Annotated in this window: 53 protein-coding genes (2 of these 53 cut by a window edge); 12 read left to right on the plus strand and 41 right to left on the minus strand. The window is 44.0% G+C overall.

Annotation, left to right across the window (positions count from 1 at the left end; all coding sequences use genetic code 11):
- The 3 genes from ACYRYY_RS01885 to ACYRYY_RS01895 form a co-directional block, all read right to left on the minus strand.
- Window positions 1-864, minus strand: the 5' portion of a protein-coding gene (locus ACYRYY_RS01885; protein ID WP_460213796.1) for a hydrogenase small subunit. It extends 96 nt beyond the left edge of the window; 864 of the gene's 960 nt are visible here — the first part of the coding sequence; it begins with the start codon at window positions 862-864; its stop codon lies off the left edge, out of view.
- Window positions 865-873: 9 nt separating this feature from the next.
- Window positions 874-2,316 (minus strand): nickel-dependent hydrogenase large subunit, encoded by a 1,443-nt coding sequence (locus ACYRYY_RS01890; protein ID WP_460213797.1) that lies wholly within the window; start codon window positions 2,314-2,316, stop codon window positions 874-876.
- A 445-nt stretch (window positions 2,317-2,761) separates the two neighbouring features.
- Window positions 2,762-3,355, minus strand: coding sequence for a helix-turn-helix domain-containing protein (locus tag ACYRYY_RS01895; protein ID WP_460213798.1), 594 nt, complete (start codon window positions 3,353-3,355; stop codon window positions 2,762-2,764).
- A gap of 242 nt (window positions 3,356-3,597) precedes the next feature.
- On the opposite strand from ACYRYY_RS01895, the gene ACYRYY_RS01900 reads away from it, so the two are divergent.
- Window positions 3,598-3,993, plus strand: a complete 396-nt coding sequence (locus ACYRYY_RS01900) for a hypothetical protein (RefSeq protein WP_460213799.1) — start codon at window positions 3,598-3,600, stop codon at window positions 3,991-3,993.
- Here ACYRYY_RS01900 and ACYRYY_RS01905 read toward each other — a convergent pair.
- From ACYRYY_RS01905 to ACYRYY_RS01975, 15 genes are all read right to left on the minus strand, one after another.
- A complete protein-coding gene (locus ACYRYY_RS01905; RefSeq protein WP_460213800.1) occupies window positions 3,990-6,275 on the minus strand; it encodes an endonuclease MutS2 in 2,286 nt (761 codons plus the stop codon). The two genes, ACYRYY_RS01900 and ACYRYY_RS01905, sit on opposite strands and share 4 nt — an antisense overlap.
- 18 nt (window positions 6,276-6,293) lie before the next feature.
- Entirely contained in the window at window positions 6,294-7,001 is a 708-nt protein-coding gene (locus ACYRYY_RS01910) for a CvpA family protein (protein ID WP_460213801.1), read from the minus strand.
- The gene (locus ACYRYY_RS01915; RefSeq protein ID WP_460213802.1) at window positions 6,988-7,446 is read right to left on the minus strand and encodes a GatB/YqeY domain-containing protein; all 459 of its coding nucleotides are present in this window, start codon (window positions 7,444-7,446) and stop codon (window positions 6,988-6,990) included. The genes ACYRYY_RS01910 and ACYRYY_RS01915 overlap by 14 nt, the downstream gene beginning before the upstream one ends.
- Window positions 7,443-7,952 (minus strand): cob(I)yrinic acid a,c-diamide adenosyltransferase, encoded by a 510-nt coding sequence (locus ACYRYY_RS01920; RefSeq protein ID WP_460213803.1) that lies wholly within the window; start codon window positions 7,950-7,952, stop codon window positions 7,443-7,445. Before ACYRYY_RS01920 ends, ACYRYY_RS01915 begins: the two co-directional genes overlap by 4 nt.
- A 9-nt stretch (window positions 7,953-7,961) precedes the next feature.
- Window positions 7,962-8,924, minus strand: a complete 963-nt coding sequence (gene pfkA, locus ACYRYY_RS01925; protein WP_460213804.1) for a 6-phosphofructokinase — start codon at window positions 8,922-8,924, stop codon at window positions 7,962-7,964.
- Between the two features lie 10 nt (window positions 8,925-8,934).
- A complete protein-coding gene (gene queC / locus ACYRYY_RS01930) occupies window positions 8,935-9,609 on the minus strand; it encodes a 7-cyano-7-deazaguanine synthase QueC (protein ID WP_460213805.1) in 675 nt (224 codons plus the stop codon).
- 12 nt (window positions 9,610-9,621) lie between these two features.
- A complete protein-coding gene (locus ACYRYY_RS01935) occupies window positions 9,622-11,709 on the minus strand; it encodes a CHASE2 domain-containing protein (protein WP_460213806.1) in 2,088 nt (695 codons plus the stop codon).
- A 22-nt stretch (window positions 11,710-11,731) separates the two neighbouring features.
- On the minus strand, window positions 11,732-12,835 hold the full coding sequence (locus ACYRYY_RS01940) for a hypothetical protein (RefSeq protein ID WP_460213807.1): 1,104 nt from the start codon (window positions 12,833-12,835) through the stop codon (window positions 11,732-11,734).
- A gap of 20 nt (window positions 12,836-12,855) precedes the next feature.
- Entirely contained in the window at window positions 12,856-13,527 is a 672-nt protein-coding gene (locus tag ACYRYY_RS01945; RefSeq protein WP_460213808.1) for a hypothetical protein, read from the minus strand.
- Window positions 13,528-13,777: 250 nt separating this feature from the next.
- Window positions 13,778-14,980, minus strand: a complete 1,203-nt coding sequence (locus ACYRYY_RS01950) for a CsgG/HfaB family protein (RefSeq protein ID WP_460213809.1) — start codon at window positions 14,978-14,980, stop codon at window positions 13,778-13,780.
- Window positions 14,981-15,058: 78 nt separating this feature from the next.
- Window positions 15,059-15,697: a uracil-DNA glycosylase gene (locus tag ACYRYY_RS01955; RefSeq protein WP_460213810.1), complete on the minus strand. Its 639-nt coding sequence runs from the start codon at window positions 15,695-15,697 to the stop codon at window positions 15,059-15,061.
- Window positions 15,694-16,869 carry a bifunctional phosphopantothenoylcysteine decarboxylase/phosphopantothenate--cysteine ligase CoaBC gene (gene coaBC, locus ACYRYY_RS01960; protein ID WP_460213811.1) on the minus strand — a complete coding sequence of 392 codons (1,176 nt, stop codon included), beginning with the start codon at window positions 16,867-16,869 and terminating at the stop codon, window positions 15,694-15,696. Before coaBC ends, ACYRYY_RS01955 begins: the two co-directional genes overlap by 4 nt.
- Window positions 16,862-17,074 carry a DNA-directed RNA polymerase subunit omega gene (rpoZ, locus tag ACYRYY_RS01965; RefSeq protein ID WP_460213812.1) on the minus strand — a complete coding sequence of 71 codons (213 nt, stop codon included), beginning with the start codon at window positions 17,072-17,074 and terminating at the stop codon, window positions 16,862-16,864. The genes coaBC and rpoZ overlap by 8 nt, the downstream gene beginning before the upstream one ends.
- 5 nt (window positions 17,075-17,079) lie before the next feature.
- The gene (gene gmk / locus ACYRYY_RS01970; RefSeq protein WP_460213813.1) at window positions 17,080-17,706 is read right to left on the minus strand and encodes a guanylate kinase; all 627 of its coding nucleotides are present in this window, start codon (window positions 17,704-17,706) and stop codon (window positions 17,080-17,082) included.
- Window positions 17,699-18,574 carry a YicC/YloC family endoribonuclease gene (locus ACYRYY_RS01975; RefSeq protein WP_460213814.1) on the minus strand — a complete coding sequence of 292 codons (876 nt, stop codon included), beginning with the start codon at window positions 18,572-18,574 and terminating at the stop codon, window positions 17,699-17,701. The genes gmk and ACYRYY_RS01975 overlap by 8 nt, the downstream gene beginning before the upstream one ends.
- A 79-nt stretch (window positions 18,575-18,653) precedes the next feature.
- On the opposite strand from ACYRYY_RS01975, the gene ACYRYY_RS01980 reads away from it, so the two are divergent.
- From ACYRYY_RS01980 to ACYRYY_RS01995, 4 genes are all read left to right on the plus strand, one after another.
- Complete coding sequence (locus ACYRYY_RS01980) at window positions 18,654-19,403, plus strand: slipin family protein (protein ID WP_460213815.1); 750 nt, start codon at window positions 18,654-18,656, stop codon at window positions 19,401-19,403.
- Window positions 19,404-19,414: 11 nt separating this feature from the next.
- Entirely contained in the window at window positions 19,415-22,060 is a 2,646-nt protein-coding gene (gene acnA, locus ACYRYY_RS01985) for an aconitate hydratase AcnA (RefSeq protein WP_460213816.1), read from the plus strand.
- 110 nt (window positions 22,061-22,170) lie between these two features.
- On the plus strand, window positions 22,171-22,734 hold the full coding sequence (locus tag ACYRYY_RS01990; protein WP_460213817.1) for a DUF1007 family protein: 564 nt from the start codon (window positions 22,171-22,173) through the stop codon (window positions 22,732-22,734).
- Window positions 22,731-23,528, plus strand: coding sequence for a HoxN/HupN/NixA family nickel/cobalt transporter (locus tag ACYRYY_RS01995; RefSeq protein WP_460213818.1), 798 nt, complete (start codon window positions 22,731-22,733; stop codon window positions 23,526-23,528). Before ACYRYY_RS01990 ends, ACYRYY_RS01995 begins: the two co-directional genes overlap by 4 nt.
- 50 nt (window positions 23,529-23,578) lie before the next feature.
- Here the strand turns inward: ACYRYY_RS01995 and ACYRYY_RS02000 are convergent, their stop codons facing one another.
- The 6 genes from ACYRYY_RS02000 to ACYRYY_RS02025 all read right to left on the minus strand — a co-directional run bounded on the left by ACYRYY_RS02000 (window position 23,579) and on the right by ACYRYY_RS02025 (window position 31,297).
- On the minus strand, window positions 23,579-25,465 hold the full coding sequence (locus ACYRYY_RS02000; RefSeq protein WP_460213819.1) for a methyl-accepting chemotaxis protein: 1,887 nt from the start codon (window positions 25,463-25,465) through the stop codon (window positions 23,579-23,581).
- A 146-nt stretch (window positions 25,466-25,611) separates the two neighbouring features.
- Window positions 25,612-26,286: a hypothetical protein gene (locus tag ACYRYY_RS02005; RefSeq protein WP_460213820.1), complete on the minus strand. Its 675-nt coding sequence runs from the start codon at window positions 26,284-26,286 to the stop codon at window positions 25,612-25,614.
- A gap of 333 nt (window positions 26,287-26,619) precedes the next feature.
- Window positions 26,620-28,179: an acetyl-CoA hydrolase/transferase C-terminal domain-containing protein gene (locus ACYRYY_RS02010; RefSeq protein WP_460213821.1), complete on the minus strand. Its 1,560-nt coding sequence runs from the start codon at window positions 28,177-28,179 to the stop codon at window positions 26,620-26,622.
- 31 nt (window positions 28,180-28,210) lie between these two features.
- On the minus strand, window positions 28,211-28,993 hold the full coding sequence (locus ACYRYY_RS02015; RefSeq protein WP_460213822.1) for a nitrilase-related carbon-nitrogen hydrolase: 783 nt from the start codon (window positions 28,991-28,993) through the stop codon (window positions 28,211-28,213).
- Between the two features lie 235 nt (window positions 28,994-29,228).
- The gene (locus tag ACYRYY_RS02020) at window positions 29,229-30,299 is read right to left on the minus strand and encodes a radical SAM protein (RefSeq protein WP_460213823.1); all 1,071 of its coding nucleotides are present in this window, start codon (window positions 30,297-30,299) and stop codon (window positions 29,229-29,231) included.
- A gap of 137 nt (window positions 30,300-30,436) precedes the next feature.
- On the minus strand, window positions 30,437-31,297 hold the full coding sequence (locus ACYRYY_RS02025) for a cell envelope integrity TolA family protein (RefSeq protein ID WP_460213824.1): 861 nt from the start codon (window positions 31,295-31,297) through the stop codon (window positions 30,437-30,439).
- A gap of 171 nt (window positions 31,298-31,468) precedes the next feature.
- Here ACYRYY_RS02025 and ACYRYY_RS02030 point away from each other — a divergent pair, with 171 nt between their 5' ends.
- From ACYRYY_RS02030 to ACYRYY_RS02050, 5 genes are all read left to right on the plus strand, one after another.
- Window positions 31,469-31,906: an Hsp20/alpha crystallin family protein gene (locus tag ACYRYY_RS02030; RefSeq protein ID WP_460213825.1), complete on the plus strand. Its 438-nt coding sequence runs from the start codon at window positions 31,469-31,471 to the stop codon at window positions 31,904-31,906.
- A 27-nt stretch (window positions 31,907-31,933) separates the two neighbouring features.
- Complete coding sequence (dnaJ, locus tag ACYRYY_RS02035; protein WP_460213826.1) at window positions 31,934-33,037, plus strand: molecular chaperone DnaJ; 1,104 nt, start codon at window positions 31,934-31,936, stop codon at window positions 33,035-33,037.
- Window positions 33,038-33,088: 51 nt separating this feature from the next.
- A complete protein-coding gene (locus tag ACYRYY_RS02040) occupies window positions 33,089-33,469 on the plus strand; it encodes a heat shock protein transcriptional repressor HspR (protein WP_460213827.1) in 381 nt (126 codons plus the stop codon).
- Window positions 33,470-33,492: 23 nt separating this feature from the next.
- Complete coding sequence (gene clpB, locus ACYRYY_RS02045; protein ID WP_460213828.1) at window positions 33,493-36,099, plus strand: ATP-dependent chaperone ClpB; 2,607 nt, start codon at window positions 33,493-33,495, stop codon at window positions 36,097-36,099.
- 143 nt (window positions 36,100-36,242) lie between these two features.
- Window positions 36,243-37,181 carry a sigma-70 family RNA polymerase sigma factor gene (locus tag ACYRYY_RS02050; protein WP_460213829.1) on the plus strand — a complete coding sequence of 313 codons (939 nt, stop codon included), beginning with the start codon at window positions 36,243-36,245 and terminating at the stop codon, window positions 37,179-37,181.
- Window positions 37,182-37,229: 48 nt separating this feature from the next.
- Here ACYRYY_RS02050 and ACYRYY_RS02055 read toward each other — a convergent pair whose 3' ends face one another.
- The 15 genes from ACYRYY_RS02055 to ACYRYY_RS02125 form a co-directional block, all read right to left on the minus strand.
- Window positions 37,230-38,501: a hypothetical protein gene (locus ACYRYY_RS02055; RefSeq protein WP_460213830.1), complete on the minus strand. Its 1,272-nt coding sequence runs from the start codon at window positions 38,499-38,501 to the stop codon at window positions 37,230-37,232.
- Between the two features lie 196 nt (window positions 38,502-38,697).
- Window positions 38,698-39,231: a xanthine phosphoribosyltransferase gene (gene xpt / locus ACYRYY_RS02060; RefSeq protein WP_460213831.1), complete on the minus strand. Its 534-nt coding sequence runs from the start codon at window positions 39,229-39,231 to the stop codon at window positions 38,698-38,700.
- Window positions 39,228-40,145 (minus strand): ABC transporter permease, encoded by a 918-nt coding sequence (locus tag ACYRYY_RS02065; RefSeq protein WP_460213832.1) that lies wholly within the window; start codon window positions 40,143-40,145, stop codon window positions 39,228-39,230. Before ACYRYY_RS02065 ends, xpt begins: the two co-directional genes overlap by 4 nt.
- Window positions 40,142-41,206 (minus strand): ABC transporter permease, encoded by a 1,065-nt coding sequence (locus ACYRYY_RS02070; protein WP_460213833.1) that lies wholly within the window; start codon window positions 41,204-41,206, stop codon window positions 40,142-40,144. Before ACYRYY_RS02070 ends, ACYRYY_RS02065 begins: the two co-directional genes overlap by 4 nt.
- On the minus strand, window positions 41,190-42,707 hold the full coding sequence (locus ACYRYY_RS02075) for an ABC transporter ATP-binding protein (protein ID WP_460213834.1): 1,518 nt from the start codon (window positions 42,705-42,707) through the stop codon (window positions 41,190-41,192). The genes ACYRYY_RS02070 and ACYRYY_RS02075 overlap by 17 nt, the downstream gene beginning before the upstream one ends.
- A gap of 65 nt (window positions 42,708-42,772) precedes the next feature.
- A complete protein-coding gene (locus tag ACYRYY_RS02080; protein WP_460213835.1) occupies window positions 42,773-43,834 on the minus strand; it encodes a BMP family ABC transporter substrate-binding protein in 1,062 nt (353 codons plus the stop codon).
- A gap of 232 nt (window positions 43,835-44,066) precedes the next feature.
- Window positions 44,067-44,267: an FmdB family zinc ribbon protein gene (locus tag ACYRYY_RS02085; RefSeq protein WP_460213836.1), complete on the minus strand. Its 201-nt coding sequence runs from the start codon at window positions 44,265-44,267 to the stop codon at window positions 44,067-44,069.
- An 11-nt stretch (window positions 44,268-44,278) separates the two neighbouring features.
- Complete coding sequence (gene trxA / locus ACYRYY_RS02090) at window positions 44,279-44,596, minus strand: thioredoxin (RefSeq protein WP_460213837.1); 318 nt, start codon at window positions 44,594-44,596, stop codon at window positions 44,279-44,281.
- Window positions 44,597-44,684: 88 nt separating this feature from the next.
- Entirely contained in the window at window positions 44,685-45,491 is an 807-nt protein-coding gene (locus ACYRYY_RS02095) for a TIGR02757 family protein (RefSeq protein WP_460213838.1), read from the minus strand.
- Window positions 45,478-47,910, minus strand: coding sequence for a TIGR03960 family B12-binding radical SAM protein (locus ACYRYY_RS02100; protein WP_460213839.1), 2,433 nt, complete (start codon window positions 47,908-47,910; stop codon window positions 45,478-45,480). The genes ACYRYY_RS02095 and ACYRYY_RS02100 overlap by 14 nt, the downstream gene beginning before the upstream one ends.
- 3 nt (window positions 47,911-47,913) lie before the next feature.
- The gene (rodA, locus tag ACYRYY_RS02105; RefSeq protein WP_460213840.1) at window positions 47,914-49,026 is read right to left on the minus strand and encodes a rod shape-determining protein RodA; all 1,113 of its coding nucleotides are present in this window, start codon (window positions 49,024-49,026) and stop codon (window positions 47,914-47,916) included.
- The gene (gene mrdA, locus ACYRYY_RS02110; protein WP_460213841.1) at window positions 48,998-50,833 is read right to left on the minus strand and encodes a penicillin-binding protein 2; all 1,836 of its coding nucleotides are present in this window, start codon (window positions 50,831-50,833) and stop codon (window positions 48,998-49,000) included. The genes rodA and mrdA overlap by 29 nt, the downstream gene beginning before the upstream one ends.
- Window positions 50,790-51,269 carry a hypothetical protein gene (locus ACYRYY_RS02115; protein WP_460213842.1) on the minus strand — a complete coding sequence of 160 codons (480 nt, stop codon included), beginning with the start codon at window positions 51,267-51,269 and terminating at the stop codon, window positions 50,790-50,792. The genes mrdA and ACYRYY_RS02115 overlap by 44 nt, the downstream gene beginning before the upstream one ends.
- A 5-nt stretch (window positions 51,270-51,274) precedes the next feature.
- Entirely contained in the window at window positions 51,275-52,066 is a 792-nt protein-coding gene (gene mreC, locus ACYRYY_RS02120) for a rod shape-determining protein MreC (RefSeq protein ID WP_460213843.1), read from the minus strand.
- Window positions 52,067-52,073: 7 nt separating this feature from the next.
- Entirely contained in the window at window positions 52,074-53,096 is a 1,023-nt protein-coding gene (locus tag ACYRYY_RS02125) for a rod shape-determining protein (protein ID WP_460213844.1), read from the minus strand.
- Window positions 53,097-53,367: 271 nt separating this feature from the next.
- Here ACYRYY_RS02125 and lysS point away from each other — a divergent pair, with 271 nt between their 5' ends.
- Both lysS and ACYRYY_RS02135 read left to right on the plus strand, forming a co-directional pair.
- Window positions 53,368-54,843 carry a lysine--tRNA ligase gene (gene lysS / locus ACYRYY_RS02130; protein WP_460213845.1) on the plus strand — a complete coding sequence of 492 codons (1,476 nt, stop codon included), beginning with the start codon at window positions 53,368-53,370 and terminating at the stop codon, window positions 54,841-54,843.
- The gene (locus ACYRYY_RS02135; RefSeq protein WP_460213846.1) at window positions 54,833-55,759 is read left to right on the plus strand and encodes a GGDEF domain-containing protein; all 927 of its coding nucleotides are present in this window, start codon (window positions 54,833-54,835) and stop codon (window positions 55,757-55,759) included. Before lysS ends, ACYRYY_RS02135 begins: the two co-directional genes overlap by 11 nt.
- Window positions 55,760-55,845: 86 nt before the next feature.
- On the opposite strand, the gene ACYRYY_RS02140 is transcribed toward ACYRYY_RS02135, so the two are convergent.
- Both ACYRYY_RS02140 and serA read right to left on the minus strand, forming a co-directional pair.
- A complete protein-coding gene (locus ACYRYY_RS02140) occupies window positions 55,846-56,241 on the minus strand; it encodes a secondary thiamine-phosphate synthase enzyme YjbQ (RefSeq protein ID WP_460213847.1) in 396 nt (131 codons plus the stop codon).
- A 6-nt stretch (window positions 56,242-56,247) separates the two neighbouring features.
- A protein-coding gene (serA, locus tag ACYRYY_RS02145; protein WP_460213848.1) for a phosphoglycerate dehydrogenase crosses the window boundary here: on the minus strand, window positions 56,248-57,671 show its 3' portion. 199 nt of this gene lie beyond the right edge of the window; 1,424 of the gene's 1,623 nt are visible here — the last part of the coding sequence; its start codon lies off the right edge, out of view — the gene reads right to left on this strand; it ends in the stop codon at window positions 56,248-56,250.

The following is a 57,671-nucleotide window of genomic DNA, read 5'->3' on the forward strand; positions in this document are numbered from 1 at the left end:
CCATTTTTCATTAACACAGCCAACACAGGGAGCGTTGCTCTCCACGCAGACATTCACACTGCCGTTCCATCTTCTCGTGGGGCAGTCAGCCTTTGTTATTGTTCCTCTGCACCCTTTTTTTAAGAGGCAGGAATGTTTGTCTGTATTGTAGTCTTCAAGATAGATATCCTGTGAGAAATACTGAAAACGAGGACAGTTGTTGTGTATCAGCTCGCAGAAGTATTTTACAGGTATGCCGTCTTTCAGCTCCGGCAGTTTTCCTGTGGCGATGAGATAAGCAACAGTGCCCATAAACCTGTCAGGCTGTATGGGACATCCGGGGATTTTCACCACAGGTTTTTTGATGCCCACCATCTGCATATATTTTTCCACAGACACAGCGCCGGTTTCATTCATTCCCGAAGCGGGTATTCCACCAAAGCAGGAGCAGGAGCCGCAGGCAATAACCGCAGCCGCTTTTTCCATATGCTTTTTAAGCTCATCGTATAAAGTATGCTCGCCAAGCATGCAGGCTTTTTTCATCTTGACCGGGATACTGCCTTCAACCACAAGCACATGTCCGCCCTTCGCCGATACGGTGTCAAGTATCTTAAGATAGCTTTCACCCTGACTGAAAGAAAGGTTGGGATGAACCTGAAGCCGGATAAGCTTCATAATAAAGTCTATAAAGTTTGTTTCATTGCCATATGTCAGGGATATGGAACAGCCTGTGCAGCTCTGCCCCTGAATGAAAGAGACCAGAGGTCTGTCGGATGCGGCTATCTTCATGAAGCCTTCGGCAACATCCGTACCGAACATCTCCACTCCGAACGCAGCAACTGAAACATCTCTGCATCTTTTGAGAAATTCTCTTCTGCTTATCATATCTAAACCCTAATGAACCGAGCAGGCTGTGCAAGGGTCAAAACTTCTCACAACCCTGCCAACCTCTATCGAGCCGCCTTCGCCGCCAAAGCGTACAGGCGTTCCTGTTATTGCCTTTTCCACAACCCCTGCTTTACCGTCAGCAGCAGGACCAAAATTCCATGTGGAAGGAACAATCATTTTATAATCAGTCACTTTACCCTTCTCCGCAGTAATGTGATGAACAAGCGCACCTCTGGCAGCAACGGAAAAACCTATTCCCTGCCCGCTTATGGGAGCCTGAAGGTCAACAGGACGGATTGTAGGCTCATCCAAACGGAAATCCTCTGAGCGTTCAAAGAGATAGTTGCAGAGAATCACAGATTCGTAAGCTCTGGCAACTATCCTTGACATTGTCGAGGATGTTATGGAGGAAACGCCAAGCCTTGATAAAACCGACTTAAAGCCTGCGTCATTATTTACCGCAAATCTTGCCACAGGACCGACTTCAAGAGGATAACCTTCATATCTGGGTGCTTTTATCCAGCTGTAGGCTCCCTTTCTGTTTTCATCTGGTTTTCCGGAATTGTCATAAAAAGACGCTGAGAGAAGCTCTTTAACCTTTGCATAGTCAAATTTTCTTTTTTCGCCGCCGATTATAACTCCGGCATTGAAAAGATTATTACCTTTGGAGTTTTTGAAGGACGAGTGGGCATAAAATGTATTGTATGTTTCGCCTATTTTAAAATACTGCGGATAACTGCGTGCTATTTCAAGAGCATCCGGCAGAAAAAAATTATTTACAAAATCTGCCGTTTTCTCCAGTACGTGATAATATTTCATCAGAGTGTCGGCAGTTATCTCAGTGGTGATACCGCCGGGCAGAAGGGCGTGGATAAATGGAACTTTTCCGCCCAGAAGAGCAAGACCGGAAGCAGCTTCACTGCGTATTTTAAGCGCTTCAAAGTAATTAAGAGCAAGCCTGTATACAGTTTCCCTGTCTTTTATATAGTCTCCTTCCGCAGCACCGCTTATGAAAGCAGTGCCGGATCCGCGCATCCACCCTGCTATGTCCTTAAGACGGGTGTCATTTCCGCTGTATGTTGCTGCTACAGAAAGATCGGCATAATCAGGAAGGCAAAGATTGTAAAAGTGAAGCATGTGGTCGGTAACTATATGAAGCCCCAGAATCATGTCTCTGAGAACAACACCGTTTTCCGGCGGTGTTACACGGTATATTTCCTCCAGTGCCATAACAGAAGAGACGCCGTGAACCTCGTGGCATACTCCGCATATGCGCTGGGCTATCCTTGCCGAGTCTACAGGATGTCTGCCGAGAAGCATTCTTTCAAAGCCTCTGTACATGTTCCCCGCAACTCTTGCACGGGTAACTGTTCCTGAATCAATTTCCGTTTCTATTTTGAGGTGTCCCTCTATTCTGGAAATAGGGTCTACGGATAAAATGCGAGCCATTAATCCCCCTTGTATTACAGATCATCAAACATGGATGACATTATTTTCACTTTATTAATAAAAATTTGAACGAAATCTTACAACACGACAAATTTATGTCAACATGTATATTAGCCTTTATTATAGTGACTATTTGATAAAACAATGTTTAAATTTGTCAGATGGTATGACCGTCATACCGTAAAAATAATATCCTTATTTTCAATGAGTTAGGAGATGTTAATCAATAATTAAGACTTTTAAGATTAGATTTGCCTTCAACCGAAGAGGAGAAACATATAAAAGCGTTATACTTATTATTTAGGATAAATCGTGCATAAAACAAAAGCATATGCTGTTTTGAAAATGCGATTAAAGAAATCTCACTGATACGGATACAACGGTATTGTATTCGCTTAACATAGAAAAAAAAATCAGATTAATCGGAATATATAGGAAATAACTGTTATTTGTCCTTTTTTTCGAGATGTTCTTTTAAACCTTCTGTTTTCAGGAGAATTCCGATAACTTTCGCTTCTCCCGAAGGGCACTCAAGGTAGTGAGGTATACGGGAGTTAAAGGCTATTGAATCACCCTCTTCCATTTCGATTACTTCATCATTGAGATAAAGATTAATCTGCCCCCGCTGAAGATAGACATATTCATAACCTTCATGATTGAAAAGCTTTTTATCATTACCGCTTTCTTTGATAGTAACCATATATATCTCAAGATTTTCAAAACCGTGTACCTTTGCCAGCTCTTCATAAATATAGCCGTGCTTTACTCCCTCGCGGAATATAAGTTTGCGGTCATTTCTTTTAACCATATGGTAGTCATTGTAGTCTATTTCTTCTTCAAAGAAGTAAGTCATTTTTACATTTAAAACTTTAGCTATTTTGGAAAGAGTGTTTATGGGTGGGGTGACAACATTGTTTTCTATCTGGGAGATAAGAGCTTTAGAGAAACCTGTGTACGATGCAACATCCTGTAGAGTTAGCCCTCTCTGGTTTCTGATCTTTCTGACTCTCTCGCCGATTTTAATGACATGTTCTGACATCTCCCACCTTTATTCGTTTAATTTAATCAACTTTTGTTAAGGTATATTTAAAACAATCAGAGTTGTCAACCATAATCATGCGAAAAATTAAAACAAACAGGTTAAATATGCTCAAAACATATGTCAGCTAAATAAAAAAGTGAAAACTCACTTCCATTGTTTCACAAAATATGAGAATATACACATTAAAATCATGTGTCTTCGCATTCTTTGTTTTGCAGCATGTTTTTAGGGAGGCTTTTATGAAAGCATACGATGTTCTTTTAATAGATGAAGATAAATCTTTCACAGAAACAGTGAGAACAGAACTCCAGAAAGCAGGGATAGGAGCTGCCTCTGCAAACTGCAAGGGCGAGGCTTTTTACTGCCTTGAAAAGAAGCATCAGGACGGCGAAAACTTTTATCTCGTTGTAATGGATATGCACTGCAAGTTTATCACCCCTGACGAAGTTAAAAGTGTAATAAACTCCCTCGGCGGGGTTATGCCGCACCTGCTTTTTTCCACAAGTGCAGACAAGATGCTTCAGAAAAATATAGGCGGAGATGCGTTCAAGCCGAAACTTCTTCTTGAACGCATGCTGAAAATTCTGATTAACCACCCTTCCATTGCCGGAAAAATAGACAGAAGCTGCTGCTAAAACTCCACAACAGTAACCGCCTGACCGCCCTCTTCATTAGAGGCAAGGGCATACTTCTTCACCCTGCGGTCACGTCGCATATACTCATGCAGCCCTTTACGAAGCTGACCTGTTCCGCGCCCGTGTACTATGTATATCTTTTCAAAACCGCTTAAGAGCGACTCGTCCATAAATTTATCAAGCTCATCAACGGCTTCCTCGACCCTTTTACCCACAAGAAGAATCTCTCTGCGGAAAGCGGGTACAGCTTCGGTCTTGAGCTTCACATCTTTAACTCTTTCCTCTTCCTGAAGTTTTTTGCCGATTATATCCGCACGCTTCATTTTGATTTTGAGCCCGCCGAGGTCAAGGGAAACAACATTACCTTCTATTGCGGTAATTTTGCCGCTCTTTTCGTACTTTTCAAGAAATATAATGTCGCCGTTTTGGATATCACGCACAGGCTTAAGCTTTTTCTTCAAAACAGTAAGTTTTTCTGCCGATTTTTCCATACCTTCAAGGGCTTCTGCTTTATCTATCTTCCCCTGTTTTTCTCCGGCGAGTCGTTTTGCCCTCTCAAAAAGACGCATAGCTTCCTCAAGAAGCTCTGTTTCTTTCTTATCAAGCCTTTGTTTGAGGCTCTTTTCCTTCTCCTCAAAAACAGCCTGACGCTCCAGAAGCTCCAGCTTTCTGCTGCGGTAGATTTCCTTCTCTTTTATCAGCTCCGACTTAAGCCTGTTGACTTCCTCTATGCCTATTTCAAGAGAGTTTTTTGCTTCTTCAATTAGCTCTTCAGCCCGTTTTACCACATCCTCCGGAAAACCAAGACGCTTGGAGATAACCAGCGGATCAGACTTGCCGGCAACGCCTTTCTGGAGGCTGTACTTGGGTTCAAATGTTTTATAGTCGAACTCAACTGAAAAGATCGCAGAATCCGCCCTGGAAAGGGCAAAGTTTTTTATCTCCGCAAAGTGTGTGGTGACAAAAGTTACAGCACCTTTTCCCGCCAGACTTTCGCATACAGCAACAGCAATCGCCGCCCCTTCTCTGGGTTCAGTACCTGTACCAAGCTCATCCATAAGCACAAGGCTGTCAGAAGATGCTGCGGACAGTATGTCACGTATATTAACCATGTGAGATGAAAATGTACTTAAGTCCATAACAAGTGACTGATGGTCACCGATATCCGCCAAAACATTCTTTATTCTGAAAAGTTTGGCAGATTTACCCATAAGAGGCAGCCCGCAGGAGGCGATTATGTGATTAAGCCCCAGTGATTTAAGGGCGGCAGTCTTACCACCGGTGTTAGGACCGGAAATGACGCCTATGTTCTCGCCCTTTTCCATTCTGATGTTCAAGGGAACGGACTCATTCTTCTTTTCAAGGAGGATTATGGGGTGGTGTACCCTGTCAAACTCCAGCACTTCGCCGAAAACGGGCATACAGTGGGGTTTTGGTTTGTAAAACTGGGCTGTTTCAAGGAAAAATGCCACTTCACCATAGTTTTCCGTGGTGGAGCGTATTTCCCTTCGTTTTTCATAAATGCTTCTGATTATAGAGCTTAAAATACGGAAAATCTCTTTGCGCTCCTCCGCCTTAAGCTCGTGGTGAGTGTTGTTCATGGAGACAGTTGATTCCGGCTCCACAAACAATGTCTGTCCGCTGGCGGAGCGGTCGTGGACTATACCGTCGATATATTGACGGAAATTGCTTTTACATGGGAGAGTAAAACGTCCGCTGCGCTCTGTTATCACAAGTTCCTGAATGAATTTTTCAGCATTCAGGCTATATAAAACAGAGTTAAGTGCGTTGTGTATCTTCTTTCTGACTGATTGAAGCTCGTTTCTGATCTCTTTCAGCCGGGCAGAGGCATCATCACGTATATCACCTTTATCGTTAAGCACTTCACCTATTGCCGTTGTAATATCGCTTAATGCGGACATTCCTTTAAGATAGGCTTTGAGGTTCACAGCCCCGGCGTCTATCAATGCCGCCTTCAGAGCCGCAGCATTCATAAGAAATTTGCGTATTTCCATCAGTTCCTGCGGTTCAAAGAAAGCAAGGGGATCGTTTATCCGGGGATAAACCGCAAGATAATCTTCATCACGCTCAATGCGCAGGCTTACGGATTTCACAAGCCCAAGGGCCTCCTCCATAACGTCCTGACGCATTTTTATTGTCTCATAATCCCCGAAGGGCTCAAGTTTTTCCAGCACCTGAGCGGAAAGACTTGAAACGAATGAACCTCTAAGATATTGTCTGAATAGGGGAAACTCTAATGATTCTATGTGGGAGTCTGTCAAAATTATGCCACCGTTTTTTTATTGATCGGACTGCGGGGCAAGGAGTTTTTCAGCCAGAGCATCTTTTTCTTCTCTGGTCATGTCTTTTATTTTATCCATGATGTCTTCTGTTTTCTCTTCTGCCCCGTCTTTGATATTTCCGGCAGATTCCTTGACTTTTTCAAGGGCTCTCTGCCCATGATCACCGCCGAAAATTTCAATTGGCTCAAGCTCTATCTTCTCTTCACGGAAGGGGTTAATCTGCGAGCCGCCGAACTTGTTCACTATGTCGTATATAACAGGGGAAAGCTTTATGAGAAATCCTGAAACTGCGCCGTTTTTCGTTGTTTTCACAAATCCTGAGTCCTTCGGCATGAAAGAAACAAAGGATGTGAGTATAACAGAAAGTATAACAGCCGCCTTAAAAGCGCCGAAAACCATTCCGCCGCCCCTGTTCACTTCGGAAAGGGACACGTTTTTTATAATCTTACTTATAAAAACAGCAACTATCATCACTATAAGGTATGTGACAATGAAAACTATCACAAACCCGAGTGCGCTTAAGGATTTCTCTGACAAATCGAATGATTTGAACAGGCTTCCCACCGTCAGGGAATATTTATAAGCCACTACGTAGCCGGCTATTATAGCCGCCACGCCGAAAAGCTCATGCACAAGCCCTTTGATGAGCCCGCGCACGGCAAATGCGCCGATTAGTATCAGCAGTACAATATCAGTTATTTCCATCAAACACTGCCTTAACAAGCTCATTAACCAGCTTGCCGTCTGCCTTGTTTTTTGTTTTTTCCATAACTTTTTTCATTACAGCGCCGAAGTTCTTTTTATCAGTCACATCAACGCCTTCTGCCGCTTTAGTAACTATAGCCCTAACCTCGTCAGCGCTCATCTGAGCAGGCATATATTTTTCAAGAAACGTAATTTCAAGCTCTTCCTTGTCGGCAAGCTCAGGTCTTCCCGCATCCCTGTACTGGGTTGCGGCATCCTTACGTTTTTTAACGGCTGATGCAATAACCTTAAGAACGCCCTCATCGTCCAGTTCGCCTGCCGGTCTGTTGTTGATTTCAACATTTTTTATTTCAGAGCGGAGCATACGCACTGTATCAAGGGCTATCTGGTTTTTCTCTCTCATGTATGTTTTCATATCGTCGGTTATAATGTCTTTAAGGCTCATTTTTCGTCTTTCTCCTTTCCTATCACTCTCGCCATCATAAAAAGCATATCGGACAGTCTGTTGACATACTTTCTGACGACCGGGTCAAAATTAACATATGCGGACAAAGTTATCAATCTTCTTTCATACCTTCTGGAAACAGTTCTGCATATGTCCGCCTTTGAGGCATTAAGATTTTCAGAAGGGATGATAAAGCCATGCAGCTCGCCTGTGATGGCTTCGTACTCTTTAGTTCTTGTTTCGAGAAAGTCTACTTCCTCCTGCGGGACAAGAAATTTCTCACGCCCTTCCCTCGTGGCGGCGTATGAGTTTATACGGAAGATTGTCTTCTGTATCCTCATTATATCATCCGCATGAGCGCTAACCCGAAGACGCAGTTCACCGAGATTGGAAACAAGTTCATCTCCGGTTCCCACGAACTCCATAACAGGATCATCCTTATTCACCCTCTCTCCTGTATAAAGGGAGGTCTGTCCCTTGTCTCCTGTTTTGGTTGTTACGCTCATATAGGACTCCTATGTGCTTAAATCTTCCGCCATTTTCAGCAGGTTGGCATCAAATTCCTTCTTTCTGCCTATCACCTCTGACAGCGGAATAAGATCTATCTCTCTTCCGGTCAGGGCTGTCATCATGGATGTTTTGCCGTTCATAAGCCCTTTGACCGCTGCATCCCCCATTCTGGTAGCAAGTATACGGTCAAAGTAAGTCGGACTGCCGCCCCTTTGTATGTGCCCCAGAACAGTTATGCGGGTTTCAAAGCCCCCCATAAGCTCCAAAGTTTTACCGAAGTCATAGGCAGAACCCACACCTTCAGCTAAAATTATAACGCTTCTGGTCTTGCCTTCCTCATAGCGTTTTCTGATTTTGGCGATTATATTTTCCAGATGAAACGGAACTTCAGGAATAAGCGCAGTTTCCGCTCCGCCGGCTATGGCGGACATAACAGCAAGATAGCCGCAGTGCCTTCCCATAACCTCAATTATGAAAGTTCTATCATGCGAGCTTGCCGTATCATTTATGGTATCTATGGCATGGACTATGGTATTCAGAGCCGTGTCAACACCTATAGAAGTATTTGTGCCGTAGATATCGTTATCTATCGAACCGGGAAGCCCGATAACTTTGATACCGTAATTTTCAGCAAGGATCTTTGCTCCGGTCAGTGAGCCGTCGCCGCCTATAACCACTAGTCCTTCTACGCCGTTTTTCTCAAGGTTGCTGACTGCGAGCTTCTGACCGCTTTCGGTCTTAAACTCCATGCAGCGGGCACTGCGGAGGAATGTTCCGCCACGGTAAACCATATTGGAGACATCCTTGCTGGAGAGCAGGCGCATCTTGTTTTCGATCATGCCTTTGTAACCCTGCTCTATCCCGAAAACCTCGACACCGTTTGCAAGTCCTGTTCTCACCACGCTTCTGATGGCGGCGTTCATACCGGGGCTGTCGCCCCCGCTGGTCATAACGGCAATTTTTTTCATAGCTATCCTGTTACCTCTTTTTGTAGGGGATCGGGTCGGAATAACCCGCCTGTTCAAATCCTCTTAAACGAAGAAGGCAGCTGTCGCACTCACCACAAGCCTCATCTTCGCTTTTATAGCAAGACCATGACAGCTCAAGAGGTGCTTTCAGCTCTTTACCTAATTTAACTATATCCGATTTTTTCAGGGAAATGAGCGGAGTTTCAATTTTTATTTTAGTTTCCGGCTTGGTTCCTGCATCAACTGCCGCTTCAAAGGCGTCATAAAACACTCTGCGGCAGTCGGGGTATCCGCTGCCGTCCTCTTCCACAGCGCCAATGAAAATCGCCGAAGCTTCAAGAACTTCTGCCCAGCTTGCGGCAATTGAAAGAATGTTTGCATTTCGGAAGGGAACATATGTTTTAGGTATTCCCTGCCTTTCAAGCTCGCCTTCCTCCACTTCGATTGCTTCATCCGTAAGGGACGAACCGCCGATCTCTTTCAGATAGCTGATATCCACAACAAGTTTTCTTTTTATTCCGTAAAAACGGCAGAGATCCTCAAATGCCTTATATTCTCTGTTTTCTGTTCTCTGACCGTAGTTTAAGTGGAGAAAGCAAGGCTCGTAATTCTGAGCGGCGATAGCCGCTGTAACGCAGCTGTCCATACCGCCACTTACGAGAACAATGGCTTTTTTCTTAGACATATTAAGCACTTCCTATTTTGATTTAAGGGTATATACCCCGTCCCAGTCTTCTTCAGGAGGGTTTTCAAGGAAATCAGCGCATCTTTCAGCGAAAATTCCAGAAGGTCCGTCAGAAAATTTTTCCGCTAAATCACGGAAAACCGCAAGTGCTTCATTGAAATTCATGTTGAAGTATTTATCAAGGGCTTTTTCAAAAAGCTCCTTGATCTCTCTGTTTTCAGGTGTGTCTGTCATTGGCTCGAATATTTCCACAGGCTTGTGTTTGCCTTTTACACGCACTTTGTCCAAAAGACGGCAGAGAACAGGTATAGTGAGTCTGTTCATTGTAAACTCACTGATCACTATTCTTGTTTTGTACTGTTTGCAGAGCCCCTCAAGGCGGGAGGCAAGGTTAACGCTGTCGCCTATGGCAGTGTATTCAAAACGCACCTTTGAACCCATGTTCCCCACAACAACTGTTCCGGTGTTTATCCCCACGCCTATGTCAACAACAGGAATACCCTCTTTTGCGAACTCAGCATTAACCGCTTTAAGAGTTTCAAGCAGTTCAAGGGCGCTTTTTACAGCCTTGTCGGGATGATCAGGAACATCAACAGGTGTATTGAAAACAGCCATCATCGCATCACCTATATATTTATCCAGCATGCCTCTGTTTTTGAGAATAACGTTTGTCATCGGGTCAAGAAGCCTGTTGAGCATGGAAACAAGGGCGGTAGGAGTCAGGCTTTCAGACAGAGTGGTGAATCCCCTTATATCAGAAAACAGGATCGTCAGATCCCTCTCCTGTCCGCCAAGCTCAAGACCATCGGGATTATTGAGAATTTCCTCCACAAGTTCCGGTGAAACATATGAGCCGAAAGCTTTTTTTACCTCAAGAGCGTGGATCTCTGTTTTAAAGAAAGCGGCAGCCTCTGTCCCCACAATCATCAAGACCGCTGGGAAAAGAGCGTAAAACTCACGCAGCCAGATATTTCCGTATATGAAAAAAACATATGAAACGCAGACAACAGCCATGAGAGCGAAGATGTAAAGCAACCACCGCAAATACTGCTTTCCGATGAGGCTTAAAACGGCAATTATAAGCAGCACAGGGATAATCAGCATATAGTCCCAAGCTTTATTCCATTTAATGAGGTGCCCCTCAAGGAGATTGCTTATTGCAGTGTAGTGCAGCGAAACACCGGGAGTAATGGGGCTTATGGGGGTGGGACGCATGTCGTAAACCCCTGTCTCCGTAACACCGACCACGACTATTTTATTTTCAAAAAACTCTGGTGCAACTGCGCCTGAATATACATCATACGCAGAAATATATTTAACATCGTCATAGAAATTCAGCTTAAAATAACTCTGCTTGTTGAATACGATATTCCCCAGAGCGAATTTTCTCACCCCGTTTTTATCAAGTTCAAGCTCCACATCCTGATTGAGATAGTACCGCAGAGCCTGAATTCCCAGCGGAGAAAACAGATAACCTTTATGGATGTATGTTATGGGGTAGCGCCTGTAAAGTCCGTCTACATCTGCCTCTGTGTTGAAATAGGCGCATGTCAGCCCGCTGTGGGCTATTTCATCAATATTGACTTCAGCAAAGGGGAATTCCTTAACCCCTGTGGTGTTATCAAGCATTTTAAAGGAGAGATAAGCGCAGTCCTCAAGGGCATCAATGGTGTCCTCAGTTGTTTCCTGCGTTGCATTGTCCCTCATGAAGAAGCCGAGAATAATGTTGTCGGAATCGAGTATTTTTTCTGCCAGATAATCGTCACGTTCCGGCTCTGTATGCTCAGAAAAAACAATATCCAGAGTTACTATTCCCGCATTGCGGAGATTGTAGAACATATCTCCGATAATATCTCTGCGCCATGGCCATCTTCCCAGCTTGTTTACGCTGTATTCATCCACGGTAACTATGACCATATCCTGATAAGGTTTAGGAGTTTTACCTATAAGAGAGCGGAAATGAAACTTGCCGTCTTCTATTCCCAAAGCGAATTTATCGATAAAAGAAGGCTGAAAGTGGAAAAGAACTGTGGCAAATATAAGAAAACCGGCAAGAAGCCCGAATTTATAATTCTTTAAAAAAGAGGGTATAAACTTCATAAGCTCCCGCCGGTTTCAGAATTTATTGAGGAGATACAATTATTTCATAATCAGAGAATTTTTCTACCTTAAACCCTGATCTTCCGTTAAGAGACGTAGCAAGATAAAGAGTTTTTTCAGGATATGTCACCACAAGGGAATCCACACCCTGATCTTTGACCTCAAGAACCCAGCTTGTGTAAGTCAGCATCTGTTTAAGCTGCATAAGCCTGTCCATATCCGTTTTGCCCATGAGACGCACAGTCACCATCCTGCTGTTTGCTCCCTGCATTTTTTCCATCACGATTCCCACAAGGGTTGCAGAGACAGAATCACGCAGGTTTTCGGTCATTCTGAATGTGGCGTCTTCTATTGTGGAGCCCTGCCCTCTCACCGGAATATATCCGCTGGCGAGGATCACACGGTTTCCATATTTTTCAGTTATAAGCCTGTAGGTAAGTCTGCCTGTGACTACATTGAAAGGCAGTGAAACTCCATAGCCTATATCTGCTCCCTGCTGGGCTGTGGCAGTGGTTTCAACTTTGCCGATGAGGATTGTGTTTGAAAGATTTTTAAACGCAGCATTGCGCAGAGCAAGGTAGTCATTGGACTTCATTGCTTTTTCAAGCTCTTTTACACCAAAGCCGTTTCCGCCCGCCATATCCACAACTTCCATATTACGTGAAGTAAGTTCATTTATAACATTCTCTGAAAGTGCGCTGGATTCCTCAACCTTTCCGTTAGGAAACACGACAGGCAGCATCACAGAAATAGTTGTGTTTTTAGAAACAATACCCACCGCACTTTCGGCTTTTGTTTTCTCAACAGTGGCAGAAATCTGAACCCTGTAGATAGAGTCATCCTTCTCCTCTCCTGTCACATTAAAGCTTTTGATAACGCCCTGAACCTCTGTTTTGATAGCCTCATCCACAAGGACAGCATTTTGCAGTATAGTATCAGACTTTACTTTGACTCCTGCTGCTTCCTCAAGGGCTGCCCATTTTGCTCTGGCAATGGCGATTGTTCTTGCGGAGGCGGTATCACCGCCCATTATATCAGCTTCGCCAACAACGCTTACCTTTACAGGCTGGGCATAAACAGCCGTACACATAAAAGCTGAAATAAGCAGAATAATCAGTTTTTTCATAGAAACCTCGTTAAATCAGTTTATTTAAGAAACGTAAATACAATTTTAATATCCGCATCTGACCCAAGGAGTTTTTTAAGCTCTTCCGATGCGGTTTTAGCAAGATAAACATCTGTATAAGAAGCCACTCGCTCCGCATTCAGGGACAGAGGCTTTCGCCTGCCTTCCTGAAAAAGCATGGTGACAGCATCCGGCAGATCTGCAACATAAACCGGATGGGAAAATGTTCTGTTCCAAAGCTCATTACCGTCAGCAGAATAAAGTCTGTTTCCCAAAGCCGGAACAAAGCTTCCTATAGCAGTATTGATTATAACAGAATCATACTCTGCGAAGCTTCCGTTATCATAAGCCTCCGGCGCGGACAAGGTTCTTCCTGCCAGAACATCAAGCGGATCAATCCTTCCTGATAGACAATAATAACCTTTTTTACTTTCTTTGTCGTATATTCCTTTGCCTTTACAGGAAGAAAGAGAGGAAAGAAGCTCTCTGAAAACCTGCTCGGATTCATTATCAAATAATGCTGTATCTTCAAGGGTTCTAACTCCGCTTACGGGGAGATCGGATAAAACAGCATGAGCCTTTTCTTCTGCCTCGATCCTTGCCCTTGTGAGGGCATCCCGCATTTTCAATCCTTCTGCGGATTCGCCTATAACAGTTATTTTCCCGCTGTTGAGAATGTCAATATAGCTCAATGTCTCCTGCGGGAAAAAGCTGTCAGCTCCGTAAGAACAGACAGAAAGTGCCATAAGAAAAAAGAGAACCGTAAGCTTAGGTCGTATAGCAGATCTCCTCAGGATGTTTTACTGATTTTAGCTTTGATAAAAGGACTTAACAAGGTAAAAAACACATAAAAAAGAAAGGAAGGAGGGATGAGGTTTTAAGGAGGTATGCGGGAATAAACGCATCCGGCAAATTAAATAATTTGCCGGATGCAAAAAGAGATTAAAACATTTTCTTAAACATGCTCTGTCCTTCAAGCTTCTGACGCTTGATGATAGAGCCGTTTTTAACTCTTGAAACGGCTGCCGGGTCGCCGTCAATTTTTGCCCAGGCCTGATCCTGAGCTATCTGATCAGAAATTGTCAGTTCTACAGGTATCTTAGCCATATTGCATGATTTCTGCCCTGAAAAAGGATCAGCAATCTCGATAAACTCATAAACTTCAAGTTTTTCACCTGAGTTCACACCAGCATCGCTTCCCATATTCACAAGAGCCAGTGCCTTGTTGCCTCTGAGCTGTTTGATATATCCTTTGGGAGAAAATCTCTGAGAGAGAGTCGGCTTAACATCGTCAATGGCTTCGCCCATGGCTTTTTTAGCTGCTTCGGCTATGAGTTCAGGGTTAAGCCCCTGTCCGCCGCCTGCAACTTCACGTCCTTTGACTTTGTTATTAACGATAACCTGACCTGTCTCAACATCGATCATTTTCACTGTCATCTCGACATTGACTATCCAGCCGGACTGTGTGTTGGCGGCAGCTTTTCCAACAGCAAGGGCAAGGTTAAACCATGCGTTTCCGGTATCGGATGTTTTATTATTGTTAGGCGGAACGTACTTAGCGCTGATGCTGTCAACGGTGCCTGCGAAAACATACTGAACGCCGGCGAGTTTACCTGCACGCACCGCAGTATTCGGGTCAGCTATCGCCATCTGAAACTTTTGTTCGCTGAGTATGCTTTCAAGGCTTGAGCGGTCAAATATGCTCATACCGCCAATGTTAGCCACAACATTTTCCGTAGCTGACTGGGCATATTCGCCTATTTTGGGAGCAACTTCCCTCATGTAGGTATCAACCTGACCTGAAGATGTTACATCAGTTTTTGAAGCGCCTACATGCCCAACACCCACTGCTCCGGGAGCTACAACAACTCCTGCAACGCCTGCGCTTGTGCGTTTGGTCGTTGATTTGCCGGCAAAGCTGGTATTTGATGCTGACATTTTTCCGTATGATGTGTTATTGACGAACTGAGCAACAGCAACTCTGGGAACGTCGAATTTGTAAAAAGATTTGCATACTTCGGGGATAACCACCATCTCAGCATCCGCAGATGTTACCTGAGACGCCATAGGATCAACTTTGGGTCCCCCTCCTGTGCATCCTGCGATCGCAGCAACCGCAAGAGCAGTTAAAAATAACTTTCTCATCACCACACCTCAATTGAGTAATTACAAATCATAACATATTTATTTTTTTTTGAGGACTTATAATATTAGGCAAATAAATTATTTTTTGCCGAGAACAGCCATTACTTTCTGAAGATCATCCCATGCAAATTTTTTCATATTCGGACTGCGAAGAAGGTAAGCAGGATGGTAAGTCGGCATAACCATTATTCCGTTCATGTCCACAAATTCGCCCCTCATTTTGGATATGCTGGTGTTTGTTTTAAGCAGATACTGGGTTGCCACACTGCCCAGACAAACAATAACCTTTGGTTTAACATATTCGATCTGGCGGTAAAGATATGGGATGCACGCTTCCGCCTCGTCCCTGAAAGGGGCTCTGTTATCAGGCGGACGGCATTTCACTATATTTGCTATATAAACTTCCTCACGGCTGAACTGCATGGCTTCAATCATTTTGGTGAGCAGCTTCCCGGCTTTTCCCACAAAAGGCCTGCCCTGCATGTCCTCATCATATCCGGGTCCTTCGCCCACAAACATAAGTTCGGCTTTTTCATCACCGTCAGAGAAAACAGGGTTGGTTCTTCCTCTCGATAATCCGCATTTTTCGCAGGATGCGACCTTTTCGGCAAGAGTTTTCATGTCGTCTATAGTCTCCTGTTTTGCCGGAACAGCGGGTTTTAGAATGTGGCTGACGCCGTAAACTTCCTCTATGGGATTTTTGCTGAATGAACTCATTTCAGAAGCCCCGCAGCACGGATAAGTATCAGTTCTGCAAGCTTTTTCTTTGAACCTTTGTCAAAATGCTCTGATGAGCCATCGGCAAAGAAAATATCCGCCTCATTATCATCAGAACCGAAACCTATATCTTTTCTGGAAATATCATTGGCTACAATCATATCCAGTTTTTTTTCATTGAGTTTGCGAATGGCGTTTTTATTAAGATTTTCGCTCTCTGCTGCAAAACCGCAGAAAACCTGCGAATGTTTTTTGAGAGGAGCAATCTCTTTTAAAATATCAGGATTCTTTTTCAGGCGGATAACAAGCTCACCTTCGCTCTTTTTTATCTTCTGCAATGCAGCCTCGACAGGTGCATAGTCCGCCACTGCGGCAGCTTTTATAAGTATATCACATGAGCCTACATTTTCTTTCACAGCCTTAAGCATATCTTCCGCTGATTTAACCCTGACAGTGTCAAACCCGGAGCAGTCAGCGCTGATGCTCCCTGCTATAATTTTAACCTCAGCACCGAGTTCACGGGCTTTCAAGGCAACAGCAAGTCCCATTTTGCCGCTGGAATAGTTGGATATATACCGAACCGGATCAATAGGCTCAACAGTTGCTCCGGCAGTGACCAGAACCCGAAGCCCCGCAAGAGGGCGTTCACCTTCAATGAGCCTGAAAAGCTCCTCCGGTTCTTTCATTCTGCCTTTGCCGCTTGTTCCGCAGGCAAGCTCTCCGCTGTCAGGCTCTATAAGAATATTGCCCCTTTCGGCTAAAATCCTAAGATTATTCTGTGTGGCAGGGTGGTTAAACATATTGGTATTCATGGCAGGTACAAAATAAACAGGCTTAGTGTACACAAGAAGAGTGGACGCAAGAAGATTGTCTGCAATACCGTGTGCAGCTTTTGCGACAGTGTTGGCAGTGGCAGGGGCTATAATGAACTTATCAGCCCAGCCCGCCAGTTCAATATGCTCGATAATTTCAGGATCCAGACCCGGGTCAAACTCTCCGGTGTAGGCTCTGTTTCCCGTAACAGACTCGAAAGTAAGCGGGGTTACAAACTTTGAGGCATTGTTAGTGAGAATCACTTTGACGTCATGCCCCTCTTTCTTAAAAAGCCTGCACAAAGAAGGTATCTTATAACAAGCTATGCCTCCGCTTACTCCGATGAGGATGTTAGCCATCTATCTCCTCAAAATCCACAGCTTTCTCAATGATTTCATCAAGAGCGTTGGTAGTCACCTTGTGGTATTTCTCAAGTCTGGCTGGTATATCGCCTTCCTTAAAGCTGTTAAGCTGTTTGGCACGAAGACCCGCAAGCCTTACAAGCTTGAAACGGCTTTTAACTTTTTCATCTTTAATTCTCTTTTCAATGTCGAGCATGGGCATAAAATCTAATCCTCCTCTTCCATCAGCTCGTATATGTCTTTCACGTCTTCAGTTTTAAGATGTTCTGCAATATACACTGACTCAAGATGTTTATATGCTTCGTCAAAATTTCTGTTCATTATAATATAGTCATATTCGCTGAAAAGGCGAATTTCTTTGCGTGCATTGTCAAGGCGGAGCTTCATAACATCTTCCGGCTCAGTCCTGCGGTTGCGCAGACGCTTCTCCAGCTCCTTTATGCTTGGTGCTGTAATGAAGATATATACTCCGTAGCCAAGAGTAGCCTTAAGCTGCCTGGCTCCCTGCGGGTCGATGTCGAGAAGAACGTCTCCTCCCTCTCCTATTATACTTTCTACAGTAAGTCTGGATGTTCCGTAATAATTTCCATGCACCTCAGCCCATTCGATGAATTCGCCGTCATCTATCATTTTCTTAAACTCAGGCACATCTATAAAGAAATAGTCCACCTTATCGGCTTCATCAAATCTGGGTTTTCTGGTGGTATACGAAATGGAATAACGGAGAGCTTTGTTGTTTTCCAGAAGCTTATTACACAAAGTTGTCTTGCCTGCGCCGCTGGGGGCACTGACCACAAAAAGCTTTCCCTGCTTAAATGTTTTATGCTCAGACAATGTTCTGCACCTGTTCACGGATTCTGTCAAGCTCGCTTTTCGCCCTGACCACATTGTTTATTATACCAATTTTACTGCTTTTTGAACCGATGGTGTTGAATTCTCTGTTGAATTCCTGACACAGGAAGTCAAGCTTTTTACCGCAGGCAGTTTTTGAGTTTATAATCTGCCTCATATGCTCTCCGTGAGCATATATGCGGGTCACTTCTTCGGTGATATCACTTCTTTCGGCGTAAAGAGCCGCTTCCTGAATTATCCTCTCATCCGAAAAGCCTTCAGGAAGAAGTTCCTTAACCCTAGCTGTATATTTATCATACCAGAAATTATAAACATCTTTACGGTTTTCATCAATCTCACGGTTCATTTCTTCCAGAACAGCAATGCGCTCAAGAAGATCCGCTTTCAGTGCCTGTCCTTCCTCCGCTCTCATGGACTCAAGCCCATCAAGAGCAGTGTTCAGAGCATCAATAAGCACCTTGCCCACTGTATCACCCAGAGTATTGTCCTCTTCTGTGCCGATGACATCAGGAAGGGAGATAACATGATCCAGACTTATGCTGCCGTCAAGAGAAAATTCCTCTTTCGCCGCAGTAAGTGTATTGATGTATCCTTCAAGCAGTTCCCGGTTAAGTTTCGGTTTATACTGGGATTTTTTAAGGTTCACATCCACAAACATATCAACCTTTCCTCTTTCAAGGCGTTCTCTGATTATGTTCTTAATGGAAATTTCGATAAAGGATAGATATTTGGGCATTCTGATGTTAAGATCAAGATACTTGCTGTTCACACTTTTTATCTCGACTTTTACATCGCAGCTCTCTGAAACGGAAATACCTTTTCCGTATCCTGTCATACTTTTTATGCCCATGGAATTTTTCTCCTTACGGGTATGGCAAATTTTTGATATTGAGTGTAAAATGATACATAAACAGACTTTGGAGGTCAATATGTTTCCATCTTTGGGAGTGCTGGTACTCCTTGCCGTTGTTTTGCTGGCAAATTCCATACGCGTGCTTAAGGAATATGAGCGTGCAGTTATTTTCCGTCTCGGCAGATTTTCCGGCGTAAGGGGTCCCGGGCTTATAATCCTTATCCCCGTTCTGGAAAAAATGGCAAAAGTCAACCTCCGTACGGTGGTTATGGATGTTCCGCCTCAGGATATTATCACAAAGGACAATGTGTCTGTTAAGGTAAATGCTGTTATCTATTTCCGCATACTCAGACCGGAAAACGCAGTTCTTGAAGTTGAAGATTACTATTATGCCACAAGCCAGCTTGCCCAGACAACATTAAGAAGCATTCTGGGACAGTTTGAGCTTGATGATCTTCTTTCCAACCGTGAGCAGATTAATGATGAACTTCAGTCTGTGATAGATAAGCAGACAGACCCTTGGGGTGTTAAGGTCAGCTCCGTTGAAATGAAACATGTTGACCTGCCCAGCGAAATGCAGAGAGCTATGGCAAAACAGGCAGAAGCAGAAAGGGAAAGAAGGGCTAAAATTATTCATGCTGAAGGTGAAATGCAGTCCGCCGAAAAACTTGCCGAAGCAAGTGAGATCATGTCAAAAAACCCTGTTACAATACAGTTAAGATATCTGCAGACACTCACGGAAATAGCGTCAGAGAAAAACTCCACCGTTGTTTTCCCGTTGCCTATTGATCTGATCAGCAAGTTTATGGATAGGTTACCCAAGTAGGAGGAGACTGTATGCTCAAATCGGATTACAAAAAGATTCTGGACACCTCAAAAGGCAAAGTTGCCATGTATGACATCACTAAGCTGGAAAAAGACGGTCTTGCCGATATTAAAAGACTTCCGTATTCCATCAGAGTGCTTGTGGAAAACATGCTCCGTAAGCTGGACGGACAGATCGTCACCGAAGAAGACGTTCTGGAAGTTGCAAACTGGAAACCTGCATATGACGCACCGAAAGAAATTCCGTACCATCCGGCAAGAGTTATCATGCAGGACTACACAGGCATACCCGGCATAGTTGACCTTGCCGCAATGAGAGACGCTGTAAACGAGGCGGGCAAAAATCCTTCCGTAATCAATCCGCTTGTACCTGTTGATCTCATAGTAGACCACTCCGTTCAGGTTGATTACTTCGGCAGCGAAGACAGCCTTGATAAGAACGTTGATCTTGAATATAAACGCAACAGCGAGCGCTACGCCGTTCTCAAATGGGCACAGAAGGCATTCCTTAATCTCCGCATAGTTCCTCCAAGTTCAGGTATCTGCCATCAGGTTAACCTTGAGTATCTCGGAAAGGTTGTTGACACCCGTGAGATTGACGGAGAAACAGTCGCCATATGCGATACATGCGTCGGCACAGACTCCCATACTCCGATGATTAACTCCATAGGCGTAATGGCATGGGGCGTGGGCGGTATTGAAGCTGAAGCTGTTATGCTCGGTCAGCCGTATTATATGCCAATCCCGGAAGTTATCGGTCTTAAACTCACCGGAACAATAGCCGAAGGAATAACAGGAACAGACGTAATCCTTACTATCACAGAGCTTCTCAGAAAACACAAAGTGGTGGAAAAGTTCGTTGAAGCGTTCGGGCCGGGTATAAAATCACTTAAAATCCCTGACAGAGCAACAATCTCCAACATGAGCCCCGAATTCGGCGCAACGATGACCTTTTTCCCTGTGGATGATGAAACACTCCGTTTCCTCCGTTTCACAGGCAGAGAGGCAGAAGCCGATCTTGTTGAAAAATATACCAAAGCAAACGGTCTCTTCTATGATGATTCCGTTAATCCGGAATACACCAAAGTTGTGGAACTTGATCTTTCAACCATAAAACCATGCGTTGCAGGTCCGGCAAGACCGCAGGACAGAATAATCCTTAAAGATCTGCCCAAGACTATGGACGAATACGCCGGCAAAGGAGCGGAAGTTCCTCTTACTCTTCAGGGCGAAAACTTCACTCTGAAAAACGGCTCAGTGGTAATAGCCGCCATAACTTCATGTACAAATACATCAAACCCTTTTGTAATGATAGGCGCCGGACTTGTGGCGAAAAAAGCCGTGATGAAAGGACTTCGTGTCCCCGCATACGTTAAAACAAGCCTTGCTCCCGGTTCAAAGGTCGTTACAGACTATCTTGAGAAATCAGGTCTTATGCCCTATCTTCAGGCATTGAGATTCCATACGGCAGGCTACGGCTGTACCACATGTATCGGTAATGCCGGTCCCCTGCACCCTATTATAGAAAAAGCAGTCAAGGACAACAAAATGTCCGTTGCCTCTGTTCTTTCAGGCAACAGGAACTTTGAAGCACGTATTCACGCCAACGTCCGTGCAAACTTCCTCGCCTCACCCATGCTTGTTGTAGCTTATGCTCTCGCAGGTACAGTGAATCTCAACATGGATACGGATCCCATAGCCTACAACCCTAATGATGAACCTGTGTATCTTAAAGATATATGGCCCACATCGGAAGAGATATGGGAACTTGTGGAATCAAGCCTCTCCAGCGAGGATTACCTCAAGGAATACGGACGCATACTTGAAGGCGATAAGTTCTGGGCTGCCCTTTCCGCCAACAAAAGCGAAATTTTTGACTGGCAGAAGGACTCAACCTATATCCGCAGACCTCCGTTCTTTGAAGGTTTTAAGCCCACACCTGCGCCTATAACAGACATTAAAGGAGCAAATGCAATAGCTCTTCTCGGTGATTCTGTCACCACAGACCATATAAGCCCCGCAGGTTCTATAATGCCTGATTACCCCGCCGGTCAGTATCTCATTTCCCATGGCAATGCCAAGGATGATTTCAACTCCTACGGTTCAAGACGAGGCAACCATGAAGTAATGATGAGAGGCACCTTCGGCAACGTGAGAATCAAAAACAAACTCGTTGAGCCTAAAGAAGGCGGATACACTAAATATATTCCAACAGGCGAAGAGATGTTCATCTATGACGCTTCGATGAAATATATTGAATCCGGTACGCCCACTGTAATTCTCGGCGGAAAAGAATACGGAACAGGCTCATCCCGTGACTGGGCAGCGAAGGGAACCAAACTTCTGGGAATCAGAGCTGTTATAGCCGAAAGCTTTGAGCGAATCCACAGAAGCAACCTTGCCGGAATGGGTGTTTTGCCCCTGGTTTTCAAAAACGACCAGAGCTGGAAATCACTCGGTCTGGACGGTTCAGAGACCTTCACCATTGAAGGACTTGCAGATGTCACCCCAAGATGCACTGTCAAGGTCAAAGCTGTTAAACCTGACGGCAAAGTTACAGAGTTTGATACAATGTGCAGACTGGACACAGACATCGAGATCGAATACTTCAAACACGGCGGAATCCTCGATTTCGTTTTAAGAAAACTCATGAACTAAAAGAATATCGGGGCACTTCAATACGGAGTGCCCTGCTTGTTTTCCTATTCATCATTAAATATAAGCATAATTTTCTGTACATCATAGAAAATTCAGGTATCTTCTTCTTTATGAAATTCCTTGTCATTACTTTTTTATTTCTCATAACCCTCAATGCTTATCCGCATCCCCATGTATTCATAGACGTTGAAGCGGACATAGAGATAAAAGACGGAAAAATAAACTCAATAACACAGCGCTGGGTTTTTGATGAAATGTTCAGTTCAATGGTTCTGATGGATTATGATAAAAACCGTAATAAAAGAATAGATCTTGATGAAATTAATGATTTGAAAAAAGACTACTTTGACTATCTGGTTAACAGCTCGTTCTTCACTTTTATCAAATATGGTAAAAAAACAATCAAATTTACCAAAGCCACTGACTTCATGCCTAATACTTCAAACAGACAACTGATTTACAGTTTCAGGCTTCAGCCCGATGTGCCCGTTGATGCTGCAAATTCGGATATTTTGATATATGACCCCACATACTATTCCAGTGTGAAGATCGTTAAGGTCCGCAGCAATGTTGATAACAGCATATTCACAATCAGATACGGCAACCTCACACAGGAAAGATATTATTACGGACAGATAAGTCCTGAGACGATTTCTATAAGGAGCAAAAAATGAAAGTATTTCTGACTTTTTTTATTATTGCTTTGGCAGCTGCTTCGGTCAGCGCAAACCCGTTTGGCGGTCAGGAGCCCCAGCATCAGGGAGACAAAGCTGTGTTTATTAACAAAATAACGGATGCACAGCAAACGCTGCGGGAGACAATCATAAAAAAAACATCAGAATACCGTGATTCCAACTCCTCCGCAGCTTTGATTTTCTTTTTCTCTTTCCTGTACGGTTTAGTTCATGCAGCAGGACCGGGACATAATAAAGCAGCAGTTTCCGCATATACGGTAAGCAACAAGCTGTCAAGATATAAAGCCGCTGCAATGGGCGGGCTGTCCGGAATGTTTCACGGATTAACATCCATCGCAACAGTACTTATTGTATATTACCTGACTAAATACAGTTTCGGAAAAACAATACAGAGTACCGAAAAAATATTCATCACCGTCAGCTCCGCAGGTTTATTTCTTTTCGGAATATATTTGTTTTTCTCCTCTTTCAAAAAAGAAACAGACGCTAAAAAGCAAAACGCTCTTTTTACTCTTATATCAGGTATAATTCCTTGCCCTGCGACATTCATAGTGCTGACTTTTTTCATATCAATGGATATGACGGCACTGGGTATAGCATGCGCCTTGTTTCTGACTGCCGGAATAATGACAACAACTTCCGTCACTGCGGTTACTGTTGGGGAGATAGGCAGGCATTCATATATCTTTTTTAATGACAGATATAAGATAATAAGCAGGCTGTCAGCTCTGGCAATCTCATGCTTCGGAATTTTGCTCTATCTCACACTATAAATATAAAAAAGGGACACCCATGATACTGAGTGCCCCTCTAAGTTGCTCTGTCAGTCTATTTTAAACACATCTACGGTTTTCTTCAGCGTATCCGAAAGATCCTGCAAATTTCTTGATATACTCATAAGTTCGTCAAGCTGCTGTTCTGTCTTAAGAGATGCACCTGAAATATGGGACACACTATTGCTGATTTCTTTGGTAGTTGCTGCCTGCTGTTCAGAAGCTGTAGCCATCATAGTTACCATATCAAGAGTGGTAACAGCGACTTCTATTATTGAGTCAAGCTTTTCATTGGAAATTTTAGCGACCTCTTTACCCTGCTGTACCATGGAGACACCATCCCTTATGCTCCTGTTGGCGTTCACTGATTCAGCCTGAATATCATGAACCATCTGAGAGATCTGGCTTGTTGCCGATTGTGTTCTTTCTGCGAGCTTTCTCACCTCGTCTGCAACAACGGCGAAGCCTCTGCCATGTTCCCCTGCTCTTGCCGCTTCAATAGCAGCGTTGAGTGCCAGCAGGTTGGTCTGATCTGCAATATCGCTTATCACTGTAGTGATCTCGTTGATCTCGGTCATGGATTCCGTCATTTTGCCTATAACATTCGCAGACTGTTCGACTGAATCATTGATTTTTTCCATCATTTTGACCGTGTCATCCACAGCCCTCTTTCCCTGACTTGCGTTGTTTTTTGTTGTTTCGGCCTGTAGTGCAGCATTATTTGCGTTTTCGCTTACCTGCACAACTGTTGCGTTCATTTCCTCTATAGCTCCGGCGAGGCTGAGTATATCTTCGCCCTGTTTGTGGAGTTCATCAGCCATAACATTAATTGTTGTGTTAATTTTTTTGCTTTCATCAGCAACATTTGAAGAAAGATTCATTACATTTCTTAACGAGCCGGAGAGTTTAAGAACAAATTTGTTAAAATAAAATCCTGCAAGGTTAAGTTCATCTTTGCCGCTGTCCGTCAGACGTTTTGTAAGATCTCCCTCTCCTTCGGCAATATCCTTAAACATATCCACAAGCCTGTTAAGCGGTTTAAACCCATATACCAGAAAAGTTAAAAGAACAAACATACTTGCAATCAGCAGGATGATTCCGGTTATTATAATACTGTAAACCTGCTGCTTTATGGGATGCACAATCTCATTTTTATCCACAGTGAGCGCACAAACCCATCCATTTGAGGGAACTACATAATAATAAAGCATTTTCTGTACGCCATCTATTACGTACTCGTATATACCCTCTTTTGAAGTTTCGATACGCTTTTTAAATTCCGGCATCTTGTCAAAAGCATTCACTTTCATGACCAAGCTGCTGTTAGGATTGGCAATCATCATTCCGTCTTTATCAATAATGAAGCTGTAGCCTGTTTTGCCTACTTTTTTCTCTACGCTCTGCATAAGGGATTTAAGGTCTAAAGTTGTGCTTATTGCTCCTGTGAGTCTGCCATTGCTGAACATAGGAGAATTAAGAACCAATGCCTGTATGTTATACTGAGAATGAATAAAAGGAGCGGAAAGACCGGTTTTTTCAGTTTTCTTCAGCTCAATGTACCACTCCCTTTGGTGAGGATCCCAATCAGCAGGAGGAACCCAGCCTTCTGATTGAACAACGGTGTTGGTGCCTTCAAACACAACAAGAAACGACTTGTAATCGAAACGGTTGTTAAACGGCTTAATATGTGAGTTTATATCCTCATGTGAAAGTTTTTCGTCTGAGATACTGGCAGCGAGCCCTTCAAGCACCTGAATATGTTCATTAATCCAGTTATCTATGCCTCGGCTTAGGTAAAACGTCTCTCGCTTAAGCTGCTCTTGTGTCATCGTAAGCTGCTGTTTATAGGATTTTGTGCTTGTTTGAAGCACTACAATAATAACAGTAACGACCATCACTGTTAAAGCGGCGATTATTATTTTTGCCTTAAGTGTCATCTTAACCTCACGTGAAATTTGGTGTTAAGCAACAAATATTGCTGTTATAAATTTCATCACAAGGTCCAGATCATGAATAATAATGAAGACTAGTTTAAACCAGCCATAATAAAAAGCCCCTCAGGATTTCTAAGGGGCTTAGAGTGTTAAGCTGTCACATCAACAGGCTGCTGCGCTGCTGCTGTTATCTCTTCTTTATGGGCGTCTATCTTCTCCATGAGAAGTTCAAGGGTATCCACGCAAACCTGCGGCATTTGCCCTATCTGGTTTTCCACGCTTTTATAACCTTTAACCGCACCTTCACGAGCCTGTTCAAGCCTTTCGGGGTCGCCGCCCGCTATGGATTTTATGAAATCGAAAATCCTTCCTGATGTTTTTTCCGCACCCCAGTAAGCATCATCACCAAAGTAGTTATCATAGGTGTCAGTGGGTTCTTCTGAAACTAACCCCTCTTCCATGGATATTTCAATGGAAGAATAGCTGAACCTGAAACCTTCGCTTACTCTGGAGTGTTCACTGTTTTGTTCAGAGAAGGCTTCGATGGTAATAGATTGAATCTTCATTTTGAAGCCTTGGTAATTCAAACCTTCACTCTGGGAGCTTTCATTATTCAGATAAGAGGCAAAACTCTGCACCCCCTCTTTCAGTCCTGCTATATCAAGGATAAAAGCTGAACCGCTGCTTACATATCTGCTTCCTGCTTTATTTCCTGTATTATATGCCGGAGCAGTGGTAGTTCCTTCTTTTGATGATGTCCGTTTTGATGAATAGGCGGTTGCCTCAAAACGGGTACTGGTCATGTTCAGCGTCATTGACTGCATGATATTCCTCCGTAAATACTGTCCTTAGTCTGCCCATATCTGAAGGCGCAAAAATATCCGCACCGCAGTAAAGGGCTTTTTTCAATCCTTTGAATTGTGAGGGTTACATCGACGTACTGTTAATAACGAAGCTTCGTATATGCAGGCAGGTGCAGATGCGTCACTTCCTCCATCCGCTGCATGTGTATATTATCGGTCAAAACGGAAAAATCTTGAGGAGAAGAGTCACTGTTATTTTGCAATCTATGAGACGGTAAAAACAAAAAAGGCACCGGATATCCGGTGCCCTTCTTTATTCTTCACAGTATAAGCCTGAGGCTTTGTCTGAGTTTCTTATTTGTTCCAGAAACGCATTGTACCGTTTTCTGCAAGGTTGATGTGCATTTTATATGCTTCTGAGAGTATGTGGGGTTCGTGGTGATAACCAGTAGCCTTTTCAGCTCTCTCAAGGTAATCAGTGAGGTAGTCTTTGTAAGCGGGGTGAGCGCATTTTTTGATAATTTCACGAGCTCTGTCTTTGGGAGCAAGACCACGAAGATCCGCAAGACCCTGCTCAGTAACAAGAACATCAAGATCCGCTTCTGTGTGGTCAACGTGCGGAGCTTTTGTAACAACGCCTGATATACCGAATTCGTCAGTTTTGGACGGACGAACAGAGGGGCAATGCATGATAGACAGGTAAGCGTTTCTGAGGAAGTCGCCTGAACCGCCTATACCGTTAAGCATTTTTGTACCGCCGGCGCAAGTTGAGTTAGCATGAGCATATATGTCGAACTCAAGGGGAGTGTTCATACCGATAACGCCGAGTCTTCTGATAAGTTCGGGGTTATTGGAGATCTGCTGAGGTCTCATAAGAACTTTGTCTTTGTAGAACTCGAATTTTTCCCACCATTCTTTAAAGCCTTCTGCTGAAAGTGAAAGAGACGTGCAGTTGATATATTTGCACTTTCCGGAGTCAAGGAAGGGAAGGAAAGTATCCTGAAGAACTTCTGTGAAAACTACGAGATCTTCAAAAGGAGAAGCAGTAAGACCGCCCACAACAGCATTTGCGATTGAACCAACGCCTGACTGAAGAGGAAGAAGGTTTTTGGGAAGACGTCCGGCTTTAACTTCGTGTGTAAAGAAGTCAACTATGTTATCTGCGATAGCCTGAGCAACATCGTCTGTTCCTCTGAGCGCACGTCCATTGTCGGGAAGCTTGGACTCAACTATTGCAACGATTTTGTTTTTATTTGTTTCCACCCATGGTGTTCCGCAGCGCTGACGAACGTCAGTTATGGGGATGATTTTTCTGTAGGGAGGAAGGTCAGTCGTCATAATGTCGTGCATTCCTTCGAGAGAAGGCATTGCAGTATTGATCTCAACGATAATTTTTTCTGCTATGTCGATAATTTCAGGAGCAGCACCCACAGAACCGGCGAGGATAATGTTGCCGTCTTCGGTGATAGCTGTAGCTTCGATTATAGCCACGTCAAGCTTGCCGCCTCTGTCTTTGGTGTAGAATCCGTATTTAAGATCCTGAGCAAACATGGAGAGGTGTTTGTCGCCCATTCTGATTTTACCGGAGTTGATACCTTTGCCGATGTCTTTACCAGTCTGGTAAGGCCATCTTCTGTCGATCATGTCAAGTGTTGCCCATCTGTTTTCAGTTTCAGAACCCACAGATGCGCCAATGAAAAGGTTGAACTTCCATTTCCCCTGAAGACCGTTTTTCTCAACATGGTCAGCAAGTGCAATAGGTATAACTTTGGGATAACCCACAGGTGTGAAACCTGACCAGCCGAGATCCATAACTCTGCTATCGGCATCTTTGAAAAACTTAATTGTGTCCTCAGGTTTCATAAAAAGATGATGAAGGCTCTTATCACGAACCCTGCTCTGAAGTTCAGACATTCTTTTCCTCCTTTAACTTAATGTCATTATTTTAGTTTTTTCTCTCTATTACAAAAGCGTTTAAAGCATCGTCAAAACTGGGAATCTTTTCCCTGATCTCCGCCACCTTGGCTGACTCCATAAAACCTGTATAGACCCCTTCTTCGGCAGAGGGCTCATAAACAGCCTCACCCCACGGGTCATACATTACCGAATAGCCGCATGGCATATCCTTGCGGCCGTGCATAACGCTGGTATTACATCCGGCAATATAGCATTGGTTCTCTATGGCTCTGGCGCGTAAAAGCGTCAGCCAGTGTTCTTTTTTCATTGCGCCCCATACAGCGGGCACAGCTATGAGTTCGGCACCGGCTCGTGCAGTCATGCGGAAAAGTTCGGGGAAGCGGATTTCATAGCAGAGGAGAAGCCCGACCTTAACATCCATGAATTCAAAAAGCGTAATGCCTTTACCGTTATCAATATATACATGCTCATTAAGAGGGGTAAAAAGGAAATTCTTGCGGTAGGAGGCTATAACACCCTTGGCTGAAACCGCATAAACGGTGTTGTAAACCTTGTTATAATTCCCTTCAGGCAGAGTTGAAATAACCAGCGTATTTTCATTAAGCCTCTCGGAAATAATGTTACAAATCTCTTCCGTCTGCCTGCTGAATCCGTTAAGGTTCTGGTAGTCGAAACCTGTCGCCCACATTTCAGGCAGGATAATAATTGAAGGTTGTTCATCAATAACTTCCGACAAAACTGCTAGGAATTTTTCCTTATTGGATTCAATGTCCCCCAGCCTCATCGGAAACTGAAGAGATAGTATCCGCATTCAGTCCCTCTTAAACTCCGGTGATAATAAAACAGAATTTGAACCATGTCAAGCAGTTCAATATGAAGACATATGAAATTTATTAACTTTAAGCGGACAATACCGTATCAGAAGGGTTATTAGCTTTTATAATAATGAAACACGTTTGATTTTAAAACAAGTAGGGATAAAAAAGAAAAAAGCCGGAACGTAAGACGAACCGGCTTTTTTATCTATTGCTTATTACTAATAATTATCAGCCGCAGGGCTTATAGTTTGTTGGAATATAATCACAGAAAGGCTCTTCTTCCATATAAGAGCCGCTTACGGCGTATGATCTCGCACGGCATCCGCCGCATACACCGAGATACTTACAGACTCCGCATTTGCCCTCATAGTCTTTAAAGCTTCTCATATCTTTAAATAACTGCGAGTTGTTCCATATTTCCCAGAAGCCCTGTTTAAAAACATTGCCCGCAGCCATGGGAAAATATGAGCAGGGATAAACATCGCCTTCGTGGTTGAGCAGACATATTGACTGACCGGCTATGCACCCTTTTCCGCCGCCTGTGCCGAAAGAAAGGCTTCTGCGTTCGGGGTCGAGCCCATCCGCCTTACTGCGTTCGTGCCATATGCGGTAATATTGCGGCGCACAGGTGGGACGGACAAGAATATCCTCTTCCTCACGCTCCATATCATAGTGCCAGTTAAGAAGGTCTTCGTAATCTTCCTTAGAGACAAGCTCCTTCATAACCTCTTCCCCTCTTCCGGTAGGGACGATGAGGAACATATACCATGCGGTAGCGCCGATTTTTTTGGCAAGCTTGTATGTGCCTTCTATCTGGTTCTGGTTTCTTTTGGTAAAAGATGAGTTCACGATAAACTTGATATCATGCTTCCTAAAATGCTCTGCTGCATTCATAACTGACTCGTAAGCCCCTTCCTGACCACGGAAGTTGTCATGCACTTCTTTCGTGGCTCCGTCAAGGCTCAGGGAGACTATTCGGATGCCTGACTGTTTCATGTTTTTACAGACTTCATCATCCACAAGCATTCCGTTGGTAGCCATAGCCATGCGGAAACCTTTCTCTGTTCCATATGCTGCTATGTCGAAAACATCTTTTCTTAAAAGCGGTTCACCGCCTGAAATAACTATAACAGGCTTGGCGTGTTCGCCTATCTCATCCATAAGAGATTGGCATTTGTCAAACGTAAGGTTTCCCTCCGCAGACTCTATTGTTGAATTAGAACGGCAGTGAACGCAATTCATGTTGCATTTTCTGGTTACTTCCCATGCCATCCATTTCAGATCCCACTGTTTGTTCATGTCAGCTCCATATATTTCGATTGTTATAATGATATTATCTTAAAAAAGATTAAACAAGTATTACATTGCCGTCTGAATAATTTTTACAGACCGCAGTTGTCTTACCACCCGCAACGGCGGCTTCCGTTCTTGGAAGCTTAGTAAATATCAATAGCTCCGCTAAGATAGTATATAAAATAACCGTCAACACGGATAACGTTCAACTCATAGGAATCAGGCAGAGGGACACCCCCCATGTTGCGGAGCGCACGCACTGCCTCATTATCAAGATCAGGGTAACCGCTGCTTTTTACCACCTGAACATCTGTTATCCTGCCGTCTTTATGAATGGCAAACTTGATGCGCACCGTACCCTGCTCTCCACGCATAGCGGCTGAATAGGGGTAAGCCCATGTCTGATAAAGCTGGCGGCGGAATTTATAAAAATACGAAGTATAGCGGGTTTTGACCTCCTGCATAGACACCGTATCTTCACCGGTTTTATCACCTCCGCTTTCCGCAGCTCTGTTGATAATATCAGTGGGATTAAGAATCCGGTCTATAACTTCCCTGTCAAGCCCCTGTATCGAATCTCTCTGGGGAAAATCCATCTTAGGAAGCTCAGGTTTTTCCAGTTTGTCCGGCTCTGCTCTTCGGGTCTGCTGATCTTTCGGAGCTGGAGCAGGACGCTCCCTGCCTGGCTTTTCACTCTGCTTTTGCTGCTGGTCTTTTACACCTGTCTGCTGCTTTTCGGCAGATTTTGATGAAGCCTGCTGATCATCCGGAGTAACTTTTATCACTTCTTTCTCAGGTTTTGATTCAGGAACAGGTTGAGGTCTGGGTACAGGCTCAGGCGGCGTCTGCCTTACTGGAGGCGGCGGAGTTTCTTTTTCTTTCTCTATTATTTCCACACTGATCGGTTTCTCTTTCTTCTCCGGTTCATCAATTTTAATGAACATAAAAAGAAGAAGATGAAGCACAGCCGAAATCAGCAAAAACCATGCGAGTCTTGAGTTCATTTTTATAATTATAGTCAATTCCTTATTAAATCAAGTGCCAGAAACACTATGATTCATATGACAGCCACACATCTTTTTTGTTCCATATTAAAATCCATATCAAAACACTTGACATGAATCGACTCAGATATTATTAATTCTATTAGATAACATTTTCTACGGAGGTTTTCTATGGCAATTGTAAGATGGGATCCGCTTAAAGACCTGATGGCCATGCATGACAGAATCAACAAGATGTTCAATGACTCCTTCGACAAACAAAGCTCACCGGCATACGGTGAATGGATGCCCCCGGTGGACATCTATGAAACGGAGGATGAAATTGTCGTAATCTCTGAACTGCCCGGAATAGACGAAAATGATGTGGATATTCAGGTAGCTGAAGGAGTGCTGACTCTTAAGGGTGAAAAAAAATATCCTGTTGACAGAGAATCGGACAATTACTACAGACTTGAACGTGCATACGGCAAATTTCAGCGTTCATTCGCTGTGCCGAACACAATAGATATGAATTCAATAAAGGCGAATCTGAAAGACGGTGTGCTTAAAATTATCCTGAAAAAACGTGCGGAAATAAAACCCACGGTAATAAAGGTTGAGACCGAGTAAGCACCGCTTAAAAAACGAAGGTGAAAAATGGCTAAAGACTACTACGAAGAGCTGGGCGTCGGACGTGGCGCAACCGCTGATGAAATAAAAAAGGCATACAGAAAACTTGCCCGCAAGTATCACCCTGACGTTAACCCGGGTGATAAAACAGCAGAAGACAGGTTTAAGAAGATCTCCGAGGCTTACGGCGTTCTCAGTAATGATGAAAAACGCAAACAGTACGACTCAGTGGGGCACGATGCCTTTGTATCCGGCGGTCAGGGGTATGACTTCTCCGGCGCTAATTTTGACGATATCAGAAACACCTTCGGCGGCGGCTTCGACTTTGATGATATATTCGGCGACCTTTTCGGCGGCGGCAGACGTTCAGCCGGCAGAAACAGGGTGATGCGCGGTGATGATCTCTACTACAACGTACGCATACCTTTTTATGATGTAATACACGGCAACGAATACGAACTGAACATCAATCACACTGTGACCTGCTCTGCATGCGGCGGTAAAGGCGGCGAAAAAAAAGCATGCTCAACATGCGGGGGAACAGGTCAGTCCTCACGCAATAAGGGCGGATTTTTTGTGGGCAGCGTATGTACAAGCTGCGGAGGTTCCGGTCAGGTTACTGTTAAGCAGTGCGGTACATGCCACGGCAAAGGGCATGTGGAAAGCAAAGAACGCATAAAGGTACGCATCCCGAAAGGTGTAGATAAAAACTCAAAAATACGTGTTCCCGGAAAAGGCAATGCAGGTGTAAACGGCGGGGCATCCGGTGACTTATATATTGTCACCAATGTTCAGGATCACCCTGTGTACAGACGTGAAGGTGATAATCTCTATGTTGATGTGGAGATGGACATGTTTGAAGCGGCACTCGGTGCAAAGATCGAAGCCCCTACTCCATACGGAGCTGTAACGCTGAATATACCCGCAGGTACACAGTCAGGGCAGAAATTCAGGCTGAAAAACAAAGGTGTTCCAATGCTGAAAGGCAGCGGAACAGGAGATCTTTACCTTGTAATAAACGTTAAAATTCCTGCTGTTGCTTATGAAGCTGACAGGGAAGCCCTCAGGGAAATGATGCAGAAATACGCAACGAGCGCACGGGAAGATCTTTTAAAAAAAGGCAAGATATAAAACATCCGGTTTCCTGAAAAGAATATTTAAGGAACCTCAGCAAGGTGACATATGGCAAATAAACCTCTGTATGTAATAAGCATAGTATCGGAAATGCTGGAACTTCATCCGCAGACACTGCGCCAGTATGAACGTATGGGGCTTGTAACCCCTTCCCGCACAGTGGGAAATACAAGGCTTTACTCCGATGAGGATATTGAAAGGCTAAAGTTTATAATGACCCTCTCAAAAGACATGGGAGTAAACCTTGCGGGAATCGAAATTATTCTGAATATGCGTGAGCAGATAGAAACACTCCACGCCCAGCTTGAGGGTATGAAAGAATATGTCCGGCAGCGTATGGGTGAGGAGATGAAGGCAAAAGAGGCGGAAAAGGCTCTGATTCCCTCTCCGCCGAAAGAAATAATTAAAATCAAAATCGAAAAAGAATAAGCCTCACAAGGAGGTAGTTTACAATGATTAACTTCAACAAAATGACCATAAAAGCGCAGGAGGCAGCAGAGCAGGCTCTTGCCCTCGCCTCTGAAAAAAACCAACAGCAGATAGAGCCCGAACACTTTCTTATTGCCCTTTTAAAACAGGAGGACGGGCTTGTGAAGCCTCTTCTCCAGAAGGCAGGGGTAAATGTGAATGCTCTGGAAGCAGGCACAGACGACATAATAAACTCCCTGCCCACCGTCAGCGGTTCGGGTCAGCAGTATTTCTCGCCCGACTGCAACAAGGCACTGGAAAAGGCATTTAAAATAATAAAAGACTTCGGGGACGAGTATGTCTCTACTGAACATATTCTCCTCGGAATAATTGATAACGCAGGCTACAGACTGCGCACCCTGCTTTCTCAGACAGGAGCGGATAAGAAAGCCGTGGAAAAGGCGATAAAGGAAGTCAGAGGTTCAGCCAAGGTTACAGACCAGAACCCTGAAGGTAAAATGAACGCCATAGAAAAATACACAATCAACCTCACAAACCTTGCCAGAGAAGGTAAGCTTGATCCCGTTATCGGGCGTGATGAGGAAATAAGGCGTGTTGTGCATGTTCTCTCCCGCAGGACAAAAAACAACCCCGTTCTGATAGGCGAACCGGGTGTCGGCAAAACTGCTATTGTTGAAGGACTGGCGCACAGAATAGTAAACGGCGATGTGCCGGACTCCCTGAAAGATAAAACTGTTGCATCCCTTGACATGGGTGCGCTTATCGCAGGAACAAAATTCAGGGGCGAATTTGAGGAGAGGCTCAAAGCTATCCTCACCCAGATAAGGGAAAAAGAGGGAGAAATAATCCTTTTTATAGACGAAATGCACACTCTTGTGGGTGCAGGAGCGGCAGAAGGAGCGATGGACGCCGCCAATCTGCTAAAGCCCGCTCTGGCGAGGGGCGATCTGCACTGTATAGGCGCAACAACCCTTGATGAATACAAAAAACATATTGAAAAAGATGCCGCCCTTGAAAGACGTTTTCAGCCAGTAATGGTGAAAGAGCCCAGTGTTGAGGATACCGTTTCAATACTGAGAGGACTCAAGGAAAAATATGAGGTTCACCACGGGGTGCGTATAAAAGACTCTGCACTTGTGGCGGCGGCTCATCTGGCAAAGAAATACATAAGCGACCGCTTTATGCCCGATAAAGCCATAGACCTTATTGATGAAGCCACAGCAAAACTTAGAATGGAGATAGACAGCCTCCCCACAGAGCTTGATGAAACAGAACGTAAGATCACACAGCTTGAGATAGAAAAACAGGCACTTAAACGTGAGTCTGACAATGTGAGTAAAAACCGCTTGGTCAAACTTGAGGAAGAGCTTGCCAATATCAAGTCTGAGGCTGACAGACTCAGAGCCCACTGGAGCAACGAAAAAGGACTTATCAAAAAGTCCAGAGAGATAAAAGAGCATATAGAAGAGGAAAAGCATCAAATGCAGAAGGCCGAACGTGAAGGAAACTTCGCCCTCGCCTCAGAAATAAAATACAGCAGGCTTGTCCAGCTTGATAAAGAACTTGAAGAGGCTAACGCAAAACTCGCCGAAATTCAGAGCGGTAAAAAGATGCTCAAAGAGGAAGTGGACGAGGAAGACATAGCCGCCATAGTTTCCAAATGGACAGGAATACCTGTGACCAAGCTCATGCAGGAGGAAGCCGACAAGCTCATCAACATGGAAGACTACCTCCACAAAAGGGTCATAGGACAGGACAGAGCAATAAAAGCAGTGAGTGAAGCAGTCCGCAGAAACAGAGCCGGTCTTGGCGACCCGAACAGACCCATTGGTTCATTTATATTCCTTGGGCCCACTGGCGTCGGTAAGACAGAGCTGGCAAAAGCGCTTGCTGAGTTCATGTTTGACTCAGAAGACGCCATGATCCGCATAGATATGAGTGAGTACATGGAGAAACACGCAGTAGCAAAGCTTATCGGAGCGCCTCCCGGATATGTGGGGTATGATGAAGGCGGACAGCTTACTGAAAGAGTACGCCGCAAACCATACGCTGTCATACTCATGGACGAGATAGAAAAAGCGCATCCGGATGTTTTTAACATACTGCTCCAAATGCTTGATGACGGCAGGCTAACAGACTCCAAAGGCAGAACAGTAAGCTTTAAAAACTGTGTAGTAATAATGACATCAAACATCGCATCGCAGGAGATACAGGAAGAATTTGCCAAAGAAAGCTCTATGGAACAGAAATATATGTTCATCGATAACGTGGTGATGAACAGGCTTTCATCATTCTTTAAACCGGAGTTTCTTAACAGGCTGGATGATATTATTGTATTCCACCCTCTTAATAAGGAACATCTTCATAATATTGCAGAAATGCTTATGAGAGATTTTGCTGCTAGGATGCGTGAAAATTCTGTTGAACTTGTCTGGGATGATTCTGTCATTATAGAAATAGTAAAAGCAGGTTTTGATCCTGCTTTCGGCGCCAGACCCATGAAAAGAGCCATAAGGAAACTTGTGGAAAACAAACTGGCGGAAGCACTTATAAAAGGTGACATAAAAGCAGAACAGAAAATAAAACTGACCTATGGTCAAACCGGCATGAACTTCAGTACAACCTCCTGAAAAGAGGCGGGGGCAGCACCCCGCCTTTTTTATATTCATGAAAAAAGCTTTTATAAATAAACTATATACGGAAATGATTTTTGTTTCAAAATGTGGTATATTTGATATACTTTCATAAGTTATATAAAGGTTGAGAGTTGAAAATGGATCATGAACTTGACGACCTTCAGGAAGAGCAGGAAGAAACCGAAGAGACTGAAAGCACTGCTGAATCCGCAGAGGTTGAAGAAGTAATTCACAATGACACCCCGCCTCCTGTGAGTGAAAACACGCTGAAGCATTATCTTAACAGCATCAGCAAATACAAACCGATGACAAAAGAGCAGGAGTTTGTGATAGGGGAAAGAATACAAAAGGGCGATAAAGATGCTCTTAATACTCTTATACTCTCAAATCTCAAATTTGTTGTTTCAATCGCAAACCGCTACAGGAACACTGGTTTACCTATTTCTGATCTGATAAATCAAGGCAATTTAGGACTTGTGGAGGCGGCAAAACGCTTCGACCATACCAAAGGAGTAAAATTCATCTCCTATGCAGTATGGTGGATACGCCAGGCTATCATTCAGGCTCTGGCGGAACAGTCGGGAACAGTGAAGCTGCCTATTAAACAGGCAGGAATATTATACAAAATAAACGGCGCCATAGAAAAACTCAGCAAACAGCTAGGGCGTGAGGCGACAAACAGCGAGCTTGCCGAATACCTCGGCATGGAAGAGGCGGACATTGAAAATGTTCTGCGTGTTTCAAGGAACTATCTCTCGCTTGAAGCACCCATAAAAGACGGAGAAGACCGTTCTTTTATAGATCTCCTTGAATCAGGCTCTAAAAGTATAGAAGAAGATATAATCTCCAAAACCCTTAAACAGGCTCTTGGTGACATTATTGATGAACTTACCGAGCGTGAGGCAAAGATTATAGAGCTTCGTTTCGGCATAGAAGGTGACGCTCCGAAAACTCTGGAAGAAATAGGCGATATGCTTAAAATAAGCCGTGAGCGAGTGCGTCAGCTTGAGGCTAGAGCATTATCAAAACTCCGCAAGAAAGCCATGCGGAAAAAACTCCACGACTTTTTAAACTAAAAAAAGCGGAAGGCAGAACCTTCCGCTTTATTTTTTAATTACAAACAATTAATTGAATACGTTACCAATACGCACTTCCTCAGCTTCCCATTCGGCAGGTTCGCTTGAGCCTAAGCTTCTCTCTATACCGATTACAGAACCGTTAAATGAAAGAGTCTGGTCCTCGAACTCGTAATTAAGAGCAATCATCTCTATATTCTCTTCATTATCATCAATATATTTTCCGAAAAACATAATGCTGTACGTGCTGGTATCTATAAACCCCTTGAAAGTATCATCTCCTTCGGTGAGTGTAACGTTGCAGCCATCCTGCACAATAGTCACTGTGCCGTTGTCTTCCTCTATTTCAGTAGGGTCATTGCTGCTTATAATGCGAGAAATGAAAGGCATATCTGTAACAGAGATATCAACGCTTGAGCATGTGGGATCAGCAGAGTTAGCCCCTACAACACGTACCATGGTTGCAGTTGCAGTGCATGAGCCGTCCTTGGGTGAAAAAGTCATAAGAAACTCACTGGAATCCGTGTATTCCATAGACATATTATATTCAGGCATACCTGTTTCTGTGTATTGACGAAGAACAGCGGAATTAGGATCAGTCAGATTACCGGAAAAAAAGTCCAGACCCCACTTAGGAGTATCTTTCGCTGAGGATGAAGATAAACCGGAAGAAAGAGCAGGTGGTTGCTTTAAATCTTTTGTAGAAATGGCATAAACATTAACTGAGCCTCCGGTTAAATAAGCTACAAATCTTTCAGTTGTGTTATCCTCACCATCGCACACAATATTAACTTCGGCAGCATATACACCGTAAAGTGCATCGGAGTTCATATTGCCTATTGCCACATCCTCGTCTATGAGGTTGAGAGTGTCAAAGCTGCCAGCAAAATCGTCAAGCTCTGTTTCCTCAGTCACAAGACCGTTAATGTCATCCACAGCCGTTTCATTCATTATAAGAGTACCGTTATCCACCGAGCTGAGAGTCTGGATAAGTCTGGCAATAAGAACAGCATTGTTATGATCTGTTATATCAAAAGGGGTGATATAAGTGGCCGCAGGCGCACTTCCCAGAACAAGATTGCCTATTCTGAAAGTTACAGTATCGCCTTCATTGAACAGAAATTTACCTTCCGCATCGGTAAAACCTGAATACCCGCTGGGTGAAGTGGAATAAGCTATGCCCGCCACAGGTGCATCAACAAAAACACCTGTTGATGAGGGGGCGGATGGTTCGCTGTTGCTACTGCTGCTTCCGCCGCAGCCGTAAATAAAGAGTGATAAAAGCATGGCACTGAGCGCCGTTAAGATTGTTTTGTGCATAAGCACACCTCCGCAGAAATTATAATCATTTCCAATATTTAATTTTTATACGAGTGAACAAAGGTGTCAAGTTAAAATGAACATCGATACTGTTTGAGATACTCTCGTTAATTTGATAAATGGATCTGCGAAAAAAAAATTAAAGAAGAAGAAAGGAGAAAGGAGAAGAAGGCAGCGGATTAGGCTGCCGTTATAATTAACAGTTGTTTTTTATTTCTTCCAGAGTGAGGATCGAATACACACCCTCTTCCCCTTTTTTGTCTATGATAACCGCACAGCCGACAAGTTCTGCACCTGATTGAGCGACAAGTTCCTTCACAGCCTTCAGGGTGTTTCCTCTGGCGAAAAAATCATCCACATATATAACCCTGTCATCACTGCTGAGAACCTCTTTTGAGACGTAAAGAGTAGTGTTCTCCTGCTTGGTAAAGGAATAGCTTTCAGCACTGTAAAAATCTGCCATTGTAATGGGTTTCTTTTTCTTGGCAAAAATGTAGGGAATCCCCAGCGCCTCCGCCAAAGGATGAGCTATGGTTATTCCGCTGGTTTCCGCAGTAACTATTTTGGTAAGTCCGGCATTTTTAAAATGCTGCGCCATATCATCCGCCATGATGCGGAAAAGTTCTATATCAACCTGATGGTTGATAAATTTATCAACCTTGACGACCTCGCCGTTTACGCTGCCGTATTTTTTTATTCTCTCAAGCAGAGCTTCGCTTGCTTTTCTCATTTTCTGTCCTCTCTGTCATATGGAATACCAAGGCTTTCCGGTTCAGGTGTAGTACCCTTGCCGAGCCTGATTGTGGATATTACAAGAACTATAATAGTAAAAAGGTATGGAAGCATCTGCAGCACATGGGAGGAAATATCTGTTCCCATAGCCTGCATCCTCAGCTGGAGCGCATCTATACCGCCGAAAAGGTAAGCCCCGAAAACAGCTCTGGTGCTGTTCCATTGGGAGAAGATAACAAGGGCAACAGCAATCCATCCCCTGCCCGCCGTCATGTTTTCCACCCAGAAAGGTGTATAGGCAAGAGAAAGGTAAGCACCGCCTATTCCGGCAAAACCTGAACCCACAAGAACAGCCATCATGCGGTATTTGGTAACACTTATACCAGATGTATCCGCCGCTGCGGGGTTTTCGCCCACAGACCGAAGATAAAGCCCCCATTTTGTCCGGCGGAAAAAAAGGTGAACGCCTATGACAAGAACTATGGAGAAGTAAACAAGCATATCCTGCCTGAAGAGAGGATTTATAACAGGTATAGACGACAGAAAAGGGATCTCAACTCTGGAGAACTCTGTGATCGTTTTCCCCACCATCTTCTGACCGAAAAGAGCCGTAAAGCCTATACCGAACATTGTAAGCGACAGACCGCTGACGATCTGGTTTCCCCTGAGATAAACCGTAATAAGCCCGTGAATCGCACCTGCGGCAAGGGCAGCAAGGAAAGAAGCACAGACTCCCAGAAACAGGCTCCCTGTGATATTAGCAGTGGCAAAGCCCGCTAGAGCGCCTATTAGCATAAGCCCTTCTATACCAAGATTTATAACACCGGAGCGTTCCATAATTATTGCGCCTGTTGTGGCGAAAAGGATTGATGTACCCGCTCTTATGGTTGCATCAAGCAAAACTTCTATCATGATTTGCCCCAAATAATCCGCATTTTATTGGCTATAAAAAAATCTGACGACAGAACAAAAAAGAGAATCAACCCCTGAAACAGGTTTACAAATGCCACAGGAAGCTGCCACATGATCTGGAGGCTGTCACCACCCACAAGCAGAACACCCATTATAAGAGAAACGATAAGCACGCCCAAAGCAGAGCGTCTCGCCAGCCACGCAACAATTATAGCTGTATATCCGTAGCCGATAGATACCCCTTCCTGCAAACGGTACTGAACTCCGGAAACTTCGCTGAATCCTGCTATACCTGCTATGGCGCCGCTCAGAAACATTGTACCTATAATAGCGGTTGTTATATTCATCCCGGCATACTTAGCGGCGTTGGGGTTGTCGCCTATTACCCTGATCTCATAACCGTACACAGTTTTTTCCATAAATATATACACAAGAAAAACCAGAACCAAAGCTATGAAAAAACCTGTATGCAGCCTTGAATCGAAGTAATATGACATCCTTGCTGCTTCAGCAAACTGAGCTGAGTGAGGAAAATTGAACCCTGACGGGTCCTTCCACCTGCCGTAAATGAGCAGTGAAAGTATTGATATAGCAATATAGTTCATTAAAAGAGTAACTATAATCTCGTTAACTCTGTATTTTGCCTTTAAAAAGCCCGAAACAACAGCCCATAGACCGCCGCAAATCATTGAACCCGCTATCATTGCTGTTATCATCAGAAGATGGTTTTCAATCCCTGAAAATAAAGCAATGCCGGATGCGCCTATGGCGCCCATAACGAGCTGTCCTTCCGCTCCGATGTTCCAGAGCTGCATACGGAAAGCCACTGATATGCCAAGCCCGCATATTATAAGCGGTGTTGCCTTAACAAGTGTTTCGCTTATGCCGTATGATGTTCCGAGGGCTTCCATGATCATATCTCTGTATGCCTCAAGCGGGTTTATGTCCGCAAAAAGCATAATTATTCCCGCAGTCAATAGAGAAAAAGCCACAGCAACAAAAGGTGCGGTTATGCGGAAAGTTTTTGAGGCTTCCAGTCTTTTTTCAAATCTTATCCGCATTTTTCACTCCGCTCATCATCAGTCCGATCTCCTCTCTGGTGGCTGTGTCAGGCTTAACAACACCTGTGATAACTCCCCTGAACATAACAGCCACACGGTCTGAAAGTTTGAGAAGCTCATCCAGATCCTCAGATATAAGGATCGTACTCATTCCGCTTTCCCGTGCGTCTATAATAACTTTGTGAACATACTCCGCAGAGCCTATATCAAGCCCTCTGGTCGGATATAGAGCAACCAGAACGAGAGGGTTAAGGGAAAGCTCACGGGCAATTATGACCTTTTGTATATTTCCGCCGGAAAGAAGACGGACAGGAGAACCCGCAGGACCTGTTTTTATGGCAAACTTGGATATAAGCTCCTCTGCATTACGCTTTATTGCTCCTGCGTTCTGCATGAAAAAGCTTTTGAATTTACTGTCTTTATAACTTTTCAGGATAAGGTTTTCATCCACACTCATTTCAGGAGCAATACCGAACGCTTTTCTGTCTTCAGGGATATGGGCAATGCCTGCGATGTAAGGATTTTTGCCTTTATGGTTGGTAAAGTCCTCGCCGTTGACGATAATCTGCCCGCCGGAAGGTCTGCGGAGTCCAGTGAGAACCTCCGCAAGGGCTTTCTGTCCGTTTCCGGCAACTCCGGCTATTCCGAGAATTTCACCCTTGAAAAGCTCAAGGTTTATCCCCTTCACGTCTGAAAGACCTTTATCGTTTTCAACAGAAAGGCTTTTAACTTCCAGAACCTTTTGATCAAATGCCTTAGATGTTTTTTCCCAGTGGGGCACATCGTCTGAGCCGATCATGAGCCCCGCAAGCATAGCTTCATCAAATTCACCTGCGGTGAGCGACTTGACAGTCCTGCCCTTTTTAAGAACAGTTACACGGTCGGAAAGCTCCATAACCTCACGCATTTTATGGGAAATGAAGATGATCGACTTATCCTGACTCTTCAGTTTTTTAAGAAAGCCGAAAAGAATATCCGCCTCCTGCGGAGTAAGAACCGCAGTTGGCTCATCGAGGATAAGCACTTTACAGTCACGGACAAGAAGCTTAATAAGCTCCACCCACTGCTGTTCACCGATGGAAAGCTTCCAAACAGGTTCATTCAGGTTTATATCAAGACCGAAATCATCAAGAATTTTCTTCGTTCTTTCAAATACCTCACCCCTGTTTATTATCCCCGGGAGGTTATCAAGAGAAAGAAGGATATTCTCCATTACGGAATGGTTTCTCACCAGCATAAAATGCTGATAAACCATACCAATGCCATATTTTAGCGATTCAGAAGGAGAGGAGATTAAAACCTTTGTGCCGTCAACAGAAATACTCCCTGTTTCAGGTTTATAAAGCCCTGCCAGTACGCTCATAAGCGTACTTTTACCCGCTCCGTTTTCGCCAAGGAGGGTATGAATCTCCCCTTCGTAACAATTCAGAGAGACATTATCCAGCGCCTTTACGCCCGGAAAGCTTTTTGTGATATTTTCAAGTTTAAGATACGGTTTCAATGTGATCCCTTAAAAATAAAAAAGCGGTGCAGAGATTTTACACCCTGCACCGCCCCTATTTTTTATTATTTAGGTGAGCCCTGAACTCCTTCAACGAAGAAATTCATGCTGAGCATTTCGGCGTCTGTCATTGTTTTGCCTTCGGGAACAACGATTTTGCCTGACTGGTCTTTGAGAGGACCAGTGAATACTTTGACTGTGCCGTTTTTAACAGCAGCTTTTCTTTCTTCAACTATCTTTTTAACATCTGCGGGAACAAGGTCAGTAAGGGGAGCAAGGTCTACAAGTCCGTGTTCCATTCCCCACCAGATCTGCTCGCTTTTCCATGTTCCTTTGCTTACCTGTTCTGCAACTATAGTGTAAAGAGCGCCCCAGTTCCATACCGGTGAAGTGAGATATGCCTTGGGAGCAAATTTTTTCATCTCAACGTTGTATCCAATAGCGTATGCGCCTCTTTTTTCAGCAGCCTGAAGAGGGGCAGGAGTATCCTGATGCATTGTTATAACATCTGCCCCGGCATCAAGAACACTTTCAGCAGCTTCACGTTCTTTACCCGGGTCAAACCATGTGTGTGTCCATACAACTTTCACTGTGGCTTTGGGGTTTACACTCCTTACGCCGAGAGTGAAAGCATTTATTCCTCTGATAACTTCAGGGATAGGGAAAGCGGCGACATAACCCACCACATTTGATTTAGTCATTTTACCGGCAACAACACCGGAAAGGTAACGGGGCTGATACATTCTGCCGAAGTAAGCGCCAACGTTTTCTGCTGTTTTATAGCCGGAACAATGCATGAAAATGATGTCTTTATTTCTTTTAGCAACTTCAATTGTCGGGTCCATATAACCGAAGCTGGTGGTAAAGATCAGGTTGTGTCCTTTTTTAGCAAGACCGGTGATGATCCTTGTTGCGTCAGCGCCTTCGGGCACTGATTCGATGTAAGTGGATTTTTCGACATACGGAAGCTTTTCCATTTCCTGTCTGCCCTGATCATGTGCGTAGGTCCAGCCTGCATCGCCTACAGGTCCGACATAGATAAAGCCAGCCTTGATCTGCTTGTCAGCAGCGAAAGCACCCGCGGTACAGAGAGCCGCCGTTAAAAGTGCCAAAAGAATTTTCTTCATGTACTACCCCTTCTTTCAGTTTAGTGGAGCAAAACCGCATTTTTACGGCAGCCCGCAAATTTTGTCAAAAAGATATTTATTTTTTAGTTCAGTGTGCCATCTATGTCAATCGAATAACGTTAATCCGTACACAATCATATAACGCAGAAAATATTAAAAATAAAAAAGCCTCCCGCATAATATACACGGAAGGCTCTGAAATCTTTTATGTTTATACTGCTGCTAAACAGCGCTAGTTGCCGGAAGCATCTGAAGACGCAGGAAAACACCCTTTGGGAGTGCAACAGACACATCCGCCGGAATGCTTCACATTCTCCATACGCTCAACATTTGTTCCCGAACACTTTGTGCATGGAACAGGCTCTCCTTCCTTAAAAATAAGGCGGGAAAACTCCGTACCGCAGTCTTTGCACCTGTATTCATAAAAGGGCATATGAATAACCCTTAGATATATTTCTTGATAGCGTCCTCATAAACGCCTTTGGGCTGAACGCCGATGAACTGCTCAACCACTTTGCCGCCCTTAAAGACCATGACAGTAGGGATACTCATGATGCCGTATTTTGCAGCAAGCTGCTGGTTTTCGTCCACATTTACTTTGCCGACCTTTATTTTGCCTGCGTATTCATTTGCCAGCGCTTCCACTGTGGGAGTAAGCATTCTGCAGGGTCCGCACCAGACAGCCCAGAAATCCACAAGAACAGGGAGATCGCTCTCTACCACATCAGTTTGAAAGGTTGACTCATTAAGTTCAACAGCCATTGTTTCCTCCTTAATAACTTATAAGTTATAGTATACAAATTCATCCGTTTGTCAATCATAGTAATTAAGATTGTTTTGCTCTCAATTACTATCCTGATTCTTCATTAAACGGACATAAATCTCTTTCAGCGCATGATGCGCACTTTTCATCCGCACCGTATGTGCAGCCAAAGGCTATTCCCAGACGGGACACGGCGAAATCATATTTAGCGGGGTCTTCAGGATTCATTGCTCTGAAAAAATCTGTAACAGTATCAAGATTTTTTCTCGTTCCGGAATCATTCTTTATTATCCCGTTCTTATATGCGAATCTTAATATATGTGTGTCTATGATAAATTGCAAGTCCTTACAAGTATAATTTTTCCATAAGCCGAAATCTACCTCATCCTTTCTCACCATCCAGCGTAAAAACATCCGCAGGCGCTTTGCTCCGGACTTAACCGGATCAGCGAAAAGGAAGTCATACCCTTTTCCGCCGCCGTAAGCTTTTCCCCTCTTCTTCATATGGATAACAAAGTTTATGAGAGACTCCTCAAGGCTTGCCCCCATTGAGGCAAAAGCGTTTTCGATGGAGCCGTGTTCACTGTAAAGATCCCTGAGAACGAGTACAAAAGCCCGGACATCCGCAGGCTTCTGAAACCTGTAATAAAGCCTTGTGGGTTTATCCTCAAGCTTAAACGGATCTGTTCCGAATTCACTGAAAAAAGTCATGAGAAAACCCTGAATAGCCTTCACATTCCCATATGCAAAACAGCTTGAGCAGAATGCCACAAACTCGGTATTGCCCTGAACTGTGCAGGGGTAAACTATCGGGTCTGTGCCCACATACTCCGGTTTGTTGTATTTTTTATACAGCTCCTCAAAAAACGGACGAAACTTCTCAGCTTTCGTCATCTTCCACTTCAGCTTCTTCCGCTGTATTTTTTTCCTGTCTTGGCTTTGGAAACATGTAGAGGTTTTTGCGTTCCACATCAAGCTCTGCTCTGCTTAACCCGTGATATGAAAAGAACTCAAGAGGGTTGAAAGAACCTGTTTCACCGGAGAGGAGAACAATCTCATCCTTCTGTCTGTGGAGAAGAAATTCAGAAAGCTCAACCTTTTTATCTCTGCCTTTTTTGTCTTTCTTCATATAAAAGGCTTTATCCTCAGCAATAAGCTTATCCAGCACCACAGGCAGTTCGCCGCCCAAACGGTAGCGTCCTGCGAAGCTTACTTTCTTCTCATTTACCTTATAAGGCATGATCCTTTTGACTTTCACACCATCAGGCAGAATTGAGTTTATCTTCTTCTGCACTTCGCCGAAGTTGTTCAGTCTGCCGCACTCAAGAGCAAGAAGATCCCAGGAGCATTCCACACCAACTGGAGGCGGAATAAGATAGCGCATCTTCGGCTGGGGATTAAACCCCTGAGTGAAAGCAAGCTTTATCTCCGATATGCGGGCAGCGTGAGTGAAAAGGCGGACAGATTCAATTGCAGACAAAAACTTACCTGCCTTGCGTTTTTCTATATAAAAAACATAGTGGAAGGTCTCTTCCGGTTCCTTAGGTGTTGTTTCTTCCGGAATTTTGTCACCTGCATAAACATTAAGAATTTCTTTAAAGTCGCATACGCCGCAGTTTGTGCATGAGCCCTCACGGCAGTCTTCCGTAACGGCTTCCTCCCGTGCCTTTTCGTATTCATTCTCAAAAAAGCCGGACTCAACACCGGAATCTATATTGCTCCAAGGAAGTTTATCCTGCGTCATAAACTCTCTGGAGGCGAACTCCTCCATTGTGAATCCCAGATCTCTGAATACCTGTTTCCATGCATTAGAATCAAAGCATTCGCTCCACCCGTCAAACATCAGTCCTCTGTCGGCGGCAAGAGCAAGAACATTGCAAAGTCTTTCATCGCCTCTGGAGAAAACTCCCTCCATGACACTTTGCTCAACATCATGCCAGCTAAGGCGCATACGGTAGCTTTTCAGTCTGTCAGAGAGGAGCATCTGTTTGCGCCTAAGCTCCGCCGCAGTATTCTGCGGAAAAATCTGAAAAGGTGTATGGGGCTTGGGAACAAAATTTGAGGCGGATACCTTGATATCAAACCTGCCTTTTCCCACAGCACGTTTAACACGGTGAGCAAGATCAGCTATGGCAAGCACATCTTCATCTGTCTCAAAGGGAAGACCTATCATGAAATAGAGCTTCGCACCGTTCCATCCTGCATCGGCGGCTTTGGTAACTGCGGATATTATATCCTCTTCTGTGAGGTTTTTATTTATTACATTGCGGAGTCTCTGCGAACCTGCTTCGGGAGCTATGGTAAAGCCGGATTTACGAACCTTTGCCAGTTCCCTGAAAATGAACTCCTGTATTCTGTCTGCCCTTATGGAAGGGAGAGAAAGAGACGAGCCTTCTGCACTGATAAGCCTTGTCATGGTAACAAGCAGTTCCTCAAGCCTGCTGTAGTCAGCGGCGGAGAGAGAAAGCATGGAAACTTCCATATATCCGCTTGAGGCGAGCTGACGCAGTGCGTCGTTTGCGATAGCTTCGATGCTTCTCTCACGGGACGGGCGGTATATGTATCCTGCCTGACAAAAGCGGCAGCCTCTGGTGCATCCTCTCGATATTTCCACCGCCACCCTGTCCTGCACGGCGGGCATCATGGGAACTATCAAACTGTTTATGGTCACATCATCGCTGAAACCGGTGTAAACGTTTCTTTTTACCGTCTTGTCAGGTTCAATTAGCGGAACATACGTAAAGGGCAGACTGTTAAGGTACTCAAGCTTGGTTTTTCTGCTTTCGCCCTTCATTTCGGAGAGTTTGTCAAAAATATCGGTTATCTCCCCTTCCATCTCTCCTATGAAGAATACGTCAATTATATTTTTAAGAGGCATAGGGTTCATTACGCACGAACCGCCCGCAGTAACTATCGGATCACTCTCCCCTCTTTCTGCTGAGAAATAAGGAATGCCTGAATACTTCATACTGTGGAGAACATTTGTATATGACAGTTCATACTGAAGAGAAAATCCGAGGACATCGAAGCTTTTCAGCCCGTATCCTGATTCAAGGGAAACAAAAACCTTTTCGCCAAGCTCCGAAACTGCGTCTGTCCACGGCATAAAAAACCGCTCGCAAACTATATTGTCAGATGAATTGAGCCTTTCATAAAGCATTTTAAAGCCTATGTGGCTCATACCAACTTCATAAACATCAGGAAAAGCAAGGCAGAACGAAAGCCTGCCCTCTTTCGACTTGTGAACGGAGTTTATCTCATGGTTCACGTACCTTGAGGGTTTTGATATTGTTAAAAGAGAATTATCAAGCATTAATTACGCGCCTATTGGATTGTATTTTCGCATGGCCACACTGTTTACAAGCCCCAGCATAGCCATGAATGTAAGCAAAGATGAACCGCCGTAACTGAATATGGGCATAGGGATACCCACAACAGGCATTATACCCATTGTCATAGCGGCATTTACAAAAAACTGAAAAAATATGTACGAGGCAACGGCAACACATATAACTTTGCCGGATGCCTCCCTTGTTTCCATTGAGATACTGAGTATGCGGATGATCATAAACAGAAACATGCAGATGATGATTGAAGCTCCCACAAGACCTGTTTCTTCCGCAACAACGGAAAAAATAAAGTCGGTATGCCTTTCGGGTATAAATTTAAGATGGGACTGTGTACCCTCCATGAACCCTTTACCCCAGATTCCTCCGCTGCCTATGCCTATTTTCGACTGAATAACGTGATAGCCTGAACCGAAAGGGTCTTTTTCAGGATCAAGAAAGGTAAGAACCCTTTGTTTCTGATAATCCTTCATCAGAAATATCCACATAACAGGGAGAAGTATCGCCGCAGAAGCAGCAGCAAACACCATAGGAGTCCGTTTTATTCCGATAAAAAGAATAACCAGACCCCATATAGCAAGAAAGCTTCCTGCCGTACCCAGATCAGGCTGAAGGAATATAAGAATGAACGGAGGCAGAAGCGGAAGAATCTTAATGAAAATATCCTTAAAACCCAGCTTCAAGCCATCATAAGTTATAAACATTCTTGCCAGAGTAAGCACCCATATAAACTTGAAAAACTCAGAAGGCTGTATCCTTGAACCGCCTATTATAAGCCATCTCCTCGCCCCCATGATAGGAGGCATGAGAAGCACCATAAACAAAGCCACACAGCCTATAATATAAAGCACCGGAAGGTATTTCACAAACCTCTGATGCCCTACCCATGAGATAAGAAAAAAAACAACAAATCCCAACACAACCCAGAGAACCTGTTTCTCATAAAAATCTCTTATCACATCAGCCTGAGCATCAAATGATGCGCTGTAAACAGCGGCGCAGCTCATTGTGAGAACTATTGCTATAATAGTCAGAAGAGCTTTATCTATATTTTCAATTTCCTTCTTGTTCAGTCCTAACATATCCTAAATCCACAAGCTTATTAACTATCGCCCCGGCCACAGGAGCAGCACTTCTGCTGCCGGAACCGCCGTGCTGCATAAGAACAGCTATGGCATACTTCGGTTTGTCCTCCGGCACAACAGCACCAAACCATGCGTGATCCCGCATGAATTCAGGTATTTCATCCTCTTCCATATGCTCTGTTTTGCTTAAGGAAACAACCTGTGCTGTCCCTGTTTTCCCGCCATAGGTTATTCCGTGTACTCTTGCTCTGTACCCTGTCCCGCTGGTTCCGTAAATAACTTTGACCATTCCGTCCATAACGGAATCAACAATCCATTTAGGGATCTCAATCTCCGAAACAGTTTCCATCGGGGTATGTATCTTAACATCCGTAACAGGATTATGTACAAATTCAACAACTTTTGGTTTCATAACCTTACCGCCGTTGAAAATTCCGGCAAGCATTACCGCAACCTGAAGAGGAGTTGTTGTCATATACCCCTGACCGATACTGGTAATAATTGTTTCACCCGGATACCATGATTCATTAAACCTGCGTTTTTTCCAGTCTCTTCCGGGGAAAAAGCCTGATTTTTCATTGGGAAGATCAATCCCTGTGGTTTTGCCCAGACCCAGAGTTGTGGAATATTTCTCTATATCATCAATACCTAAATTAAGCCCAAGCTGGTAAAAGTAAACATCACACGATTCCGCTATGGCATCTATAAGCTTCATAGGACCGTGCCCTGTTTTTTTCCAGCATCTGTAAGTGAAATTTCCGTATCTCATCTCTCCGGTGCAGTTCACCACAGTATCCAGAGTTATCTTTCTTTCAAGCAGTCCCGCCATGCCCATAAGCACCTTATAAACAGAGCCGGGAGGATAAGCACCCTCTATAGCTCTGTTGAGGAGAGGCTTGTCCTGATCTGTCATAACAGAGACTCTTTCTTCAGAAGTATGAAAAGGGGAAAAAATATTGAGATCATAAGTCGGGGCGGAATAAAGAGCCATAACACCGAAGGTTTCAACATCCAGAACCACCGCTGCGCCCTTTTTCCCTTCAAAGATGTTATGAACAGCCTTCTGAAGATCCATATCCAGAGTGAGTACAAGATCATTTCCGGTTATGGTATGTTTTTCTGAAAGAGTTTTGATAGGACGACCATAGCTGTCAACCTCAACCTGTCTGGCACCGTCAACACCTCTCAGATCCTCTTCATAAACTTTTTCTATTCCTGTTTTTCCGATCATATCCCCGCTGGAATATGAAAGGTCTGTCTTAAGGTCATTCTCCGTGACTTCTGAAAGATAACCGAGAATATGGCTCAGAGCCTTGCTGTCCATATATTCCCTTACAGATTCAATATCAACCTCAAGTCCCTTGAAGTCGTTGTAGTTTTCCAGTATCTCAGCGACCTGCTCAAAAGTGAGTCCTCTTGCTATTACGGCTGGTTCATAAAAATATGACCTTTTTATGGACTTCATAGCATAGTCACGGTCTATCTGAACATATCTTGCAAGCTCCTTCAGAAGCTCGTCAATATCTCCGGCATCCTCTTTTACCACCTTAAGCTCATAGCTTGGGGTGTTTTTCACAAGGAGTCTGCCTTTACGGTCATATATAAACCCTCTGTCTGCACGCACCTTTACTATTCGGATGCGGTTGTTCTCAGACAGTCTCTTATATTTATCGTATTCATGTATCTGAAGATAAACCAAACGCATTATCAAACCTGCAAACACAGCAATGACAAGAGCCATAGCCCAGTAGGTTCTGCGTTTATAATATTCCAGAACTTCGTCTTTCAGCACCTTTAAAAGCACCGGTAACCTCCGTGATTAACACAAGCGCTGCTAAAGCAAGAGTGTTTATAAGCAGATAGTAAAGATATGCACTTATGAACGGTGTTTTCAGATAATCATTCATAGCCATATTTAGAAAAACATGGACAGCCACAAGTCCTAAACGGAAAAAAAATCTGGACAGGAATTTCTGCATGTCGAAAAATACGCCTGCCTTTATTGTGAGAACTCCGTAAAAGAAGTAGATCAGGACTCCGGGACCAAGATAGCCGCCTCTGATAAAATCACTGAAAAGACCAAACAAAACTGCGTGCCATATATAGTTTGTTTCATCCAGTTTTTCAAGCACAGCTATGTAAACGATAAGTACATATGAAACAGGGTTAAGAAACCCCAGAACAGAACTTGCGAGAACATGGAGAATAAGAAGAGTGAGAATCAGCAGCACATAATACATAAGCACTACCTTTTCAGCACTAAAACATTTTCCAGCTTATAGAAATCCACCACAGGACGCACAAAAAGATCCTGGAAAAGCCCTGTGTCTTTTTCGTCCACCCTGTTGACAACGCCCACAGCAATGCCTTTAGGGTAAACACCGCCGAGACCCGATGTTATAAGCTCATCGTTTATCTCAACTTTATCCAGCCTGTCGTAGTAATCCACCACAAGCTGCCCTTCACCGTTGCCGCGGATTATACCCACTGCTCTGGTACGTTTATTCATAATACTTGCGTTATTTTTAATGTTGAGGATAACATCCACACGGGCAGTGTTTTTGTAAACTTCGCTGACAGAACCCACAAGACCTTCAAAACTGATCACAGGATCTTTAAGCTCTATTCCGTCTTCAGAACCTCTGTCAATGATGATGTACTTGAGATAGCCGTCAACGTTTCTGCCCACTACATTACACGCAACAGACTGAAAGCTGTACGCCTCTTTAAAGTTAAGAAGCTTTTTCAGCCTTTCATATTCCAAAACTTTTTCACGGAGGAGAGAATTCTCCATTTTAAGCCTGTCATTCTTCTCTTTAAGCTCAAGGTTATCCTGACGGACATACACAAGGTTTATATACCCGCTCCAGACATCGCCAAAAAAGCCCGCTGTCTTGGAAGAGTAATAAATAAAGGGATTTACGACATTGCCGAAAATCCCTTTGAATGGTCCGTTAATTTCAGGGTTCTGCACCTGAAGCAGAATGAGGAAAAAAAGAAAGGCTGTTATTCCCGCTATTTTTTTCCAGCCGGTCATCGATAAACTAGTCTATGGTTACTTTTTTGAGAAGCTCGATATTGTCAAGCACCTTACCCGCACCCATAACAACAGCTCTGAGCGGATCATCAGCAACAAGGATAGGAAGCTTTGTTTCTGATTCAAGACGCCTGTCAAGTCCTTTAAGGAGCGCACCGCCGCCAGTGAGTACAATGCCTCTGTCAACTATATCTGCAGAAAGTTCAGGCGGAGTTTTTTCAAGGGCAATCCTTACAGCGTCAACGATTTTCGTAACAGCCTCTTCAATAGCTTCCCTTGCTTCGGCATCTGTTATCTCCCTTGTCTGGGGGATACCGGAAACCATGTCACGCCCTTTGATTTTTATTGTTTTACGCTCTTCCATCGGGAAGGCAGAGCCTATTTCTTTCTTTATTTTTTCAGATGTGCTTGTACCTATCAGGAGGTTGTATTTCCTCTTGATGTAGTTAACTATCGCCTCGTCCATCTCATCCCCGCCGACACGGACAGAGTTTGAGTAAACTATACCTGAAAGAGATATAACGGCAACTTCCGTTGTTCCGCCGCCTATGTCAACTACCATGTTGCCCGAAGGCTCTTCTATGGGAAGTCCGGCGCCGATTGCAGCCGCCATGGGTTCCTCAACAAGGTAAACCTCACGGGCGCCTGCCTGAATCGCCGTATCCTTCACAGCACGCTTCTCAACCTGAGTAACGCCGGAGGGGACACAGATAACAATTCTGGGACCGATGAATTTCTTTTTATTAAGGGTTTTCTGGATAAAATAACGAATCATTTTCTCAGTGTGTTCAAAGCTGGCTATAACTCCGTCCTTCATGGGACGTATAGCAACAATGTTGGCGGGTGTTCTCCCCAGCATACATTTTGCTTCGTCCCCCACTGCGAGGGTTTCTTTGTTATGGTTGTTTATGGCTACCACTGAGGGTTCATCGCAAACTACTCCCTTGCCTTTAACGTAAATCAGTGTATTGGCTGTTCCAAGATCTATGGCAAGGTCGCTAGAAAAAATATTGTAGAGACCGTTTAACATTCCTTTTTACCTCCGGCTTGCATGCTGAAATAAATCAAAACTCATGCTTATGCAACTATTATGTGACGGTTTCGGCAAAATAAAGACAAGTTAAAGTGCCGGAAAGGTCATAAAAAATTTCTTTCTTGTAATAGATTAAAGATTTTTGTATAACAAGTCAACACATTAAGATGGTAAAAACACACTATTCAAATATTATATCCTGCCTTTGGAAACTGCACAGGATCAGGGTTTCACCGCAGGCAATCTTCAAGGAGAAAACACATTCAACATGGATCAGCACCGTCTGGAAAAACTTCAAAAACTCACGGAAAACAATGTTCAGCCTTATGTAAATTCATTTAAGATTCCATTCAGCATAAAAGAAGTGTCTGAAAGATTTGAAAATACTGACGGGCATGAACTTCTAGAAAAAAAATACACCTTTACCGTAGCCGGACGTGTAATGGCAATGAGACAGTTCGGTAAAGTTAACTTCCTCAACCTTAAAGACAGAACGGGAAATATTCAGGCATACCTTAAAAAAGGCGACCTAGCGGAAGATCAGTACAATGTTTTTGAGCTTACCGATGTTGGCGACTTCGTGAGTATCTCCGGCTTTGTCTTCAGAACAAAAACCGGTGAACTGACAATATATGCGGAAAGATTCTCACTGCTTACAAAATCACTGAGAGATCTTCCCGAAAAGTTCCACGGGCTTAAAGATGTTGAGCAGAGATACCGCAGAAGATATGTTGATCTCATAGTTAATGATAATGTCCGTAACATTTTCCGCAAAAGAAGCGCTATAATTCAGGAAGTAAGGAACTTTTTCCTTTCTAAGGACTTCATGGAAGTGGAAACGCCAATGATGCAGCCCATAGCAGGCGGGGCAACAGCAAAACCCTTTGTTACCCACCACAATGCGCTTGATATGCCCCTTTATATGCGCATAGCGCCGGAACTTTATCTGAAAAGACTTGTTATCGGCGGTTTTGAGCGTGTTTTTGAAATAAACAGAAGCTTCCGCAACGAAGGCTTATCAACACGCCACAATCCCGAATTTACTATGATAGAATGGTATATGGCATATGCTGACTATCATGATCTTATGGATATGATAGAGACATTCGTGCGCAATATCGCCATCAAAGTGTGCGGGACAGCTAAGATTCCTTTTAACGGACGCACCATCGACCTTGAGTCGCCATGGAAACGCATGACCATGGAACAGGCAATAGTCGATCTCGGAGAAAAAGGAATTACCCTTGAACAGCTTGCGGAATATGATTCAGCGAGAAAAACCGCAGAAGATTTAGGCATTTTCATCAACAACAGCTGGGGCAAAGGAAGAATTGTTCTGGAAATTTTTGAAAATACAGTTGAGGAAAAACTTTTTGATCCGATATTTATTACAGATTATCCTAAAGAGGTTTCCCCTCTGGCAAAATCAAGGAAGGATAATCCGGAAATCACCGAACGTTATGAACTTTTCATAGGCGGGTTTGAGGTTTCCAACGGTTTTAATGAGCTTAACGACCCTATTGATCAGAAAGAAAGATTTGAAAAACAGGTTGCTGAAAAGGAAGCGGGCGATGAAGAAGCTCACGCCATGGACAGTGACTACATCCGCGCACTTGAATACGGGCTTCCCCCCACGGCAGGCGCAGGACTTGGTATAGACAGACTGGTTATGCTGCTTACTGACAGCCAGTCCATAAGAGAAGTTATTCTCTTTCCCCATATGAGACCGGAGGATGCAGGTTAGTCCTAAAGTTTATCGCTGTACAAAAAGCGAGGAAATTACAGAAACTCTGAAACAGCTTTTCCCTGAAAGTATCCAGTGGGACTGCTCACATCAGGATGAAGGACCGAAGGTCATCATCTATGAGGTGCGTAAAGGCGACACTGCGGAAAAGCTTGCGTCTATGCTTGCTAATGAAAACTTTTTTCTTTTCATAGCAAACAGAGAGTTTGATCATCAGTTTCTGTCCCTTTCCAGAGATTACTTTTTTGAGTTCACCCACACGGATGATCCGGTGGAGGATCTCATTATACATTACAATATCCTTGTGAAATATTTCGCAATGACTATGGAACTTCAAGCCAAGACAGAAGAGCTTGAAAACACAGTGTTTGAGCTTGCCTTTGCATCCACAAATGTTCTTGAACAAAATGAGTTTCTCGAACAGATGGCAAAAAAGGACGGGCTCACACTGCTTTATAACCACTCATACTTTAAAGACAGGCTTAAAACCGAATTTGATAAATCAAAACGTTACGGCAACAGGTTTACCATAGCACTCCTTGATTTAGACTTCTTCAAAAAAGTGAATGACACATACGGACATCCGAAAGGTGATGAAGTTCTCAGGGCTTTTGCGGTGATAATCGGTGAGAACATACGTGAGACAGATATGGCGGCACGCTACGGCGGTGAGGAATTTGCCATAGTCTTCCCTGAAACAGACACTGCTCACGCCTTAATCGCCCTTGAAAGAATAAGAGACGGACTTAAGAGCATGGTTTTTGAAAGCGAAACCGGCTGTTTTAAGATCACCTTCAGCGCCGGCGTAACAGAGTTTGACCCTAAATTTTACCATTCAGAAGAAATGATCCAGAACGCAGACAAGGCTCTCTACATCAGCAAGCGTGACGGCAGAGACAGAGTAACCGTTTTATAACTGCTCCTATCATCCAAAGTTCAAACTGCATGAAACCACAGAATCTAAATTAAGTTAGTATAATAAAGACAGAGAGCAGCCAGCCCCTATTTTCCAATAAATTTCAGCCAGACTTTTCTCTGACGGGGTCCGTCAAATTCGCAGAAATAAACGCCCTGCCATGTGCCGAGAACAAGGCGGGAGTTCTCCACGATTATCGTCTCGCTGCATCCGAAAAGGCTTGATTTGATGTGTGCGTCTGAATTCCCTTCAGAGTGGCGGAAATATGCCTCGTCAGGAACAAGCTTATTCATGAAGGCTGTCATATCACACTGAACATCGGGGTCAGCGTTTTCATTTATGGTAACAGCCGCTGTGGTGTGCGGAGTGAAGACAGTAAGGATACCGTCTTCCCATCCGTTTTGAATAACAGCATCCTCCAGAAGGCGGGTTATGTCCGCCATCCGGATTTTTGCTGTTGTAGATATATTAAGCTCTACCATTTGTCCTTAAAGAACAACGACCTTGGCTTCGATAATGCCGGGGATCGCCTGTATCTGGTCAAGAACAGATTTCGGAACCTCGCTGTCAACGGAGATAAACGAAATCGCATCCCCGCCTTTCAGACGGCTGAGTTCAAAACCTGCTATATTTATATTGTTGTTGCCGAGAAGAGTTCCGATCTTACCCACAACACCGGGTGTATCGGAGTTTCTGATGTATATGTATGTTCCCTGGCATATCATATCAAGGAAGAACTGGTCGAAAATAGTAATTCGTCCGTATCCGTCGGGGAAAACTGTTCCGCCTATTACCTTTTCTTCCCTATCCGTCTTAACTTTCATAACAAGGAGATCATTAAACTTGCCGTATGCAAGGGTTTTGCTCTCCTGAATGTCAATTCCTCTGTCCTTTGCGATATAGGGGGCATTGATATATGAAACAGTTTCCTTCACATTAAACTCAAGAAGACCGCGAAGACCTGCAATCGTAAACGCCTGAAAGTTGAAGGGAGTATCGAAGGTTCTTTCAAAGAAATCTTCGTCAAACTTGTGCCCAACCATTGTGACTTCAACCCTTTCAGGTCTGCCTTTGGTGAGCTGTGCAAGGAGATGCCCCATCCTTTCTATAAGGTCAAAATACTTCTGCATCTCAACACTGAGCTGAGACTTCATGAAGGGGATATTAACAGCGTTTTCATAAGATTTGCCGTGCAGAGCGTTTACAACCTGCTGTGCTATAAGAAGTGCAACATCACGCTGTCCCTCTTCTGTATTTGCACCTATGTGGGGTGTAACAAACAGATTATCAAGGGTAAGCAGTTTATTTTCTCCAAGGGGCTCTTTGGTGAAAACATCCACAGCGGCAGAGAAAACCTTGCCGGATACAAGGGCATCGTAGAGGTCATCCTCATTTACTATGCCGCCTCTGGCACAGTTGACGATAACTACGCCGTCCTTCATCATATCTATTTCTTTTTTAGTTATAATGTTTTTAGTTTCATCAGTAAGAGGTGTATGAAAAGTTATCACATCCGCCTGCTTAAGAACATCCTCAAGGCTGTCACAAAGGGTAACGCCGAGAGAATCTGCCTTAGCCTGTTTTATATAAGGGTCAAAGGAAACTATTTTCATCCCGAAGCTTTTCGCCCTTATGGCAACATTTCCGCCTATTCGCCCGAGACCAACTATCCCAAGGGTTTTCCCATGGAGCTGAATCCCCATAAATTTCTTTCTGTCCCACTTAATAGATTTAACCGACTCATTAGCGGCGGGAATTTTCCTCACAGCTGCAAGCATCATACCCATGGTAAGCTCAGTGGCGGCTAAGGTATTCCCTGTGGGGGCGTTCATTACTATGATACCTTTTTTACTGGCTGCCTCAATGTCCACATTATCAAGCCCGACACCTGCACGTCCGAGGATTTTGAGTT

The organism is Geovibrio sp. ADMFC3 (assembly GCF_054687035.1).

What these genes read in the sequence shown, in the direction of transcription:
- ACYRYY_RS01890 (WP_460213797.1), bottom strand. Translation starts at nt 2,316, where the DNA reads ATGGCTCGCATTTTATCCGTAGACCCTATTTCCAGAATAGAGGGACAC.
- ACYRYY_RS01895 (WP_460213798.1), bottom strand. Translation starts at nt 3,355, where the DNA reads ATGTCAGAACATGTCATTAAAATCGGCGAGAGAGTCAGAAAGATCAGA.
- ACYRYY_RS01900 (WP_460213799.1), top strand. Translation starts at nt 3,598, where the DNA reads ATGAAAGCATACGATGTTCTTTTAATAGATGAAGATAAATCTTTCACA.
- ACYRYY_RS01910 (WP_460213801.1), bottom strand. Translation starts at nt 7,001, where the DNA reads ATGGAAATAACTGATATTGTACTGCTGATACTAATCGGCGCATTTGCC.
- ACYRYY_RS01915 (WP_460213802.1), bottom strand. Translation starts at nt 7,446, where the DNA reads ATGAGCCTTAAAGACATTATAACCGACGATATGAAAACATACATGAGA.
- ACYRYY_RS01920 (WP_460213803.1), bottom strand. Translation starts at nt 7,952, where the DNA reads ATGAGCGTAACAACCAAAACAGGAGACAAGGGACAGACCTCCCTTTAT.
- pfkA (WP_460213804.1), bottom strand. Translation starts at nt 8,924, where the DNA reads ATGAAAAAAATTGCCGTTATGACCAGCGGGGGCGACAGCCCCGGTATG.
- queC (WP_460213805.1), bottom strand. Translation starts at nt 9,609, where the DNA reads ATGTCTAAGAAAAAAGCCATTGTTCTCGTAAGTGGCGGTATGGACAGC.
- ACYRYY_RS01935 (WP_460213806.1), bottom strand. Translation starts at nt 11,709, where the DNA reads ATGAAGTTTATACCCTCTTTTTTAAAGAATTATAAATTCGGGCTTCTT.
- ACYRYY_RS01940 (WP_460213807.1), bottom strand. Translation starts at nt 12,835, where the DNA reads ATGAAAAAACTGATTATTCTGCTTATTTCAGCTTTTATGTGTACGGCT.
- ACYRYY_RS01950 (WP_460213809.1), bottom strand. Translation starts at nt 14,980, where the DNA reads ATGAGAAAGTTATTTTTAACTGCTCTTGCGGTTGCTGCGATCGCAGGA.
- ACYRYY_RS01955 (WP_460213810.1), bottom strand. Translation starts at nt 15,697, where the DNA reads ATGAGTTCATTCAGCAAAAATCCCATAGAGGAAGTTTACGGCGTCAGC.
- coaBC (WP_460213811.1), bottom strand. Translation starts at nt 16,869, where the DNA reads ATGGCTAACATCCTCATCGGAGTAAGCGGAGGCATAGCTTGTTATAAG.
- rpoZ (WP_460213812.1), bottom strand. Translation starts at nt 17,074, where the DNA reads ATGCCCATGCTCGACATTGAAAAGAGAATTAAAGATGAAAAAGTTAAA.
- ACYRYY_RS01975 (WP_460213814.1), bottom strand. Translation starts at nt 18,574, where the DNA reads ATGGGCATAAAAAGTATGACAGGATACGGAAAAGGTATTTCCGTTTCA.
- ACYRYY_RS01980 (WP_460213815.1), top strand. Translation starts at nt 18,654, where the DNA reads ATGTTTCCATCTTTGGGAGTGCTGGTACTCCTTGCCGTTGTTTTGCTG.
- acnA (WP_460213816.1), top strand. Translation starts at nt 19,415, where the DNA reads ATGCTCAAATCGGATTACAAAAAGATTCTGGACACCTCAAAAGGCAAA.
- ACYRYY_RS01990 (WP_460213817.1), top strand. Translation starts at nt 22,171, where the DNA reads ATGAAATTCCTTGTCATTACTTTTTTATTTCTCATAACCCTCAATGCT.
- ACYRYY_RS01995 (WP_460213818.1), top strand. Translation starts at nt 22,731, where the DNA reads ATGAAAGTATTTCTGACTTTTTTTATTATTGCTTTGGCAGCTGCTTCG.
- ACYRYY_RS02000 (WP_460213819.1), bottom strand. Translation starts at nt 25,465, where the DNA reads ATGACACTTAAGGCAAAAATAATAATCGCCGCTTTAACAGTGATGGTC.
- ACYRYY_RS02005 (WP_460213820.1), bottom strand. Translation starts at nt 26,286, where the DNA reads ATGCAGTCAATGACGCTGAACATGACCAGTACCCGTTTTGAGGCAACC.
- ACYRYY_RS02010 (WP_460213821.1), bottom strand. Translation starts at nt 28,179, where the DNA reads ATGTCTGAACTTCAGAGCAGGGTTCGTGATAAGAGCCTTCATCATCTT.
- ACYRYY_RS02015 (WP_460213822.1), bottom strand. Translation starts at nt 28,993, where the DNA reads ATGCGGATACTATCTCTTCAGTTTCCGATGAGGCTGGGGGACATTGAA.
- ACYRYY_RS02020 (WP_460213823.1), bottom strand. Translation starts at nt 30,299, where the DNA reads ATGAACAAACAGTGGGATCTGAAATGGATGGCATGGGAAGTAACCAGA.
- ACYRYY_RS02025 (WP_460213824.1), bottom strand. Translation starts at nt 31,297, where the DNA reads ATGAACTCAAGACTCGCATGGTTTTTGCTGATTTCGGCTGTGCTTCAT.
- ACYRYY_RS02030 (WP_460213825.1), top strand. Translation starts at nt 31,469, where the DNA reads ATGGCAATTGTAAGATGGGATCCGCTTAAAGACCTGATGGCCATGCAT.
- dnaJ (WP_460213826.1), top strand. Translation starts at nt 31,934, where the DNA reads ATGGCTAAAGACTACTACGAAGAGCTGGGCGTCGGACGTGGCGCAACC.
- ACYRYY_RS02040 (WP_460213827.1), top strand. Translation starts at nt 33,089, where the DNA reads ATGGCAAATAAACCTCTGTATGTAATAAGCATAGTATCGGAAATGCTG.
- clpB (WP_460213828.1), top strand. Translation starts at nt 33,493, where the DNA reads ATGATTAACTTCAACAAAATGACCATAAAAGCGCAGGAGGCAGCAGAG.
- ACYRYY_RS02050 (WP_460213829.1), top strand. Translation starts at nt 36,243, where the DNA reads ATGGATCATGAACTTGACGACCTTCAGGAAGAGCAGGAAGAAACCGAA.
- ACYRYY_RS02055 (WP_460213830.1), bottom strand. Translation starts at nt 38,501, where the DNA reads ATGCACAAAACAATCTTAACGGCGCTCAGTGCCATGCTTTTATCACTC.
- xpt (WP_460213831.1), bottom strand. Translation starts at nt 39,231, where the DNA reads ATGAGAAAAGCAAGCGAAGCTCTGCTTGAGAGAATAAAAAAATACGGC.
- ACYRYY_RS02065 (WP_460213832.1), bottom strand. Translation starts at nt 40,145, where the DNA reads ATGATAGAAGTTTTGCTTGATGCAACCATAAGAGCGGGTACATCAATC.
- ACYRYY_RS02070 (WP_460213833.1), bottom strand. Translation starts at nt 41,206, where the DNA reads ATGCGGATAAGATTTGAAAAAAGACTGGAAGCCTCAAAAACTTTCCGC.
- ACYRYY_RS02080 (WP_460213835.1), bottom strand. Translation starts at nt 43,834, where the DNA reads ATGAAGAAAATTCTTTTGGCACTTTTAACGGCGGCTCTCTGTACCGCG.
- ACYRYY_RS02085 (WP_460213836.1), bottom strand. Translation starts at nt 44,267, where the DNA reads ATGCCCTTTTATGAATACAGGTGCAAAGACTGCGGTACGGAGTTTTCC.
- trxA (WP_460213837.1), bottom strand. Translation starts at nt 44,596, where the DNA reads ATGGCTGTTGAACTTAATGAGTCAACCTTTCAAACTGATGTGGTAGAG.
- ACYRYY_RS02095 (WP_460213838.1), bottom strand. Translation starts at nt 45,491, where the DNA reads ATGACGAAAGCTGAGAAGTTTCGTCCGTTTTTTGAGGAGCTGTATAAA.
- ACYRYY_RS02100 (WP_460213839.1), bottom strand. Translation starts at nt 47,910, where the DNA reads ATGCTTGATAATTCTCTTTTAACAATATCAAAACCCTCAAGGTACGTG.
- rodA (WP_460213840.1), bottom strand. Translation starts at nt 49,026, where the DNA reads ATGTTAGGACTGAACAAGAAGGAAATTGAAAATATAGATAAAGCTCTT.
- ACYRYY_RS02115 (WP_460213842.1), bottom strand. Translation starts at nt 51,269, where the DNA reads ATGTATTATGTGCTGCTGATTCTCACTCTTCTTATTCTCCATGTTCTC.
- mreC (WP_460213843.1), bottom strand. Translation starts at nt 52,066, where the DNA reads ATGACCGGCTGGAAAAAAATAGCGGGAATAACAGCCTTTCTTTTTTTC.
- ACYRYY_RS02125 (WP_460213844.1), bottom strand. Translation starts at nt 53,096, where the DNA reads ATGTTAAACGGTCTCTACAATATTTTTTCTAGCGACCTTGCCATAGAT.
- lysS (WP_460213845.1), top strand. Translation starts at nt 53,368, where the DNA reads ATGGATCAGCACCGTCTGGAAAAACTTCAAAAACTCACGGAAAACAAT.
- ACYRYY_RS02135 (WP_460213846.1), top strand. Translation starts at nt 54,833, where the DNA reads ATGCAGGTTAGTCCTAAAGTTTATCGCTGTACAAAAAGCGAGGAAATT.
- ACYRYY_RS02140 (WP_460213847.1), bottom strand. Translation starts at nt 56,241, where the DNA reads ATGGTAGAGCTTAATATATCTACAACAGCAAAAATCCGGATGGCGGAC.